Here is a 57671-nt window from a genome sequence, read left to right on the forward strand (position 1 = left end):
TTTCTTACTTTAGGGAGAGCAGCAGTTTTATTTCTTTTTAGAAAATTAAACATTTCTCACCTCTTAGCGTGTCAGTCGGAGTTTTATAGTTTTGATTGGGCTGATGCCTTGTTTCCGACGCTCTTGTTTGATTAGCTGCGCAAGTTCTTTGCTATAGGACTCTTTCAGGGCTGATAAGACTGAAAGGGATTCATAAGCGAATGTATTGCCCTTTATAGTCATTTGTGACAGTGCGGCTTCGTCATTCTCCAATCGAGCTGTAATAACCTCGTCGATAAGAGCAATGGTATTGCGCAAGAATTCTTTTTTGGTTTGCTTAACGAATACTGAAAGAACCGTAATTTCTTGGACTGAAACCAGTTCGTCATCACGACTAATAACGATGGAATATTTACCCTCTTTAAAGTCCATTGTTTTAACTTCATGATTGGCTGGTGCATCGACCACTTGATAGATTGTGGTTTTTGAATTACCTATTTGAATAGAATCTCCCTCTGCATTCGCTAGGGGCAATTTCTCCCCAACTCGAATGACTATGGGTTTTAGCGTTTTGCTCATAATTACCCCTTATTTAATTGACTAATAACTCTATTTAGGGATATGAAAAGAAAAGCCGCCCCTAAGGACGGCTATTGATCAGAATGAGCTTAACCAGCTTCCATTTCGCCTTACTGGGCGTTGTTGTCTTTGGGTAATGGGTTTGGATGCCCTTTCAGGTTTTATCGTCTCCTGATGTGATTCAGTGGCTTTCACGGCTTCTTTTTGTTCCTCTCCACCAGCACGATTTAACTGAGCTTTGAGAGCAAAAAGTTTATCCCATGACATTTTGGTTAGAACCCAACGAGAAGCACCAAGACTATAAGCTAGACAGTCTAAGGCTTCGTTACGGGTCGATCCGACTTTCACCCATCTAGTGGTATTCCCTTGCCGTTTTAATTGTTCTGAAAGCAGTTGTTCCAGATAGTCATCTGGTACATCGTGAGAAATTCTTAGAAGAGTATGAGGTTCACCATCCTTTAAGTTGCGGTTGATTAACTCTCTAACCATTCCTTTAAGATTGTTTACTCCCAACATTTTCAGAACATAACCACCTGTTTTTGTTTCTTTTGGTGGCAAGATCGGAGCATTGACATTACTAGATCCCTTGATTGCGTGTAGGTTTTGCCAGCGAGTACAGAAGCGGTAAATGATATTGGTTGCACGACCGTTTGATGAGTCCACGAAAGCAGCCATCATAGGAACACGCTCACCAGAGACATTATAAAATTTAGCCCTCAAGAAATTGAGGAGTTTGTCATAGGCTGGGGAGTTATATCGTTCACAGTCCACATCATAGAAGATACGATGTGACAGGACATATAAGCCCTTACGAGACATTCCCATTACAGTGCATTCCAAGCGGTCTTTTTGTTGGTCGACACCAGCAACCAAAGCCACGACATCATCAGGAATGTTTTCTAGGCTGATATTCTCTTTTAAGACTTCTAGCTCATCAGATTGGCGATCTTCGTTCAAATCGTCGTAGGTCTCGCCTAGGACAGTATTGAAAAAGGTAGCTAGTGAGTGGTTAGCGTAACTATCAGCAAAGTCAGAAACACACGCACGAATCGAACTGAATGGAGACATTAAACGGTTAGCATGGAACCCAATAACATCAGATCTTGGTTCAGTAGCCACCCATTCGCCCTGAGCAACCGCACGTAAGCGATCGCCCTCAGTCCATGGGGTTTTGCATTCTGGACACTTATAAACGGCTGTATCTGGATTTGGTAAAGATTTACCGTTAATTTGATGCCACTCAAAGTGAACGCTTTCCCATCGCATCACATGCCTATGACCACAATGTTGACAAGGTACGAAAAAGCGACGTTTATCACTTAGTTCCCATTGTTGGCTGATCGCACCATCTTTAGTGGTAGGCGTTGAAGCAATGACAATCCTAGCCTCATCACCGAACGTTGTAGCACGTTGCTCGGCTAGTTGTATGGGACTACCCTCGTCTGATTCATCGGCTGCGTCAACCTCATCGAGAAGCAGCATAGGAACAGTTTTACCGCGTAGATGAGATGGACTGTTTAATGACATGAAGTAAAGGAATGATCCATTCTTCATTTGAATTTGAGATGTATTGAAGACAGCATTGCGGTCGTTCTTATCGCAAATCATTTCCTTCAGAGCTGGAGTAGCTTCTAGAACTGGTTTTACCTTACCAGCGATCCATTGGTTTAGCTCTCTGACGTTCGATTGTAGCACGCCAAGATTAGTCGGGTTTGTAGCGATTCGATGGAAAATGATCCCGTTGAGAATCATAGTTTTCCCTAATTGCGCTGAGCACATCATCACAATCTTTCTCTTGTCCTCGACTACTGCGTCCATCATCCCCTTTTGAAACTGATGCAATTTAATTAACGAACCAGCTTTCACGCCGTCAGTTGCTACGATGTTGTTTTCAACCCATTCCGATGGCTTCATTCTTTTTGGCGGTCGAATTGCATCGGAACACTTCTTAAAAATTTGTCTTAATTTGATTTTGTTAGTTATTTTCATGTTTCATCCTCATAACAAATCCATAGATGTATTTATTACAAGGGGTTGTTTTTGATGACTTTTAGTAAAGCCACCAAATGATATGACTTAGTGTTTTGAGAAATTTTTCAAATAATAAGACCACTAAATAATAGTGTTATTAACTTTATTGGAGGATTGATTATGACAAAACGCGGTCGCCCATCTCGTTTCACTACTGAACAATTAGCGAGTATTACAGAGGCTTATTATTCTGCTCCGAAAGGTAAAGAGAACAAGATCCGAGTATTGAATGAACATGGGATTTCAATTGCTCAATTCTATAAAGCGATTGAAAAGTTAGATATTCAGTTTTATGTGAGAGTAAATGGTGGAGATTTGATTAAAGCTACCAGCATGTAATTATTAGGCTAATCCTTTTTGGGTTAGCCTTTTTTTTGTTTTGAAAAAATTAATTCTTTAAAATATCGATTGACAGATTATATATGAATGATATTATAAAAAGTTATTTGTTGAAGTTTTATAAATTCATGGTATCTTATAACCTCATTTAGCAAATAGAGGGTATAAGAATATGGAAAAGTTTAATAAAATTGATACAGTTCAATTAAACTCTGATGATAATAGTCTTGTTGAATTGAAATGCTTGCCTGATTTGGAAGACATGCATGTAGATCTTGATGTGTTAAATATGGGTGCTGTAGGCATCCCTAACCAATTCACTAGATTTGAAGAGTAAACAAAAAAGCCCCGCACTAGGCGAGGCTTAAAAATTAGATGTCATAACCGATTAAAGATAATGATTCGGTGTTTTGACGAATTTTGTTAGTAGATGTATTAACAATGGCTTTTAAATTGCACGGTGATGGTAAACGTAAAGACTCTTTTTCTTCTTGTTCTAATACGCCTAATTCCACCAGTAAAGGAATAATGTCGACAGTAAATTCGAGTTGTCCTGTGTGAGTCATACGACAGAACATGTAACCAGATTCGCATAAGTCATAACCACATGACTTGCCTTGCTCGTCTAAACGTTTAATGATGTAACCAGCATCACATAAAGCCATTAATGCTTTTCTTACTTTAAACGATCCTTTCTTCTCGCCTAGTAAGCGTGTCATTGAATGACAATCAACACTTTTACGAACATGCAAATCAATTAATTGTTTGTTTTCTTCTACTTTATTAAGAGCAAATTGAATCCAATCTTTTTCTTTGTAACCATAGAAAGGATTGTGCATTTGGATCGCTCTTTCTTCTTTTAATCGTTTCCACTCCTTAACGATGGTCATGCGCATTTTAACATCATAGCCAGTAACCAGTGTCAAAGTTAATTCTTCGTCTAAGTGATACTCGGCTTGTTCGCGTCCGTACTGGTCTTTATAGATGTGTTCAAGACTGAGCGCATCTAATTGTAAGGCTATAAGCATGTTTCTAATATCTCGGCGAACATTCTTGTGTTCTTTTCCAGTGTATTCAGCGATTTCGCGTGAAGACATTGTTAAAGGTTTAGTGTTATCGACAGCTAAAGTTAAGTTTGAAGTAGTTTGAGTTTGTAAAGCAGTAGTATTCATAGTTTTAATCCTCTTAAAATTTAATCAATATTTGATACTCCCGTCATCAGTCATTACTGACACTATTATTTATAGTGATAAAAATTTATCATTTTTGGTCTTATAAAACCCCCGCACTAGGCGAGGCTTAAAATTCTTAGCATTGATACATGTTAATTAGACTTTTAATACGACTAACGTTTTCATGGTTATAGATGAAAGTCTCACTAAAACCCTCTGGAACATCATCTGAACTCACAACGCCAGTCTTCATTTCTCTTTTAATGTAGTTCTCTAGGCTATTCGCGCCATAACCTTGTTCAAATCGGAAAGTATGAACGATGTCCAATTTACGCTTATTAATGTAGTTCAATTTAATTCTGCGACTAGCTGGGTCTTTGGAATAGCCGATTTTACCAACTTCCTGACCGTTGATAGGTTCGCGGAACTTCATGATGTAGAACGTAGGAACTTTAGGAAGACGTTTCTTAGCATTCTCCTCACCTCTACGTCTCATTCCATCAGCACAAGCCTTTTTACGATGGCAAGGGCATTTAGTTTTAACCGCAAGGAAGTTATTAGCAGTCGATTTACTCCAAATCTCACCGCATTCAAGACACTCAAAAGCGATTTTAGTCATCATCCCTTTATATGGTTCGATGAAACCCAAGTATTTCAGGGTTAAGTTTTCAGAAGCGATACGGTCTAAGATTCTTTTCTCGATTGTGGAAGGACATAAACGACGCCCTTTCTTTGAAACAATTTTGTCACTCAATTCACTAGCAAAAACAGGAAAAGCATTTTCAGTCATATTAGCAACCCCCTTAAATCAATAACAATCAAGAATGTCAAGTATTTTATGAAAATATTTATTAAAAGTAAAATATCGCTTGACAAAGGTGATTACTCATGATCTAGAAAGTGAATATTCGCGAAGCGAATGCGCGTAGCGCTAACAATTACCTTTAAAGTGATTGAACATTAAATGAGCAAAAATAATAAAATTACTATTATTATATATATAGGAAAAAATCCACGTTTGATGCTATTTTAATCACCACCTTTCTAGAAAGGATTCTAAGATACTTTTAATTAAAGGTAATAGATTTGTAATTTATTATTAGAAAACGTCTTAGAATTGATTCTGTGGAGGATTTAATCATGATCTTGAAAGGACTTTGATAATTACTAGAAACCAGTTAGTAAATCCCTTTCGAGACAAATTCCTTTAAAGTGATCGTCGAAGACTGCGAACGAAGTGAGCACAACAACCGCTTTCTCTCGCGGGTCTTAGAAGGCGGAGATGAGCGCTTCGCGCGCGGCTTCGCCGTATTCTTTTGTGAGTTTTTCTTTGAACGAAGTGAGAAGAAAACGAACTAAAACGAGACGTTAGTCGAGTTTTCATATTCTATATTCTGTGAAGGGGAATTCATTTGTAAATCATTGCCTTACATGAACGCAGTGTAGGGTTAGTGTAGGTCTCAGTGAATCATAGTGTAGGTCTAGTGTAGGTTTGACCCCATCCGTAGTGTAGGTTTTTAGGGTATTGTGTAGGTTTTTCGGGTATAGTGTAGGTTTGTAGTGTAGGTTGAATCTTGGGATTTCCTGCCAATCGCATAAATGGTAAATACAACCAACATTTAGTGGTTCATGCCAACAATTGGTAAAATTCACCAACATTTTTGGGTGGTAAAAACCAGCCACTTCCCTCTTAACCCATTGAAAATGTTATCATTTTTTAAAGGCAAAAAAGTTGGCGCGGTTATTGCTTTATAATAAGAGCAAAACCCAAATACCACACACCTTAACGAAAAGCAAGAATTATTATTAAAATAATTTCACTTTCAAAAATCGAAACCATAAATACTAGTGTAATTTGAGTTGGGACTCGATAAAAGAGAAAAACTCAAACAGTATAAAATTCTAAAAAATTCGATTTTTAATTTTTCAAATAGGGGTGCAGGGGTCCATGTGATTGAATAATAACCAGATAAAATTCTTGTAATTCCCACCTGAAACCACAAATCACAGAATTTTATAAATATGGATATTAGAGCGATTCGCTCTTTTTTATTAATTCTTAAACCTTAAAAAGGAGGATTAAAATGGCTAAACCAGTTCGCTTTACTAGAGAAGTTTTACTACCAATCGCGAAAAAATATTTTGAAGCCATGCAAGGCGATAAATTGAATGTTTTAAAGGAAGAAGGAATTGACCCTTCCGACTTTAGAAAACTTTTAAAACGGTATGACATCAAAGTCGAATTAACAGCGCGAGTTTGGTAATAACCGATGAATGAGAATTTTATTATGACTTTAAAAATAAAAAAGCCCCCTTGCGGCAACAAGGAGGCTTTATGACATAACAGAATATGAAGATAACTTACAGGAGTATTTATATGAAAACTAAACGCATCACTTTCAACATTTTCGAAAAAGTTAACGTCGAAAAAGCTAACGGCAAATTAAACGTATCTGTAATGGAAGGTAAAGCAAACAAACACGATAAGTCTTTTGATATCACCGTTGGTGAGACTATGACAGACTTACGCAAAAACGCTTCTATTAAAGATGGTTCTGAATGGCAGATCACTAGCCGTTTCGAAAAGCGTCACGTTAAACCTACACTTGTTTCTGGCGAATCTGTTTATTGCTACATTCGCGCAGTTAAAGAATCAGAAGTTTACTATCTCTGTGTAATTAAAAGTTTTTCTGGTTTACGTGCTGTGATGCACCATAAAAGCAAACGCAATGAATATGGTGTTGCGATTGCTGATGTTGCTAAACGCTTCCGCACTACTGAAACCGAATGCTCTGTGAAAGCTATCTCTGGTCAAGTTCCCACTAAAAATGGCGGTAGCTTCCACAATGAAGCGACTCAAATCACTGCTTCTTTCTTCTGCAAAAAAGAAGTTAAAGAAGTTGCTCCGGTAATTGAGTTCGTAGAAGAAGTTAAAGAAGTTGAAGCAGTAAGTGAAATCGATGCACTGAAAGCAGAAATCGAAGCGTTGAAAGCTGAAAATGCTCGTTTAGTTGAAGAGAACAAAGCGTTAAAAGCTAATGCTAAAGTTGAAGTAGTTAAAGAAGAAATCGTTTCTGTCAAAGAAATGTCAAAAGTTGAAAAATTAGAATTAGCTAAAGCAAACCTCAAGCTTGTTTCATTTGAAGAAGAAAAAGAAGAAGTGAAACCAGTAAATGCTATTCCACAATACATCAAAGAAATCTTACTTGATAACCCATCAGTTGAAGTATGGAATAAACACGTTTGCCACAAATACACATTAGCACCAATCACAATGCAAGATATCTTCAAGATCCATTCTAATGATATGGACTCATGGTTAGTATTAAAAGCAGCTTAATTTAAGGTGTGATAATCATGAATGCCGAAAATAAAAAAGGGACTCCCGATTAAGAGAGTCCCAATTGGTTTTAAGGTTAAACAACACAGATTATATAAACAAGGAGAACTTAATAATGATAACGATAACGAAAGCCTAACCAGTTTGAAAAAATACCGCCCAGTTGCGGGCGGGAGAGGACAATTTCTAAGAGCAAGTTATTTTTATTATTTAAATCTCACTCCCATTGACTATGAAAAAGTTGAATCAAACATGGCGTTTGTTCGGGAATCCTCTAAGAAAGACTCCCTGACAAACTCCATACTATTATTTAGATTTAGATTTTAGACAGTCATATAAACAAGTCATTAATGCGATGATAAATACCGCAACTATAGAGTTACCGATAAATGGCAAGCAATCAAATAAAACTAAGCCAAGTAGACACACAACGAAACTAACTAATTCGGCTAATACACAAATAATTAAAAAGAATGTAACCGCACCAATAAAGCACTGACTAAATTTCGTTTCATTATCTTTTTTCATCAGGAATAACGTACTAACTAAAGACGCTAAAGCAATGAAAAGAATATAACCGATAAAAATAGATGTTAGTTCCATAGGTATTTCCTCATTTAAAAATTAAAAATGAAGCGGAGGATGTTCTCCCCCGTAAGAGCTAATTATTAAGCTCTCTAATTCACTAGTATTTATATACACAAGATTGGTATTGACTATCAGATTTGAAAAAACTTGGTACTATGCTGTATGTGAAATAATTACAACAAAAACCCAAGAATTTTTTGCGTAATTATGAGTATAATTGAATAAACCACTGTGAAAATGCCACTTACAGCTAGTATTCTTGGTGAGCAAATAAAGTTGTTACAAAAAGGAACAAAATGGTTAATTCTCCAGTACTTGAGCTTCAAGCTTTAGCAAAAAATCGTAATAGCGATATTGTTGAGGTACTTTTAACAGCTAAAATGATAGCGGTTAAACTAGGTTTGAAGGAACTTAGCAAATGGATGGAATACGAAATCGATGGATACACTGATGGTATTGATGTTCCCGAATATCGAGCTGGTCAAGGAATAATCCGTTATCACGACCCCTATCACGGCTGGCAAAACTTGAAATTTGCTAATGCGTCCGCAGAATTCATTCAAACTATACAAGAATACTCCATAACAGAATCAATTTCATCTATGCAAGGTCAGTATCAAGAAGATGGAATGTTGAGATTACCTATACCTCCACACTTAATTGAAATCTTATTTGGAGGTCAACAAGCACCATCAGAAATGAGCTGGTTTTTTAGTGTTAATAAACTCAAACAAATCGTGACCACCGTCAGAAATAAAATAATCAATTGGTCTTTAGAGCTTGAATCTAAAGGAATTTTAGGAGAAGGTTTACTCTTCACACAAAATGAAAAAGATGCAGCGCCAATGACAGTAAATAATACCAATATTTTTAATGCCGCGGTAAATAATGCAGGAGCTATAGGTGCTGGCAATACCGGCGACATTTATCAAAAAAATAATATAACTACTGGGGACATGTCCTCTTTAGCTGAAGATCTCAAAAAACATGGTATTAACGATGATGATATTGATGAACTCAAGCAACTTTTGATGAAATCGCCCACAATATCGTCAAAAGTAGAAGTAGAGAAAGGATTCGGAGAATGGATCGGTAAAATTACAGGAAAAGCTTTTAGTGGTGCGCTTAATATTACAGGAGCGGCTGCACCTGTCATTCTTACTAATGCACTTTGTGATTTTTTTAATATTCCCGTCTAGCTCGCTAATGACCTAGGTCGCTATGGTTAACCTTACTTAATTTTAGATTTTTATGATCCCATAGCGTCCTTCACTTCAAGTATTAACTTTCTTATTTATAAGAGGTCAATCTCTTCCTCTAATTCATATTACTTTCTTTTCTGTTTTCCCCTCTTCATCTTCTGAATATTCATCATATTCTTCGAATTTACTTGAAAGCATAATATCGCCTATTTCGTTTAAACGTTTTTCGATAATCTCAAAGAGTTTTTCTTTAATCGCTTTTTGGTCGGTTGCTGCCTCTAATATTTCGAGACTATCGATAGTGGCAATTTGAAGCATTGTTTGCTTTACAGAAGCGCAAAATCCAGATAATGCAGTTTCGGCATAAGACACTGGAATCAGACCACCCATTTCAATTCTATTCTTCATTTCGATTCCAGCTACTTCTGCCCTCACCTTTTTCAGCTTCTCTTGTTGGATTTGTTGCTGAACGTCGACTTCTCTTAAAGGGTTTAGAATATTCTCTAGGACCCATGTAATGGCTTTTTGTTTCGGTGCTCTGCGCGTGTTATAGTTAAAGGGCATTCCTCGCTCTTGCCATTTCTTCACCGCTTGATATGAATAGCCATACATTTTCGATAATTCTGTGAGTGTTATTTCTTCGGTCATATATCCCCCAAATTAAAAAAATATGCGTAATGGTATTTATAAAAATTTCGCAAATATAAAGCGTTTTGGGAGGGATATTTATAAGCAGTGGAATCAGTCGTACCAATGGCTGATAATCGATTGTAGAGCGTTTTAGGGTGGCGGTCTGGCGGTGAACTAACCCGTTTTAAAAAATTCACGCGTGATTAAAAGAATGCGGGCTTCGAAACACCGCCCTGTTCTAAAAATTTCCACAGTACCTTAAGGATAAAATCAACTAATTACAATATTCATTAATCAATGATGATATTGCCGACGATATCGCTGAATGTCTAAACAATAATTAATTATCCTCGTTATTCCTTTCTTTGCCTCGCCTAGTGCGGGGCTTTTTTATGGGCGACTGATAACCGTTTTAGCTATTTGTGCCATTTGGATATTGATGGGTATTGACTCTTAGGGTTGCCAGGGTGAGTAATAATTTGCACTTTTCCGCTACGAATAGTAGCAATCATCGCTTCTGTATTGTCTTCTAGACTTTGTGGTTCTAAAACTGGCTCATGGAATCCTGCTAGAATAATATCTAGATGACGAGCAATCTTTTCATTGCAGTCTGTCTCACCCTGCTTATTTTTAATGTTTGCTTCAATTCCATATAACAAACCAACACCATTAACAATGCGCGGCAATATTGGCATATTGCCAAAATGCCATTCATGTGGGGCATCTTGCATTTCAGGGCCATGATCGGTAATGGCAAATAGTTTCATTCCTCGAGCGGCAGCTTCCGCAAAGTATTCATTAACAGTGCTAAATGCATGGGTGCTGGCAATGGTGTGCGCATGTAAATCAACTTGATACATAAAATATCCTTCTAATTCTTCTATTTGCCTTCTGACATTATTCAGATTGAAAAGGTTATCCCAAGCTAACATATCGCCACCAAGGATTCGATAACAATTCTGTTAAACCGCACTAATCGGATCTCTATTGTAAATTGCAGTTTATCTGACTCCTATTTAGCCAATAAAAAAGCCCGCTTCATTCGTGCGGGCTTTTATTCACTAAATATGGTTTAGTTAACCAAAATACGCTTATTGGTTGCACCCCATAATATGGACATTTCAGTAAACAGCGCGCCGCTAATATCTTCAACCTCTTCAGCGGTTATTTCCCCTTTTCCTTGTTTACCAAAAAAGACAACCTCATCTCCTGGTTGTACATTTTTAATATCAGTAACATCGACCATCACAGTATTCATGGATGTTTTTCCAAGAACAGGTGCGCGTTGCCCGTTGATTAAAACATGCCCAGCATTACTGAATACCCGACGGTAGCCATCCGCATAACCGACAGGAATATTTGCTAATACAGAATCACGCTTCAGCGTATAAGTTCTGTCATAACCGACGGTATTTCCTTTCGGATAGTGATTCACCGCCGCAATATTCGATTTAAACGTCATCACGCGTTTGTAGTCTTTAGTGGCAACCGTATCACCATAAAAAATACCACCAACACGCACCATATCCAACCACGATTCTGGCACGGTCAATGTTGCATAAGTATTCGCAACATGCAGAGTAACATCTTCGCGTTTCAATCCTGTCACATTCAGAACTTCTTGAGACTCTTTTTTGAATTTAGCCAGATCTTTTCGGATTTGTGCTTCATCCTCTTCAGGATAGTGAGACATAATCCCGACGATTTTTAAATTAGGTAACTGCGAGATTAGCTTAGCTTGTTGCAATCCTTCAGCATTACTGACTTCCAAGCCATTTCGTGACATTCCTGCCGAGTTCAATGCAAGATGAATCGGAATAACTTTACCCTGTTTCGCCGCTACCGCATTTAAGCGCTGCGCCATTTCCAAGTTACCAATCAACTCTTCTACATTAAATTCAGTAGCTTGAGCCATCTCTTTTTCCGTGGCGTTACGCACACGCATTAAACGTCCTTTGAAACCTAAATCACGAACTTGCTTCAATTCTGTATTGCTAGTTAGCCCAATGCACTGAACATTATTTTCAATCATTACTGGGGTAACTAACGTCAGGTCATGCCCATATGCATCCCCTTTTAAAACAGCACACATTCCCGCTTTATCACCCAATAATGCTTGTACTTTCTTGATATTGTAATCCAATGCACTGTGAGAAATTTCTATCCACGCATTGTTAACTAGCACAGGTTGAATTTGTGCAGATGGAGTTTCTATGATGTTGGTTTTCGCAGGTTGCTGACATGCAGTCGCCACCAGCAGAGGAAGAAGAGCAAGATATTTCAGACGAAATGCCACGTTATTATCCTTAGCCATGGAACAGTGAGTTTCCCCTCACCTTTATTATTATGATTACGGGGAGTGAACATATACTTTCGATGTATATAGGCTACTGATAATAACAATATGAATTAATTGAACAAGCAACAATTGCTGAAATTTGAATAAAAAATCACTTTAAGTGAATTTAAAGCAGAACGTTCACCCTAAAATTCCTTTTCTCTCATCTTGTTTACCGCAATACAAGTACCTCTAAACTACCTCAATAATGTTTTTTACGAGGCTGCTCTCATAATCATTTTTTCTGCTTTAAATTACCTTGTTCGGGGTATGTTTTTCTTTTTAGATAATATTATTCTGGGTGCGTTTGTGTTTGGGGGCTTGTATTTTAGCCTTGTTGGCTGTTCCGTTACCTCGTTTTTAACGCACGTTATTTTAACTAATAAGGGAAACTATGAATTGGATAATTCAAAAGATAATGAATCCTCTTACAGGAGGAGTTGGCTCAGCCCTAGCACTCAATGGTGCTATATCGCTTATCGTTCCATCACTGATCTTAACAACCACTAATATTTATATTCTAGCGGCTATACTCAGCGCTATTTTCATCTATATCTCGATAAAATATGATTGAGTTTTTCCATCCACAAACAACACAAGCACTCAGCATATTTTACTTTACGCTTATTCTTGCTTACTTAGTTATTCACCTTATTTGGGAGCATTTTGATAAGTTTGCCGAAGATTTTTCGTTAATTCGTTTACCTCAAAAGGTGGCAGTTATCTATACCGCCGCCACCTTTGCGAGTAATTTATTTTTAATCGTGATTATGTTTAACCTAGATAACCCACTCAAAAATGATAGCGTCATGATTTTGCCGTTAAGCCTTGCAGGGCTAACTGGCCTATGCTATTCGTTAGGGGCTATTGTTCCGAGGAAGAAAACAAATCATATTTAAAGTTCACTAATATGGACTTTAAATCATCTTTATACTGGCTGTGTCCCTAATTAAGGACGCTATGAATAAGAATGGAGTTCAATGAGTCTACGTTGGAAAAATTAAGGAAATGACAAGGTAAAAAGCAGCAACTAATCTCAATGCAATACATTAGCAACAAAGGTGAAGAGCTAGAATGGTAATTCAATTAATGAAAAAACAAAAAGGCACCAGTAACTAACTGATGCCTTTGAATTTATCGACAACTAAACATTGTTATCAACAATAACTCTATTATTCCCACTCAATTGTTTACATGACCCATAACCAATTGATTTATATAAAACAGAATTAACCTAGTGGGTTATGATACCGTCACCGATACCGTCAAAGTAAAAAGTGAACAATATTTGTACAATAATCTATCGATACGATTCGAGTAATTTTTCTTTTGCTGCTAGGTCGGTAATACATAAATTAAGGACCCTTGTGTTTTCATCGGCACGATTAGACTCACGCCCATAGACTTCAAGTGTGCTTCGTAATTGTCTAGAAAGTTCACTGGCCTTTGCTCTCTCAGTTCGGCAGGTATCGGAGTTATCGGCACTATCAGTTTTTGTTTCCGTGGCACTGGCTTCGTACTGCATCCCATCAAAGTGATTAAGAACACGCTCAAGCAGAGCGTCTGTGCGCATCGTAGCACGTTCTTTTTGTTCATTGTATATCACCACCCTATTTTGTTGTTCTTCATCAGCCTGCTTGCGCTGGTCGAGGTTAAACGCTAGGTCTTTCTCATCTTCCTGTTTCCCTGCAATCTGTTTTGTCATTTGCTGGTTATCAGAAAAAATGCCGCTAGTCATAAAACCAGCGGCAAATGAGATAGCCAGCGCAATTAATGCAATGGCTATTCTTTTCATTAGCGAACTCCGTTATGTTCCAAGCTAAAGTGATTACCGTCAGGGCGGGTTTTAAATCGGCCTCCCCAGCTTCCACCTAACGACTCCCAATATTCGCCAAGCTCTTTGTAATCGCTGGTGGCAGTTAAATATTTACCATCTTTAAATAGGTTGAAATCAATTGCTAGGCGCTGAGTATGCAAGCTGTTTGAAATGCCAGATCCATTAGCTGCATTTAGTTTTGCCTGAGTTTCCGTTCTAAATGCCTCTCCAAACGTCAATTGATAGCCTTTATCCTGAGCAAAAATAATCAACTTAGCCACCATTCCAGTAAATCTATTTTGTTTATCCACCATAGACATTAGGATCACCCCACTTTTTTAAGTAATTGCATAACATTGCCACGCTTAGCAAATAACGCAGCACAAAGGAAAGAGTTTGGAATAAGGTTTTGAATACCAACCTGATAGGTTGGATCTAGATAGGAAAATACCGGTACCGAAATTGAGTAGCCTAAAAATACCCATGCTAGCCAGCCACCTAATCGGCTATAGCCTTTATCTCCTCGGACGAAATAAAGACCTCTAAAGAACATGATTAAGCAGATTAGCGCATTGATAATAAGTAGTGATTTATCGTATGTCATGGCTGTTACCTCCTTTCGGAATATCAGCTTTCTTATACAATTTAATACTGAGTTTTACAGAGAGAAGAGAAGCAACGAACGCCCCCATAGCATCAAGGCTATCAACGTTATAAGCATCAGGCTTAACGCCAATTAACCCTGTCATGGAAACAAAGATAGTAGCGAATGGACTGAACAGTAGAAGACCTGCAGCAAAGCTGAGCATGGCAAATATTGAACGGATTGCTAAGGGAAATTCTGTTGCAGCTGTAGTGAAGTAAATAGCACCAAGAATAGCCCCCATAACAACCTCTGGTGGCAATCCTGAAAAGTAACTAACAAATGATGCAAGGCTTAATCCTGTAACCGCTGTAGTGTTTTCATGCATGTGTAGCACCATGGTTGAGAAATAACCACATATTACACGAAAAGATAAACAAACACACCTGTATGGTTTTTTTGATAATCAAAAGGTTGTAACAACAATAGTCTTATGAAGACAATTACGTTAACTATTTATATATATTAGAAATTGAGTGGTATAATTATATAAAATCGCACGCTTGTATTGTATGTATATACAGCAATTCACTGAAATACATACATTACTAGAAATAATATATTTAAAATTTAATGGTAAGATTTCATAAATGCTTAAATTTAGAAAAGATATTAATGGACTAAGAGCGCTAGCTGTCATATCTGTTGTTTTATATCATTTCAATATTCCACTATTTTCAGGTGGATTTGCAGGTGTTGATATATTTTTTGTGATATCTGGGTATTTAATGACCGGAATAATCTTTTCGAGATTAAACTCTAATGAATTTTCACTGCTCGGATTCTATCTAGACCGTGCAAGAAGGATAATACCTGCATTATCATTTACATGCTTAACTGTGTTCGTGTTTTGTTGGTTTTTTCTCACACCAACTGATTTTGAAACATTGGGCAAGCATATATACTCTAGCTTATTATTTTTCTCTAATGTAATTTATTTTAAAGAAGTTAATTATTTCGACATCGATGCAACACAAAAATGGTTACTACATACATGGTCATTATCAGTAGAGTGGCAATTTTATATAATATTCCCATTGCTTCTATCTTTAATATTTAAGATAAACCGCTGTTTAGCAAAACCAGTAATAATAGCACTATTTATAGTAAGCTTTTTATGGTCTGTATACCTAACAATCAATGGATTAAGATCTGAAGCATTCTACCTTTTACCATCTAGAGCATGGGAAATGCTACTTGGTGGGATAGTTTATCTAACTCCTATTGATTATAAAAATAAGTGGAAGATATCGCTTCACTATACTTCTATGATCGTGATGTTAATTTGCATATTTACTCTAAACAAATTTGATTTATGGCCTGGTTATTTGGCGGCAATACCCGTCTTATCCGCAGCTTTGTTAATTAGCTCATCGCATGATTCATTTATTTTTAGAAATTATATATCTCAGTTTATAGGTAAAATTTCATATTCAGTTTATCTATGTCATTGGCCAATAGTTGTCGCGCTAGGATACTTTGGTTTAAATGGTTATTCATACGTTGTTCTTGGTATAGCATTATCTTTTTTTATTGGAACAATATCATTTTATATGATAGAAAATCCAACACGAAAATTTATAAGATCTACAGCAAAAACCTGGTATAAAGAAATTACAATTATTATTTTAATAATTTCAATTCCGTTATCGCTATCTGTTTATGCGAACAAAAATGGCGGTTTTCCATCTAGGTTTCCGTATGCGCTGCTTACCTCAAAAGAAATATCCAATGAGCGAGCAAGATACTGGGTTGACGGAGATAAAGAAAACCCTGTACCAAAGACCGGTGATAAAAAAATAGTAATCATTGGTAATTCTCACGGAATAGATTTAACATATGCTTTAACAAATAATGGAATGAAAGGTGATATAACATACATTAGAACAACATCATACTGTTCTAATTTTGGGTATACACCAAATCGTGGTGAATATAAAGAACAGTGCAATAAGGCTTACGACAATGCAATAAAAAATAATTCATTGAAAGATGCAGATGTGGTATTTTTACATGATGACTGGGCTATTGAGGATATATCTGGCTTTAAAAAATCAATAAATAACTATCGCTCAAAGACTAATGCAAAAATATATATAGTTGGCCCAAAGATGACATATACAATAAACGCGCTGGATGTGGTATCAAGAGCCATGAAAAATAAATCAACTACAGCATCAATGATTAATGATTTTTCATCAAGATATTATTCCGCAAATAAAATAAAAACAAATTCAGATTTAGAGAGTTTGATGAAAAATGAAGATTATATCAATAATGATATCTTTTATATATCAGCATTGGACATTCAATGCGGTAAGAAATTAAAATGCGAATTAATAAGTGCAAGAGACAAATCATTTAACTATTTTGATGCTGGTCACTTCACATTAAATGGATCAATAAACTTTGGATCAAAGTTAAAGGAATCACACCCAGAGCTATTTAATTAAAAAAATGATAAAGCCGAGTGTTTATTGACTCGGCTTTATAAAAAACACATTAATTAAATTTATGACAATATAAAGTTTACCGTGTCATTTACTTTCAATTTACCACGAACATCCCCACTTAATTTAATATTGAATATCGCTCCTGCGTAATCACCTCTTTCAGCGATAGAGTCTTCAATGACAGTAAAGTTATTATTTGAAGTATAACCTATGGCACCAGCCCTTATCATTGAGTTATCATTAACATTAGCTTTTATAATTGTATTTTCTCCTGATAGACCTGTTATCTCCATAACCAAAGCCCTGCACATCCTAAGAACAATTGATCTAGAATAATTATTATAAAATAAACTCTGAGGGTTGTTAATAACCAAATTTTCAATTAGTATCAATGGTTGCTCAATAATATAATTTGCTAGTTGCCTAGATTTTACACTCTTGAATATTGCTCTAGACATATCATGATAAATATAAGTGAATACACCATTTTCATCTTTATTTGTGTATTTAATATATGAATCTGTAGCTGATATTGACCTATCAATAAAACAACACCCACCAACTGCTTGCAGACCCAGCCCTGATCCCCTAGAACTTCCACCCCATCCCTGTGACTTCATTAAATAACCGTCAGTATAATATGTCCCACCAATGAATCTAACCCCACCATAACATGCATAACTATCGTTATATATAAGACAGTCGATAGTTGACAAAGGGTCTATATCAACATTTAGATCTACAGTAACTGTTGATGTTATTTTTCTGTTTGCGACAAGCGACGAAATATTATAATGGGCAATATTGCTATTTTGCTTAACCAGACTTTTATCAACTTTCACACGGCCGGATAGTTTGGCATAACCCGTACCGAAAGACATTTTTAAAATCTGAACACCTGTTAACCCAACCACAGCATCAGTATTCTCAACAATACATTCAGCATGTAGATTCTCGCCCCAAGACAATCTTGATATGTAAGCACATTTACGGATATGTGATGATGCACTGTACAATTTAGAACCTGAGCCAGCACCAAACGCATACCCAAGCCCAGCGCCATTCACCGTGCTATCATACATATCACGGATTTTGGATGAGGTAATATGAATCACAACACCATCACCTTCAGCTAACCCCCCACCTTTACCGCACACGTCAGAAAGACCTACATTAGCACCATCTTCACGACGGTAAATGGGGAACGCAACCGCTTCCAAGTATCCGACCAACACATCGAAATAATCAACACCCAAGTCTTCTTTCAATCCCACCCAGTTATCTGCATTAAAAGCGGCATAGCCGTAGGAGGCCGAATTTGATTTAACCGTGTCCAATGCAACGCCTGTGCATGATGAGATGTAACAAGGGGAAGTTGACCCGCATAATAGCGTTGTTATATTCCCAGTTATCCCGTGACAGCGTCCGAAATAAGCGGCATGCCCCCCATTAGTTGCACTGTGCACTAAGCGCCTATCCTTGGTTTGTGCAAGCGCAGAATCCGCAGATCCATAGTTCTCACCTCGTCCTTCCGCAGTGAAATTATCAAAATGAAGGTCAACACAATTAATAAAACTTATGGTTGACGGGTAATATTTTTTAGTTTGAGAAACCTCTTGATTAGCTGCGTAGATAGTGCCGTTTCTCAGAGTGATATTTTTCTTATTAATCAGTGCAACGATGTTTGAATAGTCCAATGCGTCTGTTGTTGCTGGGTTTGCTGAAGACGCTTGAACACCGTCGACATTGGCGTAAACACGATAGGCTTCCCCACAAAAATCAACCGTTGCACCGTCATTGATGTCATCAAATAATGCACGCAGTTTTTCAGTATTATCGGCGGTTATGGAAGCATCTAACCCGTATTCTATACTGTAAATGACATTATTAGACATAGAAGATAAAAACTTATAAACCGTACTATTATTAAATCCAATAAAATTGGCACCATCAGAACCAGCGAGTTTATTTAACACATCCACGGCACTACCAGTGGTAGGAGCAACAACAATGGGCTTACCATCTTTATCAAACGTAAGCACATTACCAGCACGATCACTAGCTTTTGGTAACGCCACAATATCCATATCATCAACACGCAATAAACGCTTTTGGCGTTTTAATATCGTGCTGTTAATACCTTCAATCTCATCTTTCAACGTCCACAAATCAACTGCATCACTGTCACGCTTTGGCTTGCCAAGGTTAGCAATGCGATAGCCTTTAGCGTCGAACCAGTTAGCTAAAATATTTGGTCGCTTTAGGAATAGCGATCCAAGGCCTCCCCATATGCGTTGGATAATCATTGTCAGGTAATCAAATGCATCCTCGTGCGTTTCAGCAAGAAACTTACCTTGATTACGGAATGAGGTTTCTTGCGTGATAGGTATGTCACGGGCAATGCTAATTTTGTGCTTGTCTGCCAGTGGTCTAGGTAGAATTACCTTTCCACCAGCCGACTTGTTAGCGCCTGTTACTGTATAATCTGTACCTAAACGTAGCGTGACAACGTTATCACCATCTGCGTCTGATGTAGTGACACTCAAATCACTTGCCTTAAAAATCCTGAACTTATAATCAAAGTCGGTTGTTACACCGTTTCCTGTATATTCATTGCTGCTGATTTCAGTTGAAACAGTCATGGCTATTCTCCACTTGGTTGCGTTAGTGTATGATAGCCACTAAAATTCATTAACGGAATATTGTTTAATATTAAATATATAAAGATAAACAATAGTGATGTTTTTTCAGTTACTGTATAAGCTCCTTAAATCACATAGGTAGTTAATATGAAAGATGTAATTAATTTCCCAGCACCCGATAACTATGCAGAAAAAGTTAATACCGAAACTGGAATGAAGGAGTTGATTAGCAAGTCGAACGTAGAAGAACTACTAAGAAAACTGGATAGTAAAGGATGTGACGTGAGCGCGGCGCTCATTGAAATTACAGCAATGATGAATTACATAAATCTGAGTTTGAAGGTTAAAGAGAACATCAAGACGCATATTGAATACATCGCCAACGAGTTAAACAAGTAATCGCTTAAGAGTAAATCAAAGCACCTCCGCATAGGTGCTTTTTTGTTTATTTGTGCAAGTAATTATAAAACTCAGAGGATGATTCTTTATAATTCTTTCCAAACAATAATTGACATGAATAATCCAATTCTCTTTCTGATTTCTTTAGCTTCTCTCGTGTGTGAAAAAAATAAAAAATAAAACCTATTACGACAAACACGAATAAAACTGTTTCATCATGATGAAAAATGAACCCCATAATTGTTCCAATAATTGAAGCTACTAAAAATAACTTTGAAACATTGTGGCTTACATGATTAGAGTCACGATCGCTTACTAACTTCTTTAACTCCTCTTTTTTTGCCATTATTTTAATTGTTCCTCTACTTGATTCAGCAACGGTGATAAATAGAAAAGGTTCTGAAATGGTAACAGTTTCCTTACCGATCTGACTTCTCTATCATCAAACTCACCATTCATTACGCCTGCAGTAATATTTTGAATGTCACCGCCAAGATCAAATGTAGGGCCTAATAACGCCCCGATACCGTTACGACTTTGATAGCGTGATGCTGGTGGGCCACCAAACATGGCACTCATCCCGTACGAGCCACCACTGAGGTTTTCTAATAGGTTATTAGGCTCACCTAGCCAGCCCATCATTCCAGACCAGTCTAACCCTTCTTTCACAAGGTTAGCAGGTTCAGCATTTATTTCACGCCCTGCCATCATTGATTTTAATACATAAACCAATGAGCCTAATGAAATTTGTAACAATGCACCGTAGTAGAATGATGCATCTCCAGACTGAATACCAGAGACTAACGCTCTATTGTGGGTACCAAAGAAGAAAGTTTTAAACTGCATTACAATCTTACCTAATTCACTACTCATCATTAATGGTGTATCACCAATGCCGGGTGTAATTACAGTCGTTCTAACGTCTTTCAATACCGCCGCTTGGAAAGTTTCACGTACTACACGATCATCCCACAAATGACTATGACCGGTTAACATGCCGTCTAAATCTTCACCGTATTTTGAATATTGCTGAGCTATGCGCTCCAACATGTTTTTATCAACGCCAAGATGCGCCAGCTTTTTAATTTCTTTGCTGCTTAATGCATTACCAGCTGCAACCTCTTGCGCAGCTCTGAGTATCTTTGATTGCGTAACAACACCAGTCCACATCTTCATTGTGTCGGTGTATTGATTCATCAGTGTAAAATTACCAAACTTTTGTGATGACCACTCCAAACCACGTTCAAGAAAAGTTCTGCGAGCGTATGGATCGTTAAGGTCAGCAATAACTTTAGAGCGGCTAGATAATGCATATTCAAGCCCTATCCCCATTTCACGCAAATCAGCTTTGGCAATCTTCATTGCGCTAATGTCGGTTAACATTTTGCCTAATGGTTTTAATGCGCTACGCAAACCATGCTGCATGATCGGTCTGGCCATATCTGGCAATGATGAAATTGTCATACCACCAAGCAAGCGCAAAAAATTAACGTGACGAGCAATGCGGCCAGCCCTAACAAAGAAACTTGATGGATCTTTAGGTGCGCCATAGGTACCTAATAACCTATCACGCATGGCGCGAATATCGCGTAAATCAGCATCCCTTCTGGCTTCTAATTTGCCACGTTCTTTTGCAGTTTTAGCCTCTGAAATTAACGTATTGTAATCATTGGTAATGGCTTTAATTTGTGCATCCATATCAACACGCCCGAACTGTGCGGTTAACTCTATTTCTGGTGCAACTTGGCGAATATAATTTTCCATTACGTAGTTAACATCTGACTCTAAAAAGTCTTTAATACGCTCATCAGGAATATTTAACGTACGTGATTTAGTGAAACCTGCGCGCTTAGTTAATCCATCAGGGATCAGTTCACTTGGCACAATGCCAGATGGTGCGCCTATAATTTTATTAATGATATCATCCGCGGCAGCTTCAACCTCTTCACGCGCTAATGGTTCCATTCTACGCAATGCTGCATGACGGCGATTATCATAGCGAGTCAATGAATTTGCTTTACGGGTTAATTGGCGATATTCATTTCTAAACTGGCGCGGGTTGTCTAAAATGTCTAAAGAACGTTGATAGGAAGCCAGTTTATTTTCAGCCTCTTCAATACGCATAAGTTTACGTTCTAATTGCTCAAGTTTTTTAGTTGTTTTTTTTGTTTTGCGTATTTCAATTTCAGCTGAAACAGCTTCTTTTTCTGCAACTAATTTTCGGCTCTTTTCTATTTCATCCATTAAAAGCTGTTTTTTACCAGACCAGCGTTCAGCCTCTTTTATTTCAGCGTTCAACTTTTCTGCTTGTGGTGCGGATGCTCTAGCCTGTTCTATTCCTGAATCGGCTTTAGCTAGGCTAGATTCAGCTTTGTACACTGTGCGCTGATTCATTTCCTGTAACCAATCGGCAATGATGGTGCGGAATTCTGCTCGGTCATTCAGTATTTTGTCGAACTTATAAATACGAGGAAAATAGCTTTCTGCTGTTGATACAGTTACCCCCTCACGCAAGATACCAAGCTCAACCATGCGATCCTTAGTTTTCTCAACAATAGGACGCACGGCTCTTGCTGCTTCTGCGACTTCTGGTATTGCATGGCGATCACCATTACGCATAGCATCACCGACTTGCTCACTAAATTCATATAAGCTTAATCGACTTCCATCACGCTCTTTAGCCATTTTACGATAGGTTTTATAAAAGTCCTTGGTTGATTCAACTTGCTTATAAACAAGTGCTTCATATCCTCTTACCTTGGTTTCTACCGCTGTAAACGATGCAATACCATCTTCATTTTTTGCAAAGGTAAAATTGTTCTCTGCAAGTTGTTGGTTAATTTGCCGCGCTGTTTTTGATGGTGATTGAGCCACGCGCCCGACAGGGCTAACATTCATTGTTCTATTAATAAATGATGGACCTTTCAATGCTTCCTGTTCTAACGTGGTATCAGGAACTTCCATTGCACCTACACTGGTGTTATCAGGAATATTTTGTTGCACTGTCTGTTGTTCGCCTAACACATCGTTTTTAAACTTACTGACTATCTGCCCTCTGTTTTTAACCAACTGAGCCGCCGAACCAAGCATGCCACCTAACATAGCATCAAACGTTACGTTCAACGCGCTTTCTTCAAGTGTTCTCGTTTCTTGTGTAGCAGATAAAGCCAATTCAGAAGCAACGCCACCAAGCGCGTTAGATACGGCAAATTTACTTGCTGTTGCTAATACATCACCGCCACGCGCAATAGTGCCTGCAGGTACCATCATTGCTGCTACATTGATAGGATCAATAACCCCCATGGCTATGCTTGAAATTAATCCAGCTCCACCAGCATCTTGCAGTAATTGCCTATCTTGTATTTGCCTATTAATACGTTGTTTTATTGCTGATGTTTCCTCTGGTGATTTAGAGTGAATAAATGCATCTGCAAAATCCTCATAGCCGATTAATGTACGTTCATCATCGAATGGATTATAACCGTCTTGTTCTTCGAACTGATTAAAAGGCATGGTGGCGATTAAACTACCTACTGAGTTATCAATCCTAAATGCTGCATCGCGAAGCCTAGAAACCTCATTTTTATCACTGAAAGGGTTTGCAGCATCAAGAATACCAACATCATTTGATTCACCATATTGAGGTTCAGGTTGTTTAATTAAACCAATATCAGCGCCCATTACATCACTTGGGTTCATTTCATAAATAGGCATGGTTATTCTCTCCCGAACATGGTGTTAAGTGTGTTGCTGAAACCATAATCAATAGGCTCAGGTTTGGCATTACCTTCTAATATCTCGCGCTCTTTCTTAGCCTCTTGATATGTTTTATGGCGTTTATCCATAACCTCACGATACATTGGTGATAATGATTGTTCAGGCTTAAAGCGTGACGGCATTCCGTTATCACCAAGGAAAGGTGTAAATACAGGGATGTTATCGCTGCCGGTTTGTTTTAGCATGATTGCATAACTGTAATCACGAGCAGTCACCGCATCAGGAACTAAAACAAATTCAGCATCGCTAGGCATGCCACCAAACACTTTAGATTTAAGCTGTTTTTGCTCTTCTTGCCATTGACCAATGATCCAGTTACCAGCGCCACTTTCGCTGGTACCGTAAACTGCCTCAGGCGCATAACGCATAACTTCATCTTTACCGTTTATTGATGTGACACCCCATGTTTTCTTAACTTGTGCATCCGTCATTTTTTTAGCTAAATCCGGATCCCCACCAGTACTAGCAAAGTTTGCATCATAAAGCGTTTGGTAATCTCGCATATATTCACGGTTACTAACACTTGGCTTGGTGATATTTGGCGATGAGAAACCACCTAATGCAAAGAAACTATTAATATTACCTTGCGCTGCTTTCTCCCTTTCTTTGCTATATTTCTTATCGCGCATCTGTTCAGCGATAATCGCCTTGGTTCTATCGTTCTGCTCATAAGTTAGGTTGTATGCAATATCTATGGCTTTTTCACTATCCATACCTGAACGCGTTAAATCGTATATTTTTCCATAGTAAGCCATGGCATCAGTAGATAACCCATTAATAGCAGATGGATTATTATCAAATATCTGTCCGTACATTTTAGCCATTGGAATGACTAATTCAGGGTTTCTTGATGTTGAACCAGTCACCAGTTTTGATTTAATTTGCGATGGAATAATTCCAGTACGGCTAGATATTTCAGCTACTGCATTTAAACTATTCTCATCACGAATATTGAATGATGATTCGATATTGTTTGCAAAGTAGTTGTCTGCTGCATCCTGATTGCTTTTATCGTTAGGATCTAGCGGGAAGTTATTCTGTATAGATAACTGCAGACGATTTGCAGAAAACACCTTGTCTTGCGCTTTGATGTTGCTATCAACAAACTTACCGAATTTTTCCCAGCGCTGCATTTTACTTGCGTAATTGCTTTCAGATGGATTTGGCATGATGCCATTTAATAATGAGCGTTGAGCTTGTGGCGTCATATCTTTAGCTGCTGATATCAATCCAGCATATCGCTTAGCTTCTCGCATATCCGCTATCATTGCAGTGCCTTTGTCATAACCAAAAGCAGAAATAATAGTTTTTTCAGATGGCGCATTAGGTGCATCAAGACCGTTTTCCCATGCGGCGTAGGAATCAGAAATAGTAGTTCCAAGTTCAGTTTGTAATTGTTGCTGGCGTTGCTTGTCCATTTGCTCAGCTTGCTTCAAGTATTTTGCCTGGTCTGACTCGTCAAGTGCATCGAAAGCCACTGAACCAGTTAAGCGTTTTGGTGTATTAGGTGAGCTAGGTAAACTTACTAATCCAAGCGCTGATTGAATCCCACTGGAAATATCATCATTAGATAGTTTGCTAACTTCACCTTGTCCATTCTCTTGAATCATTATCGCCATTGATAGGCGTGTTAATGTATCTAAGTCTGTTAGGTCAAGAACAGTATCACGAGGAACATTGAGATAATCAGATACGAATTTAATATAACCTTCAGTATCGTTATCATCCTCAGGTGGAGCCCAGCGAGTAATGATTTGCTCAGGTGTTACATACCCCTGCCTTGCATACGATAATAGGTTTTTTCCTGTAGCCCTAATGCCGTGTGCTGGCGTAGCGAACGTAACGAAAGAACCATCATTACCGGTTTGACCTACCCAAACATCTTTTGATTTTCGAATGTTACCCGGATTGTTATTACGAACGCCGCGCGCCCCACTTCCATTTTTGGCATAAGTTTTCTCTTGCTGATTATGTAAGCTTTCTGCGTATGCCGTTGCATCATCAGGGTTATCAAAAACACCTAAATGATTTCCAGTTTCTTCAAAGAGTGCGATAGCTTCATCATCAGAAAGCAATCGACCATCATCACTGACAGTTGGAATTAATACTTCGCCCTGGTCGGTACCAATTGAAATAGTCCTTACCGTACTAATCGAACCGTCTTTATTTTTAACAGCTGGTCTGTTAAGTAAATTGATGTTACCCTGCTCAATCATTCCTTGCGTTGAGCCAACCGAACCGCCGTAATACGTTGATGAACGACTGATACCACCGTTATCTGACGGCTCTCCGTTCTGCTGCATAAACTGCATATAATCAGAGCCTATCTGATTTTCAATAGCTCTCTTGGCTGTGGCTGTTTTAAATTCTTGTTTCTTGGCTAGAATCTGCTCATCACTCCAACCGTGCGAAAAGCCAAACTCCTCTATTTGTTGGAATACTTGTTTGTTTGCTGATAGGTAAGCATTGTTATCACCATACAAGCTAGCAGCTGACTCCGCATTAACAGATAACGTTGCTTGGAATTGATCTTGTTCGTAAGCTTTAATTTGCCCCATTTCATGCTTATTAGCCTGCGAACTAAACTGCAAGCGCATTTCTTTTGCTTGCTGTGCGAACATGCTTTTAATCGCATCATCCTGCAACGTCCCAGCTATTTCACCAGCGGCATTATCAAATGCTTGCTCAAACTCATAACCTTTACCAATAGCATTCTTACCCTGCATAGCAAGTAATCCATTGCGCGGATCGTTCATCAGTTCATTGGCTTTTTGTCTAAGCTGTAATGACGCATCTTGTGCCAGTGCCACATTAGCCCGCTGCTTAGCTTCTGCGAATAATACTGTGTACTGCTCTGCAGCATGACCAAAGCCCGCTCCGAAATGCTCAGGGCTAGATTGGACACTAAAACCATTATTAGGTAGAGGTGATGAACTAACCTGTTGTTCTTTATACGTTGGTACAATTGGCATGCATCCCCCCTTAGAATACAAAACGGTTAGTGCCGTTTTTCTTTGCAATATCGAATAGGTTGTCACTTGAGCTACTACTAGCTGCTGCACTAGATGTTCCAGAGAATGGGTCCCATGCACCACCAGCTAATTGATATGCACCGTATGCTTTAATTGGTGCAGTTAATAATGTTGTAGCTGCACCAAAGTTACCTTCACGGCGTGACATTTTTGCCTGTAACCTATCGTTAGCTGCTTGCATACGTAGGCCGTACGCTTCACGACTCGCATTATTAACCAGTGTTAAAGCGTCCAACTCCCCCATTGCCGCGGTATCACCAAACATATCAAGCGCACCTGATGAACTTAAATCAAGCCCACTCGCTGACATTGCCGCAGCCTGTGAGCCAGCTAATTGCCGTGTGCGTGAGCGCTGTTTCTCTGCTTCTGCATTACCACGATTGATTGAATCATTCGCTGCTTGTTCGTTTTGTCGTGCATTCTGGTTGGCTACATCAGCGTTAAACTTACCGGATTGATATTGGCTATAAGCTTGCATTCCTGATGAAGCAAGCATTGCAACACCGGCATAAATAGGATCACACATTATTTAGCCCTCATCGTGAATTTGTGGAATGGATAATTAAGCGCACCAATTGGCTTTGCGTCTTCTAACTTAAACCCTAACCAATGCAGCCAGCTCTTAGCAACGTAATTGCGCTCATCAACGTAATTAAGTAGTTCAGGATAGATATGCAGCATTAAACCAACGAATGGCTTACAGCGACGTAGAAAAGCTTTCTGATGCTTCTCTAAAATATCTGAGCCAACCAACCAGGGGATCCCGACGCCACCGATAATGGACGCTGGAGACACACCAAAGATAGCGGCTACTTCACCATTGAAAATAGCTGCCCATGATTTTGTAGATAGCTTGATACCTGAGGCTAAAACCTCCTCAGGTGTTGATAGGTTCATGGCATAGAATTCATCGATATCAGCCTGTCTAACATGCGGTACCAATGCTTTGGCGTGCTCTAATGTTGCAGGTACGATTTGAACAATACTTTTTGCCATATTAGAAGCCCCCCACATCTAAACGAGGTATAACAGCTAAGATAGATAGAGGTAATGGATCTGACTGTCTGACATACACTCGTCCATTTTTGCTCCATTGCGCATCAAGATTAATTTCTACTACGCCAGTAGCATCATCAACCGGGTTATCATAGAACTCGAATTCACGCTGTGGATATTCATATAGTCGGTCTTTTTCGGTACCAGCAAATATCCCTCGACTCGAATTAACAATAAGGCTAGCGGTCTTAACCAGTTTCTTTTTGTCGAGTAGCGTTTCTTGCCCATTGATATGAATATCTAAAGTTTCCATATCACTCACATATGGTAAGCCAATGTGAACCACTACGGCTGGCTCTTCTAATGACACAGCGCCGCCAGATACTTTTTGCTGAGGCAATACATTTGCATCAGCCAGAATGCTGGTGGTTTTACCTTCGATATGCTGTAACCCTTCAAATCTGAAACGTGCAAAGCCCCATTCGCTTAATGGCTTTTCCTGTAGCAATTCAGGCACATCACGATTGGGTGTTACTCGCACCGCATGAGTGTTAATAAACTCAGTAATTTCACAACGTAACGTTTTATTCTCTTCATCTTCAAAGTAAGGTAATTGAATAGCGTTACCAATATCACTATCCTTAAAAATGGCATTGCTGGCTGTTAAGGTAATATCACCTTCGTACGTCCAGTTATCGGCTGTAGTTAGGCGAACAGCGCTAGATTCATCTTTATTTCTGCCGTCATAACTTAGACCAGAATCAACAAAGAAAGCGTCCTCTGTATTAGTAAATAGGCGACTGCTCAAACGCTCGATATAACGCACCGTACCGCCACCAACTTTACGGCACACAATGAAGTAAACCGCATCTTCATTACCTTCACTGACACTGCAGGTTGATTCAAATTGCCCGTCTGTTTCTTGTGGCGCCCAAGCAAAGACTTGCTGTTCTCTTAGGTATGTCAATGAAAGTAATTTTCCGTCGTCACGAATACACCAGGCGATTGAGTAAGGAACAATAGAAAACGCCCAATCAATAATCTGGTGACGTTGAAAGAGGTGATTAGCCATGATGGTAAGGTCAGTGCCTTGGTACCCATCAACGTCGAACGAATACGCGAGGTCACGCACTGCGCTACCTTTTTCTTGGATGTACAGGGCAATATTGGCAACGGCAATAGGCGGAACGTCACTACAACCATTGGCGCCTTGCGAAGAAAAAGAGAAACTACTCGGCGTTAATACTTTGTTCTGATCCCCAGTAATTTGATACTCACCGCCAGACGTTAAGGCCACCAGCGAACCCACATCAATTAAGTGACGAATTTCATTAACTTGGCGTCCTGCATAGGTGTAGATGATACGGTCATCATCTTGTATAGGGTTATTCTTGCCAAAGTCTTTATAGTCCCCACTACGGCTAGCCCAAATGGTTTGAGGATATGCACGAGAGCCAGCAAAAAATAAGCGCTGCTGATAATACATAACAGTGCTTGGGTATCCGTCTACATCATTCCAAACCGAACGCGCCCACTTGTATGTGGCATTGCTTTCGCCAACTGCGTTTGATGGAATGTAAGAAATAACTTTCCCCGTTGCTGTTAAGCCATCAGCGCTGACAGAATTGATTTTAACGATGCCGAAACCACTATGCAGGTATTCCCACTGGATCCCAGTATCACCGCCCCACCCATCCCAACTCATACCTTCTGTATGTGATGGTCTCAATGTTCCGCTTTTACCTGATGTGTTTGCTCTGTAATAATTAGAACCGGCACGGCGCTGATCATTCTTATTGGTTGTTTTATCCGTTTCCCACACAGGAACAGCATCAACTGCCTGCTGCTCTATATAGATTTGCTTACCAACTAACTCAGTGCCAAAAATATTATGAGTTGCAGTTAGTGTCACTTCTCCAGTGCTAGCGCTAACGTAAACCTTTCTATCTTTATCAACATTGATATCTTCAAACGGACCATTGCGAGTTTCAACGGGTACCAGCTTCCAATCATCATGATCATAACGCTGCAATTCCATTGGTGGATAATCAGCATGTACGATGGTCATTACGTCTGCTGACTGCGTGAACTTTAAATTGAACAAGTCTGCTTCTTTGTATGGCGTAGCTAGTTCGAAGATTTCACCTTTATGCTCACCTTCGGCATATAGAACCTGCCCACCATCTTTAATTACGCGCATGTACTTATCACCCATTTCAAGGGCGTACGTTTGCACTGTGCTGAACTGGAACGGGATCAAGCGGCATTTCTTATTAGGGTATTTTGCAGCCGCAATAAACTTAGTACCTGGCCTATTTTCAATGCCGCCATATTGACGCACGATGAAATTAGAGCACTTACGCAAAGCGGTTGAATACTTCGCTAAGTCAATGCGACCATATAAACTGGGAGCTATTTCGCCACCAGAAAAACTCGGTTGAATAATGCTATAGGCCATTACGATAACCTCGCTTCGGTGAATGGGTCCATATAGTCGTTAGGCTCTGATGATTCATCAAGGGAGTGAGCGCCAGCGTTAGCAATCGACATTGTGTACATCTGAAATGCTTCATTGCCAATACCAGTGTTAGAAGCCAATGGGCGTGCCAATTCACCAGCCAAACGCCATGCCAGCGCATCAATGAATAATGAATCAAACATATTCACATCGGTGACTGACGCAGTGTATTGAAGCCACGCTTGCTGTTGGTCGCAGTAAATCAGTTTTCCAGTGCCGTCAGCATCCGAACCCACCAGAAAATTAATCGCATTGTGCGGTTGAGGATATTTCTGGCCAGATTGAATAATAGCTATTGCCTTTAAACAGTCGGTTGGATAGCTATAGGCAAACTTCCAATCTGGCGGCGGGTTATTGGTATTAGCCAAAGCAACACGCTTACTGGCAAAGTTCCATGGAAAATCAGAGAGCGTAGTATCGCGGCAATGATTAAAATGTAGGTTGCATTGCTCCGCTTCTTTGCTCTTTTCGCTAAGGCTGTTAATGAATCGGCTATTACCAATGCGGCTAAGCGCCAAGTTACAGATTTCGATTTCTGAGGCCATTACTCACCCCCATCAAACAAAACATCTGCCGCCGATTTGTTATCACCTGAGCCCAAGGCCAGATCCGTTATCTGCAAATCAACCGACATTGATTTTTTACCTTCACGCTCATTGGTTGATTTTGATTTAACTTTAGCGATACCAGACAACTCAATAGACTCACCAACATCAGGAATGCTTACACCAAGCTTTTCTAATGTCTCATTATCAAGGTATAGCGTTAGTCCATACGGGTATTCATCCCGAGTTTCCTTGACGCCATTCGCATTCTCAAACGTTTCTGTGCTGGTTTTCAGGTTGACCATTTTCATTGTCTGTATCTCCAAAAGAAAAAGGGGCTTTCGCCCCCTTTAACGCGAAAATTAAATCGCTAATTCTTTACGTCTTTCATCTATCGCTGTGCGCATTTTATCTGCGCCCATGTTGTGATGAGGTGCTTTACCAAATAGCTGTGTGTACTGTTCGCGCAAAGCTTCAAGGCTTGAATCAACTGTATCGCCTGAGCCACTAATGGCGGCATTTGTTACAATCTCACCATTATCACCACCAGCACCATCAACCACAGTGCCAGCATCAGATTTAGCATCATCACCACCAATCAACTTTAAGTTGCTGCCAGCAACACCGCTGTATTCAACCTCTTCACCAACTTCAAGCAGACGACCAGCGATAAATGATTTTTTCAAAACTTTATATCGTGACATGTCACACCTTAATTAGTTACAGCGTTGTAGATAGGATGAGCATCAACGTTAAGCACGATACCCGCGGTAAATTTACCTGCAGTTAATGGACCATCTGTGACAACGTAACGTAGGCGCAGATACTTAATAACACCATGCGGAACGGTACCGACAATGCGCTTACCTGCGTTCAGGTCTGCAATTGGCATAGCAAATGACTGGAAGATAGCAACAGGCGTTGTAAACGCTTTATCTGCTGATGTTTCCAGTACGATTTGTACTTTTGCGTCACCTGCAGCCGTTGCCTGCTCAGTAACCTGTGCAAACAGTTGCAGCGGCTCACCGATACCGATATCACGGAAATCACCTTTAACTGGTGTTAAGTCAATGATACTGGTCGCAGTCGCTGATGCGGTTACTGCTTGGTCGAGAGAAAATAAAGTTTCTTTATCTAAAATCATGTTGCGAACTCCCAACAAAATTAAGTTAGCGGTACCTATTCAGGCACCGCACAATAGGCCTGCCTTACTTAGCGACCACCTGATCCTCAGTTGTGAGAATTGCATCGGTACGGCGCACAGGGATTTCATCAAAAGAAACAACCTTCTTCCCTGCAACTTCTTGCATAGAAATATTGACGTTCTTTGAGTTTTTAATCTGGCGGCGCATCCAGCTACGAACCTGCTGATTGCAATAGAAAACAGGTTTACCCATAGACAAATTAGGGATTTTCTCAATCGCCTGAATCAGTAAATCAGGCAAGTCGATAGCGCCTGCAGCTTCTGGGTCTTTGGTTAACTTAGACAGGTCAACGTTAGCTATACGAACCACATAACGCCAATCGCGCATAGTTAGACCATTTTTCCATTGAAAATGAGTGCGGTAACCTTGATACTTGCCACCGTCTTTATCTTCCAATGTAACTTCGCCTAAGTGTTTCTGTTCAAGGCCAGCCTTAGAACCTTTAGGATAGATGCCATGAACGGTATTCTGCCCCCACACTACTAACCAAATAGAGGTTAAATTGCTGCCAGTGCCACCAGCATCAATGATGTTTACACCATTCTTAGCGCTTAAATCATTGAAGCGCGCAGATAAACCAGTGAAGCGCTGTGCATGTACAGTAGTGTCACCATAAAACAATGTTTCAGCCATTTGCTGGTTCATGGATTCAATGAAGGCCTGTGCTTCTGACAATAAAAACTCACTTGTATTACCATTAATATCAGCAAGTTCTTTATCAACTTCTGAGTAAGTTTCCAGCATGCCTGTAGCATCTGTAACTTGTGCAGTAGTTGATTTGCTTGGCGGCACACCATAGTTCAACAAACGCCAAGTTGCAGAAGGTAAACCTGTGCGGACAGTTGTACGATGGCCTGTAGGTAAGTTACCTTCGACAAACACCATATCATCAAGAATTTCGTTAGACTGGTTGAGCAGTTCAACGATCTTCGCTTGCTTACTGTTTGGGTCTTGACGCTTAGCCCAGTCAGCCAATGTTAGAGCTTGAGGCATAATTTTCTCCTATACCTTATTTGCTATCACCAAAAAGAACATCCGCAGCACTGCGAGCGTTTTCACTGCTGCCACTAACAAAACCGTCCTCAGACATGGCCTTGCCAATTCTTGAAAAAATACGGAATAACTCAGGATGATTACCAAGTCCTGAATCATTTAAATATTGCTTAAGCTCTGGCGTACCGAACTGATCCATAGCTTTTTGTGCATTACCGATTGACTCAACAGAACCCAGTTCTTTATCTTCTTTTACCGTTTCTGCCCATTCGGTTACTTGCTTTTGCCATGCGGCCTCTTGCTGCTTGGCAATTTGCGGAATGATTGTAGAGCCGTAGACATCAACAATCTTTTGCGCCTGCTCGTTGCTTAAACCAATTTCACGCGCGATAGGTTCAAACGCTGCTATCGCTTCTTTGTCCAGTTCCTGACCTTCGCCAGCCGTAAACTCATACTTTTCAGGCGCAGCGCTTACAGGCTTCTTGTCATCACCTTTTGGCTCAGGATTGGCCTTATCATCAGTCTTACTAGGCTCTGCACCTGCAGGCGCTGGATTATCTCTACTTGCTGGCGCATCTTGTTTTGCTGGTGCTGGCTCTTGCGCTGGCGCACCGCCACCACCCTCGCCGCCATCAACTGAAACCTCATTACAAAGGCGACGAAACAGTAAGCGTTGAAATAAATTCATTGATTGTTCTCCTGTTCTTTGGCTTCTTCTGCCATGAGTAGATATTGCTCAGCGCAGAACTCCATAACATCACTTAATAGCATCAACCCCTGATTACGAGCGCCTTCGTTAAAAGCGGTAACATACGGGTCATTAGTAAATGAAATATCGAAAACACCACATGAGCTAGTGATCCTCCAAACAAAACGGCGACCAGCTTCTGTGCTCATTATTTGCTTGATATCCTCTATCTCACGCTCTCTTTTGAGTTTTTCTTTAAGCTCTAAATGAGCCTTAATCGCTGCCTTTTCCTCTTCCGAGTAATCATCAAACTGTGTCATTGACCACCACCCGCAAGCGCAGCTAAGGCGCTGTTATCATCCATTGGTGTATTGCCAAGCGCCTGAGCACCAGCGATTGCCTCTTGTGCCATTTGCATTTGTTGCATCTGCTGTTGTTGCTCTGCACGCTGCTGGCGAATGGCTGCCACTTGGTCATTGGATGAAACGATAGTTGGAGAAACACCGATTGATTCAGCGTAGTTATCAATCATTTCGTCGGTGTTCAGCTTGTCGAGTGCCTCTGGTTTCATATTCGCCAAACCACCAACGAAGCCTACAAAGCGCTCAATGCTGCTTGCTCCAATGGATTTTTGCGCTTGAGCCATTACGGAAATGTATTCAACCTTAAGCTGCATGCCCTGCATTTCTTCTGGTGGAACAGGTAAGAGGTTTTTACGCGCCATAATTGCGAACGTACGGTTAATTAACTTATCAAGCAGTTCAGAATCTAAACGCTGTAAGACAGGCCCTAACATGAGTAGCTTTTCTTCACGCATTTCAATTACTGCCTCAACGGGCATTGAACGTGTATTTACAGACTGCATCATCATGAAAAGGTCAGAGAAATAGGCTTCTTTGATTTGATTGCGAGTATCGCCAATATCAGCAATCAAGCCGTTAATGTCGGCTTGTACTTGAAATATCGGCTTAATCATTTGGTCAGCGCCAGCCATTGGAAGATAAGTTATTCCTCCAGGTACAAGTGAAATTCGCTGATTCTTAATTGAGGCAGGCGCTTGCATTGGCGGGTTGGTCACTTTATCAATCTGCTGTGCTTTGCGGCGTTGCAATAGCTGCAATGCTTTAACGCTACCTAACGCAATCATTCCAGGGCACGATGAACCGTATACGTCCTCACCATTCACTTCCCAACGTGGCGCCATAATAGGGAATTCATCAAAGCCAGATTCACGTAGAACACGTTCACTATCTCCACCCATTTCAAAGTAAACGGACTTAAATAGCTTGTTCTTGGCGTCCAACTTGCCGCTGATGCGGTTTAAATTTGGGTAGACCGAATGAATAACAGTAATCCATTGGCTATAGTTGCCAGAATCCCATAGGCTTTTAACCTGCTCACTCACTTTGTCTAGCCCGAACTCCATAACCAGTTGACGCACTGTCATGCTGAATTCACGGAAACAAGTGTCTACGGTTAAGTCGGGGCCATTTGCAATGTAATAACTACCAACTGGAAAAGGCACAGTACGAATAACGCGCTCGTTATCTTCAAGCACAGCTAATGCGCTGGTGGCAAATGTGCCGATATCAGAATAAGTTTGCGGTAGTGACTGATAGATATTTGAACGGTTGAACACTTCGTTCATGCGTTGCTCAACTACTTCAAGCCACATTTTCACAGGGCTGTAGTTCATCATGTCAGGGTCTGGCGTAGCCAAACGGAACCACTTACGGGCAGGGCTAGTAATCCCTGACATCATGCCACTTGATAAAGTACGCTCTGATTTAGCCGCTTCTTGGTCGATGATTTTCGTATTACGTCTATCACCGCGATTAACTTCTGATGTGTTAAAACGAGTGCTACGAGGGCGCGTATACTCTGCAAGCTCTTTCCAGTGCGGCTCAAATGATTGTCGCTCATTCTTAAGCTGTGAGAGTTGTTTTAATAAATCCTGCTTTAAACTCATACCGCCCCCGTTTGGTTACTGACCAAGTAGCGTTTTACCGCTGGTTGATGCTGAACTAGTCGCACCCTGCGCACCGGTTAACAATGTTGACTTACGACCAGCGGCAGCACGGCGGCGGCGTTGTTCTTCATCACGAGAACCCACTACAGCTTCGTCCTGTTCTTGCGGCGCTGCTTGCACTGGTGGCGGGGTTTTAATCTTAGGCGTACCACCAAAAAGACCTCCACACATATATCACCTCATAAGATAAACAATAATATCACTTGGTATTTATTGTATATCTTATTTGACAAATATAAAACCACGAGATACATTTTGGTCACAGGTAGTTAGTCGGATGTTCCTTTGCTCGTTATCAAGTGCCGTTCCCTTGCTTACATTTGCCCTCTTCGTGAGGGCATTTTTTTTGCCTGTTATTTAGGCATATGGATCGTAATCAGCATCACTAACAACGTGACCGCCATGACTAGATGTAGAAATGTTATTACGTTCTTTTTTGGTGACTGGGTAAGCAAACGTTAAGACAAACGCATCACCTTTACCAGGGGAACGTCCGATACGTTTTTTAATCTCTTCCTTTGGTTCTAGTACGATTTTACCGTCAACTCTAACCTTATATTCAGCCACGGATAAATCATCAGCTGTTTCTTGGTCATCAAGCGCACCGCCTATTTTTAACCATGTTTTAGCGCTGCTATACATCTCACCACGCTTATTTAGCATTTGTGGGTCTGTAGACGCGCTACCGAATTGCACAAGCTGCCAATCACGCCCCCATCCCGTGCCGATAGAATAAATCCCTGTGCCGTAGCCATAGTCAATATGAACAGCATCAGCACCAAACTGATCCTCAAAGTCAGCAATGCGCTTAGCCATAACCATATCATCAGTAGTTTTGTTACCCGTCCACAGGCATTTACTGTGTAACCCTTGGCGCATATAAATAACAGCATCATCATCACCGGAGTATGCAGGGTCAACGCCTATGATAATTGGTGCGTGTGATACCTCTGCTTGTGTTACTGTGCGCTTCATTGCTGCATCAGTTAGACCAGTGGGTATAAATTGGGTTTCAGATGTTGATGGGAAGATGCCGCGCACACGAACCTTAACAAAGTCGCTATCCTCGCCCCGGTCTTCAATCCATTTATCAATCTGCTCTTTGTTGGTTCCTTCAACTGTACGGCTATCAATCTGTTTGGTTTTCCAGCGGTGCTTAAACTTACGGAAACACTCACGGAAACGCCCTGTATTACGTGTCGGGTTACCAAATGCTATCCAGATAATTTCTGTGTTCTCATCCGTCAAAGCACCTTCAGCTACTTCCCATACCAGATCCGCAATGTTTGAGGCTTCATCGAAAATTAGAATGATGCGCTTGCCTTGGTTATGCAGCCCTGCGAATGCTTCTGTGTTGTTCTCTGACCACGGCACAGCATCAGCACGCCAAGCATTAGCGTGATTAGGGTCATTGGAATAGATAGCGGTTTTGGTACAGGTAAACCAATCCTTAGTGATAGATAAGCGCTGCCACTTCGCAATTTCTGGCCATGTTTTAGTGCGTAGCTGGTTTTCGGTGTTGGCAGTAACAACTACCTTGCAATCTTCGCAGGTGTCCATTCCCCACTTGATAATCATCGATATGAAAGCAGATTTACCAATACCATGACCTGATGCCCTAGCAAGCTGTAGCGGCTGGTGGCGAGTATCAGGGTTGCGCAGGTGCTCACCTATTTCGTTTAGTGCTTCCGCTTGCCACTGACGAGGCCCACTAGCATTTTCAAGTTCGGTACCAGATTCACCCCATGGAAATGCGTATAGCGCATAGCTTAACGGGTCATGCGTAAACATGCCGATATCGTTAATTAGTTGCTCTTCTGGCGACATAGTTTCAATCATGAATCACCACCAGCGGCACGCTTACGGGCTGCTGCCAACTTATCAGCAAGGGAAATAGTCACATCGACCTGATAGCGCTCACGGAATGCGTTAACGTCAACGTGCTTACCGACAAGCTCTAATATCTTAACTTTGTCGAGTAACTTAACTTTCTTGATTCGAGTGTTGCCGTCAATATCGATGATATCAAACGCTGCAACACTCTTACGCCAAATAGGTGACCATTCGCTGATTGGCTTGATATCACCAGTATTAGTGAGAATATCTGCGATATCGGCATCCAGCATATTAACCAATCGCTCTAACACACTATCGGCGTCTAGCTTCTTGCGCTTATTACGCTGCTGCATAAGCTGTGCTATACGGTCAATGACGCGCTGGTCTTTCATGAGTTGTGATGCACGCTTACAGGCGCTAACTTCGGCATAACCTGCTGCTAGCGCCGCGTTGGTTTGATTGTCAGGAGCTTTGATATATTCCTGACAGAAGCGCTCCATTTGAGCGTTAAGTGGTGTAGGTTTCCGTGCTGGTGGCTTACGTGTTTTCTTTGTGGTCATAATCATCACCTCTACGGTTATTATGACCACTGAAAAGTTAAACTTCAAATCTGATATGGTTTAAATCCATCCTTAACATTGCAAATACTTAAAATTTGATTACACAAACTTCTATATCTATATGGCAAGTTACCAACATCTGAAACAAAATCAATTAACTCTGATTTGGTAGGTTTTGTATCAAAATATAAGCGAAGCCCTTTCAATGTAACTTTATTAAAACCATCTAATAAAAACTTTAAGTCAATGAGCAATCCTATAAGATTGTCATCTATTCTAGATATATCCAACAAATACCTATCAATAACCACAGATGAATGATCCCTAGCTAAAATAAAAACATTGCTACCATCTTCCTTGGTGTAATTAAAGTAAAATTCATCAAGCCCATCAGCTCTTCTGCAAGATGCGACTTTATTATTTTTCACATCATCAAAAAACTGCATTATCTGCTTGAAATAAATATAATTATTCCTAACCTCATCATAGATAAGTATTTTCAATGCCTTTAATTCGTTTTGAGTATGCTTTTCAATTACTGATTTCTCATTTGTTCTTTGAACCCAAAACACAATTAAACTCACGATTATAGCTACGGCCGATGCCAAACTTCCAAAAATAGAGAAACCTTCAACCACAGTCATAACTAATTCCTTAGCTAAATAATTTTTCACTATTCTACTTCTAATTTAATCTCATGCCACCCTCTGGTTACCCAGCACTCTGAATCACCGTCAAGGCAGCAACCAGAAACCGGTAGCTGCTCCCCACACTTACCACAGCAACGCTTTGATAGCTCAGAAATCTCACTCTTCAGCCGTGCATCATCGTTACGAATGAGCATTTGAATGTATTCTGACTCGTCGTACGGTTCGCGCCCTGGTCTACGCAACGCGCAATTACGCTTAATCATTTCGTGCTCTTCGGCTTCCACCTGCCACTGCGGAGTAACAAGGCCAGCATCGCGCTGGCGTTTACGTTGCGCTGCTTTGCGCTCTGCTGGTGATTTAGCCATTGAATAACATCCCCACAGCTAAAGCGAACACGCACCAGAGCGCAACGAATATTAAGTAAGTTTTTAGCATACAAAGCCTCCATTGACTGATTGTTAGCTGTAATGAACACCTAGCTTTTTCATTTCTTCATTTAAATCTTTAATTTGATTTTCCGGTAAGCTTGCTATCATCTTAAGCACGCAAGCAACAGTATCGCCAGTTAACTCAATCAATTGGGTATCAGTCCAGTATTTAACTTTTGCTTTCCACTCTTTTTTTTGTTTATTCATATTTACCTCGCGTGACATGTCACGATTGTTTGTTTAGTAAAACAGCCCTAATTCCCAATTCAGATTGTTCAGACACTCACGGTCAGGCTCAAAGCAATAATCCCATTCCTCCTGGTCTTTATGCTCTCTAACCAGTTGCCATCACCATCCGTCACAATGCTTAACTCGCCTTACCAATCTGATTACGGCGGCATCACAATCAAATATGACACCATAGCCACTACCAAGGCCGCTACGCAAAACATCAAGCTCTACGTTTACCACACGGAAAAGCTTAGGCATTGGCTTAATGCCATTATGGAAATCATCAATTTTGGGGTGCTTTATTGAGATAGTTGCCATGATTACAATCTCATCGGCATGATCATCACAGTAACGCGCTCATCGTGTGGGTTCTTAACTTCACACACCACAGCATCAGTGGCTGACTTCACTCTTATTTCATACGCTGGCATACGTGGATTAACAAACTTGGCTACCTTTTCCAGCTTGGATAAATAGCCAGAGTTTAGGCACAACACAGACGGTAATTTTTCATCTGCTTTTGCGGTAGATTCGATAAGAGGATTAATATTTGGGTAGCGACCATCGATAACACTACACAGTCCAACACCAACAACAAAACCAGACTCTGAGTGAAGTTTTACAATCTCTTCCTCTGTATCGAAAACAGCGTATTCAAATGTCTTGGTAGGCAACTTCCCAACAGACAAAATCACTTGGTCTGTAATTTCATTGTCATGATGACCATAAGCAAGCATATGCCCGTTAGTTCCCACTACCTTCCCATCGGGTAGAAAACAAACACCATTGATGTAGTAACGCACATCACGAACAGCCATACATTCCATGACGGCAAGCAACGTTCCACGATTAACTTTCAGTTTCATAATTAATTACCTTATTCATTTCTAATTTAGTAATTTCAATCACTTATTTACCTATTGGTAACAAGTTCATGATTTGTCGATTATTCCGGTAACCTTACCGTTATCATTCCTGTGGTTCCCCACACCTTAGAAACTCGCCCATCCCATATGCGCGAATCATCGTCAAAGATGGCGTCTAGTAAGGCTTTCTCTAAGTTGTCCTTGTCTGGTTTTTGCTGGTGGGGCTTACCGTCCATTTCAGCCTGTTTTTTCTTGCTCCATGACTTCGGCATAGGCATAACAAAAATCACGTGGTAATCGCTCTCAGGCAAGTTAATACCCCTTGCTCTCACCTCGTCACAGAACGCCCGGTAACGCATTACCGCAGGTCGCTTCTGCCACTTATCACGCTGAGTCATACGCGGCTTAGGTACTGGCACAACTGGATAATCAAGGGTTCTCATTGCGCCAGTCCTCGCTTGATACGCTTCGCCCTTGGTTTCGCCAGTAGCTCGTTAAACATGATTTGTAAGCGTGCCGGTTCACCTGTTTGGCGCCATGGACCATACGTAGGCTCAATAACCTTGACTGGCTTCTCTACAGGCTTATGAACCTGTTTTCTCACCATGTATCTTTTGCTGCTGCTTGCTTGAAGCTTCAAGCCGTCTTTGTAGTTATCATTCAGCTTGTAACCCAACCAAGGCGAACCCTCGACAACTGCAGGGGAAATAACATTAAACTTTTCAAGTTGAATAACAGCGTGCTTTACAGCGCCATACGCTGCTTTAACGCCAGTACTTTCAATGTGATTGCGAAGCCCTTTAATCGTCATGCTTTTGCCGCATTTAAGTGCTTCTATGACTCGATCCTGAAATAACATAACCATTACCTCGAATTCGATTAACCCACGCGGTTAATATAAACAATTTGTTTATCTTTTCAACCATAAAAAATCAGTAAGAATTGATTTTCTTACCACCCTTTAAAACGCTCTGTAACGCTCTACATTTGATTTTCAAATTAAACCTATGTGATTATCATCCTGCATACCAAAAATGCCAGTATGTTAATCCTGCTAACGATTTTGATAACCTTTGAATCTCATTGTCTCCGTTGTTTACTTTTTCCTAGTAATTCCATCCATGCTGGCGGTGGTCTAGTTTTGTCTTCAACTTTTAGTGTTGGCTTTGGTACAACTTCCCCCTTGTGAACTCGTTCAGTCCATTTGGCAAGCATTTTAGCCAGTCGTCTCTCACATTCGATATCAGTCAATCGATGCTCAAGCATTTGATCTCTAAGGTCTGTAAACATCCAGTACTGAACCGGGTGTTTGAATGGGTACATTTCTGCGCTCCGGTAGTTATTGCGCTTAGCGCAGTAGGTTAGAAAGTCTCTAAGCTGTTCGTCAGGATCAAGCCCAAATGGATTCTGCTTAGCAGCTTCACCAGATAACGCGACAATCACGTCTGATAGCTCCGGTGGCCATGGATTACCATTCATGCAGCGATCGATACAGAATTTAAACAATCCGTCCAGCTGCTGGTCACTCAATGCGCTTAGCGCTTGCTTCCACATCAATGACGGTTCCGTGCCATTCTTGTTTTTCCATTTGTCGCCGTAGATTTCGATCATCTTCAGCCAGAGCGTCAACAGCGTCTTGCCCGTATTTATCGAGGACGTGTTGTAAGAATTCCTGCATCGCTTTTGGCTTTCCTGCGAACTGGCTATCGATCTTAGCTCTCTGACCTGCCCCATTTTTCACCACCTTTTCGTTTTTCAATCGACTGTGTTTCAGACCTTTAGCAAGAGCTAGTTCCCATTGCTCATGTGTTTTGGCTTTTCCCTCTGCCCCCCAGTAGGTTATAAACTCGGCTAACTCATGAGGCTGTAACGGCTCTTTGAGTGTCGTTCCCCAGTATGCAGCCTTTTGGGTGAAGTCCTGATCAGGCTCCCAACCGTGATACATCACAAATTTATCATTCACACCAAAACCACCAGCTGGAACACGACCGTTCAAGATAGAATTATTAGCATTCGGATCAGATTGAAAATTATCCTCGCGCGTATTAGAGAGAGGTTTTATATTTCCTTTCCCTTCCTTTCCTAAAGGTAGTCCTTCAGTATCACTACCGTAGTTTTCCGGTAGTAGGTTTAGTTCTTTGATTTTACTTGGAGTTTTCTTATTAACGACCTGATGTTTTGTGAAATTATTTATCAGCCCATAACGCTTACCATCTTGAGCAGAAAATAAGCTAATATAACCACAATTGGAAAGCTCCTGTAGCAGTACCGGAATACTACCGGAGGTTTCCCGTATAGGAAAAACAGCGGCTTTAATGAGCTTTGGATTAGCATTGAAATATCCCTCATCATCTGCATAATTTAATAAACCAATCGCCAGTAAACATGCCGCCTCTGAAATATCAGCCATGTCCTCATCAGTCCAAAAAGTCGGCTTAATGGTTCTTATGCGAGCCATATCAACCCCCTGAACTATTTTCATAAATAAGATTCCCTGCAATCATCATGCTTGAACTCCCATTTCTCTTGCCTGCTTGAGAATGCTATTAACGCTTTCACGGTAATTTGCAGCGTGCTTAGCAGCACATTCAACACAAACACCATTACTTACAAAGCGCTCAGCAACATGACCATGTACACATGGTTTACCCGTATAAAAACGAGATAGCCCTTTAACTGCCGCCTCTTTTCTACTAATAACTTTCATTGAAAACCTCTATTACAGTTATGTGTGCAGTAAGATTACACAGCAACAAAAAATAAATCAACCTTAAATGAGTTATTGTTTATCACCATAATCAAAAAAAGACCGCTTTCGCGGCCTAGTGTGATTTACTTCATAAATTTATCTGCTATTTGGTCTAGCGTTAGCTCTATTCCGAATGTGTTTAAAGCCTTCTGCAACCGCTTAGCTGTCTGTAATGACACGCTACGGCTGCAATAGCGAAGATGAATAGAAATATACTGGACGGTCAGATTTGCGCTGTCTGCAAATTGCTGACGCTCACGTTTAGATAGACTATTCCAGAATGTTTTAAAGTCTGTAAATACCATATTAACCACCCAAAAAGATAAACAAATCACGGAAATTGAAATCATGATAAACAAATTGGGAATTTACCTCAAAGGTTAATTTGATATTTAATAGATAAACAGAATAAACAATATCGAGCAAATTACACACAAAGGAAGAACGTACCGTGAAAAGCATCCAGGATATCAGAAGAGACAATCTTGTCTTTGTGATAGAAAAGCATTACGAAGGGAAACAAAAACGCTTGGCTACTGCTTTGGGTTGCGCTCCGAACGTTATTTCTCGTTATTTAATGTCATCAGATATGAAAAGTCATCGCTCACTAAGCGATCCTGTCGCTAGAAAAATTGAGTTCCTTACCAAACTTCCAAAGTATTACATGGATAAGGACCACTTAAATTCTCCGGCTGAACAAATTGCGGATGAACTAGCCAGACAGCCTACAGATATTGGTCGCATACTTGGCGATAACATCACTACATTTATGTTGGTTGATGGCATCAAATCGCAAGCACAGTTATCGGTTAGCTCAGGATTAGGTCAAGCAACAGTTAACCGGATAATCAAGAATGAATCTAGCGCTACTATTGATAGTGTTGCAGCAATAGCTAATGCACTCGGCAGAAAGCCCTATGAGCTTTTAATGTCAAAAGACGATGAAGACGTTCTACACTACGATCATAAAAAGTTTGCAGCCCTACCCGATAACGAGAAAGAAAAAATCCAAGACTTTATTGAGTTCATCATTAGTAAAAATGAAAATTAAAACAAAGCATTATGATTATAGCCAGCCTCGAGCTGGCTTTTTTATACGCACAAAGATAAACAATTTGTTTAATTTATTTCATTTTAGCGATTGACAACCATCATTTAAGGGTTATTATTTATCTAACATTAACCCACAAGGTTAACGCTCTTTAACAATACAGAATGGCTATCACACTCCTAAATTCTGTGAGCCACAGAATGTCTTAGCTAACCCGTAGATTCGGAATGCAAGATTTGGATAGTGACAATATTAATCAATCTAGCTGTTTTAGCTGGATTTTTTTCACGCCACAAACATAAACATTTTGTTTATCAAAAGGTGATTGAAATGATGTTTTTTATCGAAAATGGTTTTCATGTGTTTATCGTGCGTGGAAACAAGAAAGTATTTAGTAGTTTTAAAGACGGCGTTAAGTGGGCTTTTACCACCAGCCTAGCAATTCAAACCGACAAGGAATTTTCTAATGAACAATCAAGAACAATTTGAAAAACGTAACCTCGCAAATATTGTTAGCGCGATCCTAATGGCTAACGATATTAACACCGCAGATAACCTGCACGCGCTTACTGACCACTTAAGCAAAGAGCGCATCAGCGAAGAAATGCAGCAATTTGAAAAGATTGCTTTTGATTTATCGCTAAGTTCAATGGCAACACCAAACTTCATGCAATTACATAATAATGACATCATCAATGCATTTGTTCATGTCATTAAAAACCCTGAAAAGTTTCGCTCAAACGCTGACCGCAAGCAGTATTTTAAATCACTGTTATCATCTGAGCCTGTAGATGTACCAGAACAGGATAAGCCTGATGTAGTTGCTCACGCCAATGAAGATAAACAAATTGGTGATGATTCAAGAGTAATTATTAATGAATGCCCCATAAATGAACCACCTTACTTTGAACCAGGGCGTTACCCTGATATCCCTAATGATGTTTATCACAGCTCAAACGGTATCAGTAGTTCAATGCTGAAAGATGCTCGTATAAGCCTGATGTATTACAACCTCAGACACGTAAGAAAAATCATTCTTCGTGAAAATAAACGCTGTTTTGATTTAGGTAGCGCGTTTCATACATTGACGATGGAGCCTGAAAAGTTCGGCACTGAATTTAGTGTTCGTCCTGAAATTCCAGAGGGAGCTTTTACAAACACAGACTCCATGACGAAATGGATTGATGAATACAATGCTGGCTTACCTCAACCACGTAGCACTGACGAGCTAAAAGCAATAATCGAAGCCCACAACGCAACACTACCAGCACCATTGCCGCTATCTGGTTCAGTAGAAGAAATTGGCGGGCTGTATGCTGATTTACCTGATGAATTCAGAAAGATATCTGAGTCAGATAAACATACAGCCGCGGCAATGAAAGCCTGCATTAAAGAGTTTAATGCAACACTACCAGAGCCATTAAAAACATCTGGTAGCCGTGATTTTTTACTAAATCAAGTTTACACAATTAACCCTGATTTATGGGCCGAGGAAACTAGCAAACCTGAACCTCTTAAAAAATCAGGCAAGAAAGAAGAAATTGCAGCATCAATTAAAGCGATTAAACCTGATGCAGTATTTGAAGATGATTTAATTGGCGCATGGCGAAGTGACGAAACGAAAATTCAAGTTGAAACAATTGATTTTCAAACAGCTAAAAACATGCGCGATGCAGTAATGAATCATCCAGAGGCTAGCGCATTAATCAATCATCCAAACCGGGTATCAGAAGTCAGTTATTACGGTGTTGACGATGATACAGGGCTTGAAACAAGAGTTAGACCAGATATTGAAATTCAACTGAATGACAACCATAGAATTGGCTTTGATTTGAAATCCGTCTCTCTTGGTCGATTTAAGCAAGAAGCAATCACATCGATGATCCGCAGAGAAATACTTAATCGCGATTATCACATCAGTGCAGGTATGTATTCCGATATCGCGCAACTTGACCAGTTTTATTGGATATTCGTTAACTCTGATCCTCATTACCACTGGGTTGCAATCGTCGAAGCTTCACCAGAATTACTTGAACTTGGTCGCTTAGAGTACAAAAAGACGCTGCGCGATATCAATAACTCAATGAATACTGGCGTATGGCCTGCACCAGTCACCGAAACACTCACCATTAATCTTACTGACTTTGAAACACGCAAGTTAGAAGAACTTCAATTAGAAGCTTAATCAATGCTAGCGCCCTGCTTACTGCGTGGCGCTTATCAATTTAAAGGAAATCATCATGTCAGAAGTCGCTTTAAGCAACCAACAACAAACTGGTGTCATGAATAACATGTCACTTCTTTTTAATGCTGAAGCAATGAATTGTGTTATCCGTATTGCTGATTTAATGGCATCTGGTACCGCGACAGTGCCTAAACATTTACAGGGTAAGCCAGCTGATTGCTTGGCTATCACAATGCAAGCGTCTCGCTGGGGAATGGATCCATTTGTAGTAGGCCAAAAAACGCATTTAATTAACGGCACGCTAGGTTATGAAGCTCAGCTGGTCAACGCGGTGATCACCAGTTCAAACGTTGTTACAGGTCGTTTCCATTACGAATACGGCGGGGATTGGGAAAAGATTGTCGGCGTAAAAGAAAATCGTGATGAATCTGGCTTATTCATTCGTGTTGGTGCAGTTCTCCGAGGTGAAACAGAAATTACATACGGTGAACCGGTTTACTTAGCCGATGTGCAAACACGTAACTCACCGCTATGGAAAACCATGCCTAAGCAACAAATTGCTTACCTAGCTGTTAAATACTGGTCCCGCCTGTATTGCCCAGAAGTGATCATGGGGGTTTATACGCCAGATGAACTTGAAGAGCGAACCATCAAAGATGTTACACCACAAAAAGAGCGCGTAAGCCTCAATGAAATTACTCAGCAAAATGAGCCTGAGCAACATCACGAAGCCACCAGCGACGACAACAATGTAGTCACAGGTGAAATTGTTGATGATGGCTTTAACCATGAATTACTGCGCCAATCGATCACCGATGCTTCAACCCTGGATGAAGTTAAAGAAATTCGTCTACAAATCGACGAGCTTAAATCATCACTTGGCACCGCGTTGTTCACTGAGTTGAAGAATAAGGCTGTTCAGGCTTATCACCGCATCGATGCAAACAACAACCTTGAAGCACAAATTAATAGCCTGCCTGCAGGTGGATCACCGGAAGCTAAAGCAGCTTTCGAAAAGGTTTTTCAATTCCTTAACGCCAATAAACGTAAGCTTGGCGATGAGTTATTCAATGCGTTCAGTATCACGCTGAATGACATGAAAGACGAATATCAATAATGGCTGACGGCGGGTTTATCCCGCCATTGGAGTTACTATGAATTTAGAAGCATTAAAAACATTAGACGATATTTGCACCCCGGAAGAAGTTAAAGCTAAAACGGGCGTCGGTAACTCAATCTTGAATAAACTGCACAAAGAAAAAATTCTTGTGAAAGTTTATCTATCTGAACGCTCATATGTTTATCGTCGTGATGAAGTTAACGCCTATATCACTAGCTGCTGGAATAACCCCGAAGCAGCGAAAGAAGATATTGATATGGCTTTCGTTAACAAAAACAACCCCAATCACTCCAAAGCATCTGATCATGCTTCTAATTAACCGGATTAATTATGTCAGTAATTAAACATCCAGTTATACGCTATCACGGTAGCAAGTTTCGCTTAGCTAAATGGGTGATTAGTAACTTTCCTGATCACCGTTGCTATGTTGAACCATTTGGGGGAGCTGCTGGTGTTCTAATGCAAAAAGAACCTAGCTACGCTGAGGTGTATAACGATTTAGATAGTGAGGTAGTTAATTTATTTCAGGTGTTGCGTGATAAAGAAATGAATGAGCAGCTACAACATGCATGTTACCTAACGCCATATTCACGTGATGAATTCGAACTGGCCAGAATTAATATCAATGATCCTATTGAACGAGCTAGGCGAATGGTTGTTCGTGCATGTATGGGTTTTGGTTCCGCAGCTTCATCAGGTGGCACATCAGGTTTCCGCTCTGATAGTAAGCGCAAGTACGCTACCGCTTCACATCTTTGGGCTAAATACCCTCAAAATCTAGCTGCTGTATGCAGTCGGTTGCAAGGTGTGATCATAGAGAACAAACCGGCAACTGAACTAATCAAACAGCATGATAGCTCTGATACCTTGTTTTATGTAGATCCCCCCTACGTTCCATCCACCAGAGTAATGCGAAATCGTTATTACAATTTTGAACTTACCACCGACCAACACCATGAATTACTGCAAGTACTTAAATCAGTATCTGGCATGGTGGCTATCAGTGGCTATGAATCAGAGTTGTATAACGATGAATTATTAAGTTGGCGAAAGGTAACAAAAGAATCCCGTATTTCTGCAGGTCGTGGCACTGGAACCAGAACAGAATGCCTGTGGATGAATTACTAACCCTTCCATATGCGATTTAACCAATTATCCAAATTTTGTGTGGAGTATTAATTATGTCGAAAGAACTAACATTAAGTGAATTATTAACTCAGCGTTGTGTTGAATTTGCAAATAGCGAACAGGCTGTAGAAATTATTGATAAAGGCATTACTAAATTATTTACCAGTGTTGTTGATGATGCCTTTCGTTCCTATAGCGATTTTGGTAAAGCATTTAAAGAAGCAATGGAAAACGCCCTACCCACCAGCATAGAAGATATAGTTGATTTGAAAAAATACAACACGTTGGTTACTGAAAAAATGCGCAACTCTTGGGAAAACTCAGGAATCGAAACCGATTTACAGGAAAAGGTTGCCGCTTTAGTAAAAGATTTTGTTAGTGAGGAAGAATGCCCTAAATACATTAAGGCTTCTGATTTATGGGAGGCGTTTATCAAAGACAACGCTAACGATGCTATGGAAAATGGCTGGGATACCCCAACAGTGTTCGTTGATGATGAGCATGATAGTTCCATTTTCGTTAGCTTACATCCAGCGGAAAATAGCTCCTCATATAGTTCTATAAGAGAAAGTGAATGTGATTATAGATTCTTTCTAAGTAGTGTTCGGGCGGGTGATTATAAAAGCGAATTACTTATACATGACGATCATCAGGTATATGAATTATTTGGTGGCAAGGTTGGAGGTAAGATCCTAGGCAAAAGCATATTAACCCCATACTCCACTTTCGATAAGTTAATTTTAAACCTCTATTACGGCGGCAGCTTATTAGTTTGGGATGAGTCACCAGAAGATATTTGCTACTGCAATGATTATTAATAACGAGGGTGTTAATTATGCAACTTAACCAAATTGGATTAGTTTCCGCTATATCTACTGAAATAGAAAAACAAATACCCGGCATCCCTGCCGAACCTCGTTATATGAATGCCATTATTGATGCTGCTAATTTGATTTGTGATGAATTCAGAAGACCTATTGTTAAAGCATCCAGTGGCATGGGCCTTACTGCTTGGTTGGCCAGTGATGATACTGGGGCTAGTTCAAAATACATGGCTTCTATTCTTTCAGGTCAGTTTAGTGTTTCTCATAACTATCCTTGGGATCCGTCTGATTTTGGTCGCTGTATTCGATTACTGGAAGCGGTGCCTGAACTAGAAAGTGAATTACATAAAATGAAAGCATGTTCACCACAATGGGCTGCTGTAGTGGATAACTGGGATAAATGGAAAGAACTCTATAAGGCTCGTAATAGCGGCAAGCTTTATCAAGAAATGAAATCAGCATACACCAAATCAAAGGATTAAACATGAAAGAGCGCGGAATTATTTTTAACTCAGAAATGATACGCGCCATCCTTGATGGCCGTAAAACTCAAACTCGTAGAATAGTTAAACACCAGAGACACCCTAGCCAAGAAATAAAGCTTTGTGATGATGGTTTCTTTCACTGGTCAATGATTGGTGCTGAAAAGCCGCTAAGTGCAATTAATTATGAGTACGGGCGAGTTGGCGATCGCCTTTGGGTTCGTGAAACTTTTGCATTACTCGGTAATGAAGACGGTGTTTGTGTCGATTGGGATGGCAATATTCTGAAAGCTAACGAAGAGCAAGCAGCCAGAATTTATAGAGCCTCTTGTGAGCAAAAAGACGGGGATTATGGTTTATGGTCAATCCCTGATGCTGCTGATTGGAAACCTCATACCGACAATCACAAATTTGAGGGGGCGTGGACTCCATCTATTCACATGCCGCGCTGGGCTTCACGTATCACACTAGAAATTACTGATGTTCGAGTGGAACATCTACAAGATATAAGCGAGGAAGATGCATTAACTGAGGGGATTACCGCTGGTCGTTATGGAAATGAAGATAATTGGCAGAAAGGGTTTTACCTGCCCGATAGTAATCAGCCATATCAAACCGCAAAAGCAGCATTCTGCGCCTTATGGCAATCAATATATGGCGTAGATAGTTTTTATAAAAACCCGTGGGTATGGGTTATTGAATTTAAGCGAGTGTGATTATGAAAATAGAACAATCTCAAGTCACTAAACTTGAAATAACTGATGTGGAGAAACACGACCCGATTAGAGTTTATTTGGAAGATGATAACCAAGGCCGTGGTCGATTAACTATAACTGAATGGGGTGAGGCTTGGACTTGTTACTGGTCATCCATGTCAGGTTCATTAATTGACTTCATTATAAGAAATAACAATGGGTATTTAATTAGTAATTTATCGACAAAGCCGTTAGGTGCAAAAAGTATTGCTTACAAACGATTTGATTCTCGATTAGATACTATTCGAGAAGCTTTAATTAAATACTTATCATAAATAGGGTGGAGTAATGGAAGATAAGCAGAAAATACTTAATTCATTATTTACTCGCTTGAATTGGGATGCGCAAGATACTGGAATGATTAGATTGCGTAACGCTGAAATAGGAGGGTTACTTCAAATAAGATGTACCGCATTATGGAAGGAGGTAATTAACGCCACTGAAGAAACTGAGGATTTAATTAACCGATTAGCTGTATTTCACAGTGATGTTGAAAAAGCAGCTAAAGAAACTGGATTATACAAATGAATAAAACTCGTTGTGTATGGTGTAATAAGAAACTCAACAAAGAAGAGTTATTTTATTATGAATGCTCTTGTGAGAAATGCGAATATTATAGAGTTGCATTAAACAACAAAAATAAGTTTGATATTTTTGCTTTGAAAGTTGCATTCTATTTTAGAAAGATAATCAACTTAGTGTAGGTGATTATGAAAAAATATGACCTTATTTATTGCGATCCCCCTTGGCAATACAGCAATAAAGTTTCCAACGGTGCCGCAAACAATCACTACCAAACCACCAGCCTATTCGATTTAAAACACCTCCCCGTTCACACTATCGCCTCCGAAAATTCAGTCCTTGCCATGTGGTATACAGGAAACTTTGTGAAAGAAGCATTTGAGCTGGCCAAAGCGTGGGGCTTCACCGTACGCACATCAAAAGCATTCACGTGGGTTAAGTTCAATTCACTAGCTCATGAGCGTTTCGATAAAGCCCTACAAAATGGCACTCTGTTTGATTTTCATGACATGCTAGATCTGCTCAATACTGAAACCAAAATGAATGGCGGCAACTACACCAGAGCCAATAGCGAGGACGTGTTAATCGCAACTCGTGGCAATGGCTTAGAGCGTATGAGCGCCAGCGTTAAGCAAATCGTATTTAGCTGTTTAGGTGAGCATAGTCAAAAGCCGTGGGAGGTCAAAAATAGGCTTGAGCAGTTATACGGTGATGTTAATCGCATAGAGTTATTTGCGCGTGACATGTCACAAGGTTGGGATGCTTGGGGCAATGAATGCCCGAATAACAGCATTGAACTTACCTGCCCACAATTTAAACCTAAGGAGACCATCATTGATTGAATTCATTTTGATAGCGTACGCATGGATTGCAGGATATATCTTCTCTGCGATTGGTGCCGAAAATGATAGCCGCCCAGTAATTATAGAGCGGCTTTTTTATTCCGTATTTTGGCTGGTGGTTGGTGCATCTATGCTATCAACACTACTGGCCACAAAAATTTTAGGACCAGAAAAATAAACCTCTTAAATTTTACCCTTCTCTTTTCCTGTCCATTCATCAATCATATTAGCCCATTGCTGCAATAAATCACGCCTCTGTTCTGCGTATTCCGCTTTGTTATAAACAGCACGGACGCCCTTTTGCTCATGGGCTAAACACTTCTCTATCCAATCAGAATTAAAGCCAGCTTCATGTAACAATGTGCTGGCTGTTCTTCGCATGTCATGTACTGTGACGTGCTCAAATTCAATACCTTTTTTGTTTATTTTTTTTACTACGCCTGTAATGACATTATTCAATGCAGCATTTGATAAATGCTTATTAATGTCATGTCTCCCAGGTATTAAATATTCACTACCCATCGCACATGTTTTTAACCCTATTAAAATATCCATTGCCTGATCGGATAAATAAATGACGTGCGCCCTCCTTTTTTTCATCCTCTCTTTGGGAATTGTCCATTCTTTTGTTTCAAAGTTAATCTCATCCCATTTTGCTTTAATGAACTCACTCTTTCTTACAAGAGTAAAGAGAACAAACTTAACCCCTAATTTTAGAGTCGGGTAACAACTGTAATTTTCTAGTTCATTAAAAAATATCCCGATTTCTTTTGGTGATAACGAACGTTCACGAGCTTCAAACGTGGCGATGGATGAGGCTTTAATACTATCGACCGGGTTTTTTATTTCATACCCACGATCAATAACATAATTAAAAACAGAACCAATAATTTCGCGGACCTGTAAAGCAGTCGCCCTTGCACCGCGATCCTTTATCTTTTCACACAGCGCCCTAACCTTTTGAGTGGTTATCTCTTCTAGCTGTAATTTCCCCAGCGTTGGGTATATTTCCTTGCGTACAATGGCTTCTTTCATCGCCCTGGTGCTGTTAGCAAATCGGGTATCTTCTAAATATTTGACGGTATAGTCTTGCAATACCGTTCCTGATTTTCGACTATCAATACCGTCTCGCTTTTGTGAAGCCGGTGATATACCAGCATTTAGCATCTTTTTGGCTTCAATCAGCATTTCCCTTGCCTCTGCAAGAGTAATACCGTCATCACTGTAGCGTCCAAACGTTATAGTTTCTCTACGCCCGTTAAAGCGGTAATCATATCTAAATGAAATTGTTCCTGTTTTTGATACGGCAACATATAGACCATCACGATCAGTCACCTTATACAGCTTATCTTCTGGCTTTAAGCTCTTTAATTTTTTGTCGGTTAACACGTCGGTATTCCTTTGCACGATACCGTCTATTCTGTATTTTTTGTGACGGTATTAAGTTATAGATTTAGTCGTTTTAATTTCTGATACCGTCATATATACCGTCAAAATTACCTGCAATTGTCAATCGCTATCGATCACTAAAAACAAAAAGGCACCAGTAAGTAACTGATGCCTTTAGTATTAATGATTTCTAAAAATCGCTATCGATTATAGCTAAATCATTCCCACTCAATGGTCGCTGGTGGCTTGCCGCTGATGTCATAAACTACGCGGGAAATGCCATTTACTTCATTGATAATGCGATTAGACACGCGACCTAAGAAGTCATATGGCAAGTGAGCCCAGTGAGCAGTCATAAAGTCGATGGTTTCAACTGCACGCAGAGAAACAACCCAGTCATACTTACGACCATCACCCATTACGCCAACAGAGCGCACTGGTAAGAATACGGTGAATGCTTGGCTAACTTTATTGTACAGATCCGCTTTGTGCAGCTCTTCGATAAAGATAGCATCTGCGCGACGTAGCAGATCACAATACTCTTTCTTCACTTCGCCCAGAACACGAACACCTAAACCTGGGCCTGGGAATGGATGACGATACAGCATATCGTATGGCAGGCCTAACTCCAGACCAATCTTACGCACTTCATCTTTGAACAGCTCTTTCAGAGGTTCAACCAGACCCAGCTTCATATCTTCCGGTAAGCCACCGACGTTATGGTGAGATTTAATAACGTGCGCTTTACCTGTTGCTGATGCCGCAGACTCGATAATATCTGGGTAAATCGTTCCTTGAGCCAACCATTTGATATTTGGCAGCTTAGACGACTCTTCATCGAACACTTCGATAAATACGTGACCAATTTTCTTACGCTTAGCTTCTGGATCTGAAATACCTGCCAGTGCGTTCATAAAGCGGTCTTCTGCTTTCGCGTGGATGATGTTCAGGTCAAATTTACCTTGGAACATTTCCATGACTTGGTCAGCTTCATTTAAACGCAATAAACCGTTATCTACGAATACGCAGGTCAGGCGCTTACCAATCGCACGGTTTAATAATAGCGCAGTGACAGAAGAATCCACACCGCCAGACAGTGCTAGCAGAACATGGTCATCACCGATTTGTTCTTTCAGGCGAGCAACGGTATCTTCGATAATTGCGGCTGATGTCCACAGCGCTTCACATTGGCACAGATCCAATACGAAACGTTTTAAAATATTTAAACCTTGATGAGTGTGAGTCACTTCTGGGTGGAACTGAACACCGTAGAAACGTTTCTCAACGTCAGCCATGATGGCATATGGGCAGCTTGGCGTGCTTGCAATCGTTTTGAAGCTAGACGGGATAGAGGTCACTTTGTCGCCATGGCTCATCCATACATCTAAAACTGGCTTGCCATCTTCGTTCAGCGCATCTTGGATGCCGCGGAACAGGTCGCAATCTTCCAGAATTTCAACGTTCGCATAACCAAACTCACGTTCGCCAGACACTTCAACCGCGCCACCTAATTGCATGGACATAGTTTGCATGCCGTAGCAGATACCTAAAACAGGGACGCCCGCATTAAATACATACTCTGGTGCACGTGGACTATCAGCTTCTGTTGTGCTTTCTGGGCCACCAGACAAGATAATCCCGTTAGGATTAAATTCTCTGATTTGCTCTTCGGTTACATCCCACGCCCACAGTTCACAGTAGACGCCAATTTCACGGATACGACGCGCAATCAGCTGAGTATACTGAGAGCCGAAATCAAGAATAAGAATGCGATGCTTATGGATATTTGTAGTCATTTGAGGAGAATTCCAGCAATTCAAGTCAAAATAAAAGGTGGTGACGCCATCAATATGGGCGCCACCCTGAAACTTTTTGATTACTGTTTTAAAAGATAATAGCACCCCGAAATGGCGTTATTATCCTAAACAATAATTACTGCCCTAAGCGATAGTTAGGAGACTCTTTAGTGATAGTCACATCATGAACGTGGCTTTCTTGAATACCTGCTCCACTGATACGCACGAATTCAGCTTTCGTTCTCAGCATATCGATAGTACCGCAGCCTGTCAGACCCATACATGAGCGTAAGCCACCCATTTGTTGGTGAATGATCTCTTTTAAGCGACCTTTGTAAGCCACGCGACCTTCGATACCTTCAGGCACCAGTTTATCTGCTGCGTTATCAGATTGGAAATAACGGTCTGAAGAACCTTTAGACATTGCCCCCAGAGAACCCATGCCGCGGTATGCTTTATAGGTACGACCTTGGAACAGGATAGTTTCACCCGGAGATTCTTCGGTACCTGCAAACATGGAGCCAACCATCACACACGCTGCACCTGCCGCGATAGCTTTAGATATATCGCCAGAGAAGCGGATACCACCATCTGCAATAACAGGAATGCCAGTGCCTTCTAATGCACCCGCGGCTTCAGCAATTGCCGTGATTTGAGGTACACCCACACCAGTGACGATACGAGTCGTACAAATTGAACCTGGGCCGATCCCCACTTTCACTGCGCTAACGCCAGCGTCTGCTAACGCTTTCGCGCCTTCCGCTGTTGCAACGTTACCACCAATGATTTGCAAATCAGGGTATTTTTGGCGAGTTTCACGAATACGCTGTAAAACCCCTTCAGAATGACCGTGTGATGAGTCAATGAGCAGAACGTCAACGCCTGCTGCAACCAGTGCATCAACACGTTCTTCGTTACCTGCGCCGGCACCAACAGCCGCACCCACACGCAGACGACCTTGCTCGTCTTTACATGCGTTTGGTTTACGTTCTGCTTTTTGGAAATCTTTAACGGTGATCATACCTAACAGATGGAAGTTATCATCGATAACTAAGGCTTTTTCAACACGTTGCTCATGCATTTTTTGTAAAACGACTTCGCGTGCTTCGCCTTCTTTCACGGTGACTAAACGCTCTTTTGGCGTCATCACCGCAGTTACTGGTTGGTCTAAATCCGTCACGAAACGTACGTCACGACCTGTAATAATACCCACTAAAGAATTATCTTTAGAAACCACAGGATAACCCGCGAAACCATTACGCTCAGCCATTTCTTGTACTTCACGAATTGTGGTTTCTGGGGTAACAGTGACAGGATCAGTCACGACGCCGCTTTCATGTTTTTTCACACGACGGACTTCTTCAGCTTGGCGCTCAATGGACATGTTTTTATGGATAAATCCAATACCACCTTCTTGAGCCAGTGCGATAGCCAGATCAGATTCGGTGACAGTATCCATCGCTGCGGAGAGCATAGGAATGTTCAGGCGGATTTTTGCGGTCAGTTGAGTGGACAGATCTGCCGTGTTTGGCAGTACAGTTGAGTGTGCAGGGACGAGTAAAACATCGTCGAAAGTTAGTGCTTCTTTTTTAATGCGTAACATAGGCAATATCCCACCAGGCAGCGTTATGAAAGGTATAAAATATTGCCGCGGCATTATACACACCGTAATCGGTTGCTTCCAGCACTTTTTTCAAAAAAAACTTGATAAGTCCGTCGGCTACGTTAGTATCAGTCAATTAAGTCATTGTTTTAAAATTTGATCTAGCTCACATGTCGACTCAACAAAATAGCGCAATTTACTCAGTCAGCAAGCTCAACCAAACGGTAAGAGAACTTCTTGATAGCCAAATGGGACGAATTTGGTTAACAGCCGAAATTTCCAATTTTTCGCAACCAAGTTCGGGGCATTGGTACCTGACACTCAAAGATGATCGTGCCCAAGTTCGCGCGGCGATGTTCCGTGGACAAAATACTCGCGTCACTTTCCGTCCGCAAAATGGGCAACAGGTGTTAGTCCGTGCCACTGTCACACTGTATGAGCCGCGTGGAGACTATCAGCTAATCATCGAAAGCATGCAGCCCGCAGGTGAAGGTTTATTGCAACAGCGCTTTGAGCTACTCAAACAAACCCTCAATGCCCAAGGGCTATTTGATGTTATTCACAAGCAGGCCTTACCATCTCCAGCAAAACGTGTGGGGATTATTACCTCTGCAACCGGTGCTGCCCTGCATGACATTTTAAATATCCTGCATCGCCGTGATCCATCCCTACCCGTAGTGATCTACCCGACGGCAGTTCAAGGGGATTTAGCACCAGCAC

64 protein-coding genes and 1 pseudogene (2 of these 65 only partly in view) are annotated in these 57671 nt (G+C 40.5%); 22 read left to right on the plus strand and 43 right to left on the minus strand.

What is annotated here, in order from left to right:
* The 3 genes from HFU86_RS10295 to HFU86_RS10305 all read right to left on the minus strand — a co-directional run.
* On the minus strand, positions 1-53 hold the 5' portion of the coding sequence (locus HFU86_RS10295; RefSeq protein WP_187129190.1) for a phage portal protein. 1450 nt of this gene lie to the left of the window's left edge; 53 of the gene's 1503 nt are visible here — the first part of the coding sequence; the start codon lies at positions 51-53; its stop codon lies off the left edge, out of view.
* A gap of 10 nt (positions 54-63) precedes the next feature.
* Positions 64-558, minus strand: a complete 495-nt coding sequence (locus tag HFU86_RS10300) for a hypothetical protein (protein WP_187129191.1) — start codon at positions 556-558, stop codon at positions 64-66.
* 78 nt (positions 559-636) lie between these two features.
* A complete protein-coding gene (locus tag HFU86_RS10305; RefSeq protein ID WP_187129192.1) occupies positions 637-2547 on the minus strand; it encodes a terminase gpA endonuclease subunit in 1911 nt (636 codons plus the stop codon).
* 162 nt (positions 2548-2709) lie between these two features.
* Between HFU86_RS10305 and HFU86_RS10310 the strand changes: the two genes are divergently transcribed.
* Positions 2710-2928, plus strand: coding sequence for a hypothetical protein (locus HFU86_RS10310; RefSeq protein ID WP_222717610.1), 219 nt, complete (start codon positions 2710-2712; stop codon positions 2926-2928).
* A gap of 172 nt (positions 2929-3100) precedes the next feature.
* On the plus strand, positions 3101-3265 hold the full coding sequence (locus tag HFU86_RS10315; RefSeq protein WP_187129193.1) for a hypothetical protein: 165 nt from the start codon (positions 3101-3103) through the stop codon (positions 3263-3265).
* A 34-nt stretch (positions 3266-3299) separates the two neighbouring features.
* Here the strand turns inward: HFU86_RS10315 and HFU86_RS10320 are convergent, their stop codons facing one another.
* Complete coding sequence (locus HFU86_RS10320) at positions 3300-4100, minus strand: Rha family transcriptional regulator (RefSeq protein ID WP_187129194.1); 801 nt, start codon at positions 4098-4100, stop codon at positions 3300-3302.
* 136 nt (positions 4101-4236) lie between these two features.
* Positions 4237-4890, minus strand: a complete 654-nt coding sequence (locus HFU86_RS10325) for a hypothetical protein (protein WP_187129195.1) — start codon at positions 4888-4890, stop codon at positions 4237-4239.
* Between the two features lie 1294 nt (positions 4891-6184).
* On the opposite strand from HFU86_RS10325, the gene HFU86_RS10330 reads away from it, so the two are divergent.
* The gene (locus HFU86_RS10330; RefSeq protein ID WP_187129196.1) at positions 6185-6364 is read left to right on the plus strand and encodes a hypothetical protein; all 180 of its coding nucleotides are present in this window, start codon (positions 6185-6187) and stop codon (positions 6362-6364) included.
* Between the two features lie 113 nt (positions 6365-6477).
* Positions 6478-7440 carry a hypothetical protein gene (locus HFU86_RS10335; protein WP_187129197.1) on the plus strand — a complete coding sequence of 321 codons (963 nt, stop codon included), beginning with the start codon at positions 6478-6480 and terminating at the stop codon, positions 7438-7440.
* A gap of 306 nt (positions 7441-7746) precedes the next feature.
* Here the strand turns inward: HFU86_RS10335 and HFU86_RS10340 are convergent, their stop codons facing one another.
* Positions 7747-8043, minus strand: a complete 297-nt coding sequence (locus HFU86_RS10340) for a hypothetical protein (protein WP_187129198.1) — start codon at positions 8041-8043, stop codon at positions 7747-7749.
* Positions 8044-8324: 281 nt separating this feature from the next.
* Between HFU86_RS10340 and HFU86_RS10345 the strand changes: the two genes are divergently transcribed.
* Entirely contained in the window at positions 8325-9227 is a 903-nt protein-coding gene (locus tag HFU86_RS10345; protein WP_187129199.1) for an AbiTii domain-containing protein, read from the plus strand.
* Positions 9228-9350: 123 nt separating this feature from the next.
* Here HFU86_RS10345 and HFU86_RS10350 read toward each other — a convergent pair whose 3' ends face one another.
* The 3 genes and pseudogenes from HFU86_RS10350 to alr all read right to left on the minus strand — a co-directional run bounded on the left by HFU86_RS10350 (position 9351) and on the right by alr (position 12156).
* Positions 9351-9878 (minus strand): hypothetical protein, encoded by a 528-nt coding sequence (locus HFU86_RS10350; RefSeq protein ID WP_187129200.1) that lies wholly within the window; start codon positions 9876-9878, stop codon positions 9351-9353.
* 422 nt (positions 9879-10300) lie between these two features.
* A pseudogene (locus HFU86_RS10355) lies at positions 10301-10720 on the minus strand (PHP domain-containing protein); the annotation flags it as partial.
* 212 nt (positions 10721-10932) lie between these two features.
* Positions 10933-12156: an alanine racemase gene (alr, locus tag HFU86_RS10360; RefSeq protein ID WP_187129842.1), complete on the minus strand. Its 1224-nt coding sequence runs from the start codon at positions 12154-12156 to the stop codon at positions 10933-10935.
* A gap of 608 nt (positions 12157-12764) precedes the next feature.
* Between alr and HFU86_RS10365 the strand changes: the two genes are divergently transcribed.
* Positions 12765-13097: a hypothetical protein gene (locus tag HFU86_RS10365; protein ID WP_187129201.1), complete on the plus strand. Its 333-nt coding sequence runs from the start codon at positions 12765-12767 to the stop codon at positions 13095-13097.
* Between the two features lie 401 nt (positions 13098-13498).
* Here HFU86_RS10365 and HFU86_RS10370 read toward each other — a convergent pair whose 3' ends face one another.
* From HFU86_RS10370 to HFU86_RS10385, 4 genes are read right to left on the minus strand one after another with little or no spacing between them, the layout of a single operon-like run.
* Positions 13499-13993: a hypothetical protein gene (locus HFU86_RS10370; protein ID WP_187129202.1), complete on the minus strand. Its 495-nt coding sequence runs from the start codon at positions 13991-13993 to the stop codon at positions 13499-13501.
* On the minus strand, positions 13993-14334 hold the full coding sequence (locus HFU86_RS10375; RefSeq protein WP_036960053.1) for a M15 family metallopeptidase: 342 nt from the start codon (positions 14332-14334) through the stop codon (positions 13993-13995). The genes HFU86_RS10370 and HFU86_RS10375 overlap by 1 nt, the downstream gene beginning before the upstream one ends.
* Before the next feature lie 5 nt (positions 14335-14339).
* Positions 14340-14618, minus strand: coding sequence for a phage holin family protein (locus tag HFU86_RS10380; protein ID WP_006658813.1), 279 nt, complete (start codon positions 14616-14618; stop codon positions 14340-14342).
* On the minus strand, positions 14605-14985 hold the full coding sequence (locus HFU86_RS10385; RefSeq protein WP_036953346.1) for a putative holin: 381 nt from the start codon (positions 14983-14985) through the stop codon (positions 14605-14607). The genes HFU86_RS10380 and HFU86_RS10385 overlap by 14 nt, the downstream gene beginning before the upstream one ends.
* A gap of 262 nt (positions 14986-15247) precedes the next feature.
* Here HFU86_RS10385 and HFU86_RS10390 point away from each other — a divergent pair, with 262 nt between their 5' ends.
* A complete protein-coding gene (locus HFU86_RS10390; RefSeq protein WP_187129203.1) occupies positions 15248-17110 on the plus strand; it encodes an acyltransferase family protein in 1863 nt (620 codons plus the stop codon).
* Positions 17111-17169: 59 nt separating this feature from the next.
* Here HFU86_RS10390 and HFU86_RS10395 read toward each other — a convergent pair whose 3' ends face one another.
* A complete protein-coding gene (locus tag HFU86_RS10395) occupies positions 17170-19752 on the minus strand; it encodes a hypothetical protein (protein ID WP_187129204.1) in 2583 nt (860 codons plus the stop codon).
* A gap of 147 nt (positions 19753-19899) precedes the next feature.
* On the opposite strand from HFU86_RS10395, the gene HFU86_RS10400 reads away from it, so the two are divergent.
* Complete coding sequence (locus tag HFU86_RS10400; protein ID WP_187129205.1) at positions 19900-20151, plus strand: hypothetical protein; 252 nt, start codon at positions 19900-19902, stop codon at positions 20149-20151.
* Positions 20152-20197: 46 nt separating this feature from the next.
* Here the strand turns inward: HFU86_RS10400 and HFU86_RS10405 are convergent, their stop codons facing one another.
* From HFU86_RS10405 to HFU86_RS20135, 26 genes are all read right to left on the minus strand, one after another.
* Positions 20198-20497, minus strand: coding sequence for a hypothetical protein (locus HFU86_RS10405; protein ID WP_187129206.1), 300 nt, complete (start codon positions 20495-20497; stop codon positions 20198-20200).
* Entirely contained in the window at positions 20497-23865 is a 3369-nt protein-coding gene (locus HFU86_RS10410) for a hypothetical protein (protein WP_187129207.1), read from the minus strand. Before HFU86_RS10410 ends, HFU86_RS10405 begins: the two co-directional genes overlap by 1 nt.
* A 2-nt stretch (positions 23866-23867) precedes the next feature.
* Positions 23868-26900, minus strand: coding sequence for a hypothetical protein (locus HFU86_RS10415; protein WP_187129208.1), 3033 nt, complete (start codon positions 26898-26900; stop codon positions 23868-23870).
* Positions 26901-26910: 10 nt separating this feature from the next.
* Entirely contained in the window at positions 26911-27486 is a 576-nt protein-coding gene (locus HFU86_RS10420) for a hypothetical protein (protein ID WP_187129209.1), read from the minus strand.
* Complete coding sequence (locus HFU86_RS10425) at positions 27486-27974, minus strand: hypothetical protein (protein WP_187129210.1); 489 nt, start codon at positions 27972-27974, stop codon at positions 27486-27488. The genes HFU86_RS10420 and HFU86_RS10425 overlap by 1 nt, the downstream gene beginning before the upstream one ends.
* Positions 27958-30414, minus strand: a complete 2457-nt coding sequence (locus tag HFU86_RS10430) for a hypothetical protein (RefSeq protein ID WP_187129211.1) — start codon at positions 30412-30414, stop codon at positions 27958-27960. Before HFU86_RS10430 ends, HFU86_RS10425 begins: the two co-directional genes overlap by 17 nt.
* Positions 30414-31019, minus strand: coding sequence for a hypothetical protein (locus tag HFU86_RS10435; RefSeq protein WP_187129212.1), 606 nt, complete (start codon positions 31017-31019; stop codon positions 30414-30416). Before HFU86_RS10435 ends, HFU86_RS10430 begins: the two co-directional genes overlap by 1 nt.
* Positions 31019-31330, minus strand: a complete 312-nt coding sequence (gene gp10 / locus HFU86_RS10440; protein WP_187129213.1) for a capsid staple protein — start codon at positions 31328-31330, stop codon at positions 31019-31021. Before gp10 ends, HFU86_RS10435 begins: the two co-directional genes overlap by 1 nt.
* A 51-nt stretch (positions 31331-31381) precedes the next feature.
* Positions 31382-31723, minus strand: coding sequence for a hypothetical protein (locus HFU86_RS10445; RefSeq protein WP_187129214.1), 342 nt, complete (start codon positions 31721-31723; stop codon positions 31382-31384).
* Between the two features lie 8 nt (positions 31724-31731).
* Positions 31732-32163, minus strand: a complete 432-nt coding sequence (locus tag HFU86_RS10450) for a Bbp16 family capsid cement protein (RefSeq protein WP_187129215.1) — start codon at positions 32161-32163, stop codon at positions 31732-31734.
* Positions 32164-32227: 64 nt separating this feature from the next.
* Positions 32228-33217, minus strand: a complete 990-nt coding sequence (locus HFU86_RS10455) for a major capsid protein (protein ID WP_187129216.1) — start codon at positions 33215-33217, stop codon at positions 32228-32230.
* Between the two features lie 16 nt (positions 33218-33233).
* The gene (locus tag HFU86_RS10460) at positions 33234-33905 is read right to left on the minus strand and encodes a peptidase (RefSeq protein ID WP_187129217.1); all 672 of its coding nucleotides are present in this window, start codon (positions 33903-33905) and stop codon (positions 33234-33236) included.
* Positions 33902-34225, minus strand: a complete 324-nt coding sequence (locus tag HFU86_RS20125) for a Bbp19 family protein (protein WP_187129218.1) — start codon at positions 34223-34225, stop codon at positions 33902-33904. Before HFU86_RS20125 ends, HFU86_RS10460 begins: the two co-directional genes overlap by 4 nt.
* Positions 34222-35874, minus strand: a complete 1653-nt coding sequence (locus tag HFU86_RS10470) for a portal protein (protein WP_187129219.1) — start codon at positions 35872-35874, stop codon at positions 34222-34224. The genes HFU86_RS20125 and HFU86_RS10470 overlap by 4 nt, the downstream gene beginning before the upstream one ends.
* 15 nt (positions 35875-35889) lie before the next feature.
* Positions 35890-36105 (minus strand): hypothetical protein, encoded by a 216-nt coding sequence (locus HFU86_RS10475; RefSeq protein WP_036964062.1) that lies wholly within the window; start codon positions 36103-36105, stop codon positions 35890-35892.
* Positions 36106-36291: 186 nt separating this feature from the next.
* Positions 36292-37773, minus strand: a complete 1482-nt coding sequence (locus HFU86_RS10480; RefSeq protein WP_187129220.1) for a terminase — start codon at positions 37771-37773, stop codon at positions 36292-36294.
* The gene (locus HFU86_RS10485) at positions 37770-38336 is read right to left on the minus strand and encodes a terminase small subunit (protein ID WP_187129221.1); all 567 of its coding nucleotides are present in this window, start codon (positions 38334-38336) and stop codon (positions 37770-37772) included. The genes HFU86_RS10480 and HFU86_RS10485 overlap by 4 nt, the downstream gene beginning before the upstream one ends.
* 38 nt (positions 38337-38374) lie before the next feature.
* Complete coding sequence (locus tag HFU86_RS10490; RefSeq protein ID WP_187129222.1) at positions 38375-39004, minus strand: hypothetical protein; 630 nt, start codon at positions 39002-39004, stop codon at positions 38375-38377.
* Complete coding sequence (locus HFU86_RS10495) at positions 39004-39345, minus strand: hypothetical protein (protein WP_187129223.1); 342 nt, start codon at positions 39343-39345, stop codon at positions 39004-39006. The genes HFU86_RS10490 and HFU86_RS10495 overlap by 1 nt, the downstream gene beginning before the upstream one ends.
* Positions 39346-39438: 93 nt before the next feature.
* A complete protein-coding gene (locus tag HFU86_RS10500) occupies positions 39439-39615 on the minus strand; it encodes a hypothetical protein (RefSeq protein WP_187129224.1) in 177 nt (58 codons plus the stop codon).
* A 344-nt stretch (positions 39616-39959) separates the two neighbouring features.
* Positions 39960-40505, minus strand: a complete 546-nt coding sequence (locus HFU86_RS10505; protein ID WP_187129225.1) for a hypothetical protein — start codon at positions 40503-40505, stop codon at positions 39960-39962.
* A gap of 80 nt (positions 40506-40585) precedes the next feature.
* Entirely contained in the window at positions 40586-40948 is a 363-nt protein-coding gene (locus HFU86_RS10510) for a RusA family crossover junction endodeoxyribonuclease (protein ID WP_187129226.1), read from the minus strand.
* The gene (locus HFU86_RS10515; protein ID WP_255425970.1) at positions 40945-41364 is read right to left on the minus strand and encodes a hypothetical protein; all 420 of its coding nucleotides are present in this window, start codon (positions 41362-41364) and stop codon (positions 40945-40947) included. Before HFU86_RS10515 ends, HFU86_RS10510 begins: the two co-directional genes overlap by 4 nt.
* 221 nt (positions 41365-41585) lie before the next feature.
* A complete protein-coding gene (locus tag HFU86_RS10520; RefSeq protein WP_187129228.1) occupies positions 41586-42059 on the minus strand; it encodes a replication protein P in 474 nt (157 codons plus the stop codon).
* A complete protein-coding gene (locus HFU86_RS20130; protein ID WP_187129229.1) occupies positions 42028-42987 on the minus strand; it encodes a DnaT-like ssDNA-binding domain-containing protein in 960 nt (319 codons plus the stop codon). The genes HFU86_RS10520 and HFU86_RS20130 overlap by 32 nt, the downstream gene beginning before the upstream one ends.
* Before the next feature lie 21 nt (positions 42988-43008).
* Positions 43009-43212 (minus strand): hypothetical protein, encoded by a 204-nt coding sequence (locus tag HFU86_RS20135; RefSeq protein ID WP_187129230.1) that lies wholly within the window; start codon positions 43210-43212, stop codon positions 43009-43011.
* Between the two features lie 493 nt (positions 43213-43705).
* On the opposite strand from HFU86_RS20135, the gene HFU86_RS20140 reads away from it, so the two are divergent.
* The 13 genes from HFU86_RS20140 to HFU86_RS20145 all read left to right on the plus strand — a co-directional run bounded on the left by HFU86_RS20140 (position 43706) and on the right by HFU86_RS20145 (position 52341).
* A complete protein-coding gene (locus tag HFU86_RS20140) occupies positions 43706-44305 on the plus strand; it encodes a helix-turn-helix domain-containing protein (RefSeq protein WP_187129231.1) in 600 nt (199 codons plus the stop codon).
* A gap of 243 nt (positions 44306-44548) precedes the next feature.
* Positions 44549-44794 carry a hypothetical protein gene (locus HFU86_RS10540; protein ID WP_187129892.1) on the plus strand — a complete coding sequence of 82 codons (246 nt, stop codon included), beginning with the start codon at positions 44549-44551 and terminating at the stop codon, positions 44792-44794.
* Positions 44772-46490: a PD-(D/E)XK nuclease-like domain-containing protein gene (locus tag HFU86_RS10545; protein WP_187129232.1), complete on the plus strand. Its 1719-nt coding sequence runs from the start codon at positions 44772-44774 to the stop codon at positions 46488-46490. The genes HFU86_RS10540 and HFU86_RS10545 overlap by 23 nt, the downstream gene beginning before the upstream one ends.
* Positions 46491-46545: 55 nt before the next feature.
* Entirely contained in the window at positions 46546-47607 is a 1062-nt protein-coding gene (locus tag HFU86_RS10550; RefSeq protein ID WP_187129233.1) for a RecT family recombinase, read from the plus strand.
* 37 nt (positions 47608-47644) lie between these two features.
* A complete protein-coding gene (locus tag HFU86_RS10555) occupies positions 47645-47929 on the plus strand; it encodes a hypothetical protein (RefSeq protein ID WP_036953277.1) in 285 nt (94 codons plus the stop codon).
* Between the two features lie 11 nt (positions 47930-47940).
* On the plus strand, positions 47941-48738 hold the full coding sequence (locus HFU86_RS10560) for a DNA adenine methylase (RefSeq protein ID WP_187129234.1): 798 nt from the start codon (positions 47941-47943) through the stop codon (positions 48736-48738).
* A gap of 53 nt (positions 48739-48791) precedes the next feature.
* Positions 48792-49556: a hypothetical protein gene (locus HFU86_RS10565; protein ID WP_187129235.1), complete on the plus strand. Its 765-nt coding sequence runs from the start codon at positions 48792-48794 to the stop codon at positions 49554-49556.
* A 17-nt stretch (positions 49557-49573) separates the two neighbouring features.
* Entirely contained in the window at positions 49574-50044 is a 471-nt protein-coding gene (locus HFU86_RS10570) for a hypothetical protein (RefSeq protein ID WP_187129236.1), read from the plus strand.
* Positions 50045-50046: 2 nt separating this feature from the next.
* Positions 50047-50760 (plus strand): hypothetical protein, encoded by a 714-nt coding sequence (locus HFU86_RS10575; protein WP_222717612.1) that lies wholly within the window; start codon positions 50047-50049, stop codon positions 50758-50760.
* A 2-nt stretch (positions 50761-50762) separates the two neighbouring features.
* Positions 50763-51074, plus strand: a complete 312-nt coding sequence (locus tag HFU86_RS10580) for a hypothetical protein (protein WP_187129237.1) — start codon at positions 50763-50765, stop codon at positions 51072-51074.
* 13 nt (positions 51075-51087) lie between these two features.
* Positions 51088-51327 carry a hypothetical protein gene (locus tag HFU86_RS10585; RefSeq protein ID WP_187129238.1) on the plus strand — a complete coding sequence of 80 codons (240 nt, stop codon included), beginning with the start codon at positions 51088-51090 and terminating at the stop codon, positions 51325-51327.
* 182 nt (positions 51328-51509) lie between these two features.
* Positions 51510-52163 carry an MT-A70 family methyltransferase gene (locus HFU86_RS10590; protein WP_187129239.1) on the plus strand — a complete coding sequence of 218 codons (654 nt, stop codon included), beginning with the start codon at positions 51510-51512 and terminating at the stop codon, positions 52161-52163.
* Positions 52156-52341, plus strand: a complete 186-nt coding sequence (locus tag HFU86_RS20145; protein WP_187129240.1) for a hypothetical protein — start codon at positions 52156-52158, stop codon at positions 52339-52341. Before HFU86_RS10590 ends, HFU86_RS20145 begins: the two co-directional genes overlap by 8 nt.
* A 5-nt stretch (positions 52342-52346) precedes the next feature.
* Here the strand turns inward: HFU86_RS20145 and HFU86_RS10600 are convergent, their stop codons facing one another.
* From HFU86_RS10600 to guaB, 3 genes are all read right to left on the minus strand, one after another.
* Positions 52347-53552 carry a tyrosine-type recombinase/integrase gene (locus tag HFU86_RS10600; protein ID WP_187129241.1) on the minus strand — a complete coding sequence of 402 codons (1206 nt, stop codon included), beginning with the start codon at positions 53550-53552 and terminating at the stop codon, positions 52347-52349.
* Between the two features lie 218 nt (positions 53553-53770).
* A complete protein-coding gene (gene guaA / locus HFU86_RS10605) occupies positions 53771-55348 on the minus strand; it encodes a glutamine-hydrolyzing GMP synthase (protein WP_132496046.1) in 1578 nt (525 codons plus the stop codon).
* A 136-nt stretch (positions 55349-55484) separates the two neighbouring features.
* Positions 55485-56951 carry an IMP dehydrogenase gene (gene guaB / locus HFU86_RS10610; RefSeq protein WP_036953269.1) on the minus strand — a complete coding sequence of 489 codons (1467 nt, stop codon included), beginning with the start codon at positions 56949-56951 and terminating at the stop codon, positions 55485-55487.
* A gap of 170 nt (positions 56952-57121) precedes the next feature.
* On the opposite strand from guaB, the gene xseA reads away from it, so the two are divergent.
* On the plus strand, positions 57122-57671 hold the beginning of the coding sequence (xseA, locus tag HFU86_RS10615) for an exodeoxyribonuclease VII large subunit (protein ID WP_132496047.1). 818 nt of this gene lie beyond the right edge of the window; 550 of the gene's 1368 nt are visible here — the first part of the coding sequence; its start codon is at positions 57122-57124; its stop codon lies off the right edge, out of view.

The sequence above is a fragment of the Providencia sp. JUb39 genome (assembly GCF_012272845.1).
Classification (GTDB): domain Bacteria; phylum Pseudomonadota; class Gammaproteobacteria; order Enterobacterales; family Enterobacteriaceae; genus Providencia; species Providencia lanzhouensis.

What these genes read in the sequence shown, in the direction of transcription:
- HFU86_RS10400 (WP_187129205.1), top strand. Translation starts at nt 19,900, where the DNA reads ATGAAAGATGTAATTAATTTCCCAGCACCCGATAACTATGCAGAAAAA.
- HFU86_RS10420 (WP_187129209.1), bottom strand. Translation starts at nt 27,486, where the DNA reads ATGTGTGATCCTATTTATGCCGGTGTTGCAATGCTTGCTTCATCAGGA.
- HFU86_RS10385 (WP_036953346.1), bottom strand. Translation starts at nt 14,985, where the DNA reads ATGCATGAAAACACTACAGCGGTTACAGGATTAAGCCTTGCATCATTT.
- HFU86_RS10310 (WP_222717610.1), top strand. Translation starts at nt 2,710, where the DNA reads ATGACAAAACGCGGTCGCCCATCTCGTTTCACTACTGAACAATTAGCG.
- HFU86_RS10455 (WP_187129216.1), bottom strand. Translation starts at nt 33,217, where the DNA reads ATGCCTCAAGCTCTAACATTGGCTGACTGGGCTAAGCGTCAAGACCCA.
- HFU86_RS10445 (WP_187129214.1), bottom strand. Translation starts at nt 31,723, where the DNA reads ATGTCACGATATAAAGTTTTGAAAAAATCATTTATCGCTGGTCGTCTG.
- HFU86_RS10580 (WP_187129237.1), top strand. Translation starts at nt 50,763, where the DNA reads ATGAAAATAGAACAATCTCAAGTCACTAAACTTGAAATAACTGATGTG.
- HFU86_RS10515 (WP_255425970.1), bottom strand. Translation starts at nt 41,364, where the DNA reads ATGTTATTTCAGGATCGAGTCATAGAAGCACTTAAATGCGGCAAAAGC.
- HFU86_RS10300 (WP_187129191.1), bottom strand. Translation starts at nt 558, where the DNA reads ATGAGCAAAACGCTAAAACCCATAGTCATTCGAGTTGGGGAGAAATTG.
- HFU86_RS10565 (WP_187129235.1), top strand. Translation starts at nt 48,792, where the DNA reads ATGTCGAAAGAACTAACATTAAGTGAATTATTAACTCAGCGTTGTGTT.
- HFU86_RS10560 (WP_187129234.1), top strand. Translation starts at nt 47,941, where the DNA reads ATGTCAGTAATTAAACATCCAGTTATACGCTATCACGGTAGCAAGTTT.
- HFU86_RS10370 (WP_187129202.1), bottom strand. Translation starts at nt 13,993, where the DNA reads ATGAAAAGAATAGCCATTGCATTAATTGCGCTGGCTATCTCATTTGCC.
- HFU86_RS10335 (WP_187129197.1), top strand. Translation starts at nt 6,478, where the DNA reads ATGAAAACTAAACGCATCACTTTCAACATTTTCGAAAAAGTTAACGTC.
- HFU86_RS10365 (WP_187129201.1), top strand. Translation starts at nt 12,765, where the DNA reads ATGATTGAGTTTTTCCATCCACAAACAACACAAGCACTCAGCATATTT.
- HFU86_RS10470 (WP_187129219.1), bottom strand. Translation starts at nt 35,874, where the DNA reads ATGAGTTTAAAGCAGGATTTATTAAAACAACTCTCACAGCTTAAGAAT.
- HFU86_RS10545 (WP_187129232.1), top strand. Translation starts at nt 44,772, where the DNA reads ATGAACAATCAAGAACAATTTGAAAAACGTAACCTCGCAAATATTGTT.
- HFU86_RS10395 (WP_187129204.1), bottom strand. Translation starts at nt 19,752, where the DNA reads ATGACTGTTTCAACTGAAATCAGCAGCAATGAATATACAGGAAACGGT.
- HFU86_RS10590 (WP_187129239.1), top strand. Translation starts at nt 51,510, where the DNA reads ATGAAAAAATATGACCTTATTTATTGCGATCCCCCTTGGCAATACAGC.
- HFU86_RS10320 (WP_187129194.1), bottom strand. Translation starts at nt 4,100, where the DNA reads ATGAATACTACTGCTTTACAAACTCAAACTACTTCAAACTTAACTTTA.
- HFU86_RS10340 (WP_187129198.1), bottom strand. Translation starts at nt 8,043, where the DNA reads ATGGAACTAACATCTATTTTTATCGGTTATATTCTTTTCATTGCTTTA.
- HFU86_RS10315 (WP_187129193.1), top strand. Translation starts at nt 3,101, where the DNA reads ATGGAAAAGTTTAATAAAATTGATACAGTTCAATTAAACTCTGATGAT.
- HFU86_RS20130 (WP_187129229.1), bottom strand. Translation starts at nt 42,987, where the DNA reads ATGAAAATAGTTCAGGGGGTTGATATGGCTCGCATAAGAACCATTAAG.
- HFU86_RS10430 (WP_187129211.1), bottom strand. Translation starts at nt 30,414, where the DNA reads ATGGCCTATAGCATTATTCAACCGAGTTTTTCTGGTGGCGAAATAGCT.
- HFU86_RS10575 (WP_222717612.1), top strand. Translation starts at nt 50,047, where the DNA reads ATGAAAGAGCGCGGAATTATTTTTAACTCAGAAATGATACGCGCCATC.
- HFU86_RS10435 (WP_187129212.1), bottom strand. Translation starts at nt 31,019, where the DNA reads ATGGCCTCAGAAATCGAAATCTGTAACTTGGCGCTTAGCCGCATTGGT.
- HFU86_RS10510 (WP_187129226.1), bottom strand. Translation starts at nt 40,948, where the DNA reads ATGAGAACCCTTGATTATCCAGTTGTGCCAGTACCTAAGCCGCGTATG.
- HFU86_RS10415 (WP_187129208.1), bottom strand. Translation starts at nt 26,900, where the DNA reads ATGCCAATTGTACCAACGTATAAAGAACAACAGGTTAGTTCATCACCT.
- HFU86_RS10460 (WP_187129217.1), bottom strand. Translation starts at nt 33,905, where the DNA reads ATGAATTTATTTCAACGCTTACTGTTTCGTCGCCTTTGTAATGAGGTT.
- HFU86_RS10570 (WP_187129236.1), top strand. Translation starts at nt 49,574, where the DNA reads ATGCAACTTAACCAAATTGGATTAGTTTCCGCTATATCTACTGAAATA.
- HFU86_RS10345 (WP_187129199.1), top strand. Translation starts at nt 8,325, where the DNA reads ATGGTTAATTCTCCAGTACTTGAGCTTCAAGCTTTAGCAAAAAATCGT.
- HFU86_RS10520 (WP_187129228.1), bottom strand. Translation starts at nt 42,059, where the DNA reads ATGTGGAAGCAAGCGCTAAGCGCATTGAGTGACCAGCAGCTGGACGGA.
- HFU86_RS10450 (WP_187129215.1), bottom strand. Translation starts at nt 32,163, where the DNA reads ATGATTTTAGATAAAGAAACTTTATTTTCTCTCGACCAAGCAGTAACC.
- HFU86_RS10350 (WP_187129200.1), bottom strand. Translation starts at nt 9,878, where the DNA reads ATGACCGAAGAAATAACACTCACAGAATTATCGAAAATGTATGGCTAT.
- HFU86_RS10380 (WP_006658813.1), bottom strand. Translation starts at nt 14,618, where the DNA reads ATGACATACGATAAATCACTACTTATTATCAATGCGCTAATCTGCTTA.
- HFU86_RS10325 (WP_187129195.1), bottom strand. Translation starts at nt 4,890, where the DNA reads ATGACTGAAAATGCTTTTCCTGTTTTTGCTAGTGAATTGAGTGACAAA.
- HFU86_RS10475 (WP_036964062.1), bottom strand. Translation starts at nt 36,105, where the DNA reads ATGTGTGGAGGTCTTTTTGGTGGTACGCCTAAGATTAAAACCCCGCCA.
- HFU86_RS10505 (WP_187129225.1), bottom strand. Translation starts at nt 40,505, where the DNA reads ATGAAACTGAAAGTTAATCGTGGAACGTTGCTTGCCGTCATGGAATGT.
- guaA (WP_132496046.1), bottom strand. Translation starts at nt 55,348, where the DNA reads ATGACTACAAATATCCATAAGCATCGCATTCTTATTCTTGATTTCGGC.
- HFU86_RS10495 (WP_187129223.1), bottom strand. Translation starts at nt 39,345, where the DNA reads ATGGCTAAATCACCAGCAGAGCGCAAAGCAGCGCAACGTAAACGCCAG.
- HFU86_RS20125 (WP_187129218.1), bottom strand. Translation starts at nt 34,225, where the DNA reads ATGACACAGTTTGATGATTACTCGGAAGAGGAAAAGGCAGCGATTAAG.
- HFU86_RS10425 (WP_187129210.1), bottom strand. Translation starts at nt 27,974, where the DNA reads ATGTGGGGGGCTTCTAATATGGCAAAAAGTATTGTTCAAATCGTACCT.
- HFU86_RS10550 (WP_187129233.1), top strand. Translation starts at nt 46,546, where the DNA reads ATGTCAGAAGTCGCTTTAAGCAACCAACAACAAACTGGTGTCATGAAT.
- HFU86_RS10410 (WP_187129207.1), bottom strand. Translation starts at nt 23,865, where the DNA reads ATGCCTATTTATGAAATGAACCCAAGTGATGTAATGGGCGCTGATATT.
- HFU86_RS20135 (WP_187129230.1), bottom strand. Translation starts at nt 43,212, where the DNA reads ATGAAAGTTATTAGTAGAAAAGAGGCGGCAGTTAAAGGGCTATCTCGT.
- HFU86_RS10390 (WP_187129203.1), top strand. Translation starts at nt 15,248, where the DNA reads ATGCTTAAATTTAGAAAAGATATTAATGGACTAAGAGCGCTAGCTGTC.
- HFU86_RS10480 (WP_187129220.1), bottom strand. Translation starts at nt 37,773, where the DNA reads ATGATTGAAACTATGTCGCCAGAAGAGCAACTAATTAACGATATCGGC.
- HFU86_RS10330 (WP_187129196.1), top strand. Translation starts at nt 6,185, where the DNA reads ATGGCTAAACCAGTTCGCTTTACTAGAGAAGTTTTACTACCAATCGCG.
- HFU86_RS10555 (WP_036953277.1), top strand. Translation starts at nt 47,645, where the DNA reads ATGAATTTAGAAGCATTAAAAACATTAGACGATATTTGCACCCCGGAA.
- HFU86_RS10305 (WP_187129192.1), bottom strand. Translation starts at nt 2,547, where the DNA reads ATGAAAATAACTAACAAAATCAAATTAAGACAAATTTTTAAGAAGTGT.
- HFU86_RS10585 (WP_187129238.1), top strand. Translation starts at nt 51,088, where the DNA reads ATGGAAGATAAGCAGAAAATACTTAATTCATTATTTACTCGCTTGAAT.
- HFU86_RS10375 (WP_036960053.1), bottom strand. Translation starts at nt 14,334, where the DNA reads ATGTCTATGGTGGATAAACAAAATAGATTTACTGGAATGGTGGCTAAG.
- HFU86_RS10500 (WP_187129224.1), bottom strand. Translation starts at nt 39,615, where the DNA reads ATGAATAAACAAAAAAAAGAGTGGAAAGCAAAAGTTAAATACTGGACT.
- gp10 (WP_187129213.1), bottom strand. Translation starts at nt 31,330, where the DNA reads ATGAAAATGGTCAACCTGAAAACCAGCACAGAAACGTTTGAGAATGCG.
- guaB (WP_036953269.1), bottom strand. Translation starts at nt 56,951, where the DNA reads ATGTTACGCATTAAAAAAGAAGCACTAACTTTCGACGATGTTTTACTC.
- HFU86_RS10485 (WP_187129221.1), bottom strand. Translation starts at nt 38,336, where the DNA reads ATGATTATGACCACAAAGAAAACACGTAAGCCACCAGCACGGAAACCT.
- HFU86_RS10405 (WP_187129206.1), bottom strand. Translation starts at nt 20,497, where the DNA reads ATGGCAAAAAAAGAGGAGTTAAAGAAGTTAGTAAGCGATCGTGACTCT.